This is a genomic window from Arthrobacter sp. H35-D1 (genome assembly GCF_030063185.1).
Taxonomy (GTDB): Bacteria; Actinomycetota; Actinomycetes; order Actinomycetales; family Micrococcaceae; genus Specibacter.
In genome coordinates this window covers 1-53,506 of sequence record NZ_JASISP010000021.1, presented here as the reverse complement: position 1 = coordinate 53,506, position 53,506 = coordinate 1, and the positions used below count along the sequence as shown (strand labels likewise).

Annotated in this window: 63 protein-coding genes (1 of these 63 cut by a window edge); 28 read left to right on the top strand and 35 right to left on the bottom strand. The window is 62.3% G+C overall.

Translation table 11 applies throughout. From position 1 onward, the window contains the following. Both QMG25_RS16550 and QMG25_RS16545 read left to right on the top strand, forming a co-directional pair. Nucleotides 1-167 carry the end of an oxygenase MpaB family protein gene (locus QMG25_RS16550; RefSeq protein WP_283462122.1) on the top strand. Its footprint begins 757 nt before the window's first position, so the window shows 167 of its 924 coding nt (coding positions 758-924); its start codon lies beyond the left edge, outside the window; the stop codon is at nucleotides 165-167. A 77-nt stretch (nucleotides 168-244) separates the two neighbouring features. Continuing rightward, nucleotides 245-706 carry a DUF3817 domain-containing protein gene (locus QMG25_RS16545; protein WP_283462121.1) on the top strand — a complete coding sequence of 154 codons (462 nt, stop codon included), beginning with the start codon at nucleotides 245-247 and terminating at the stop codon, nucleotides 704-706. A gap of 47 nt (nucleotides 707-753) precedes the next feature. Here the strand turns inward: QMG25_RS16545 and QMG25_RS16540 are convergent, their stop codons facing one another. Both QMG25_RS16540 and QMG25_RS16535 read right to left on the bottom strand, forming a co-directional pair. Beyond that, entirely contained in the window at nucleotides 754-1,587 is an 834-nt protein-coding gene (locus QMG25_RS16540) for a hypothetical protein (protein WP_283462119.1), read from the bottom strand. 76 nt (nucleotides 1,588-1,663) lie between these two features. Then, a complete protein-coding gene (locus QMG25_RS16535; RefSeq protein ID WP_283462117.1) occupies nucleotides 1,664-2,131 on the bottom strand; it encodes a class F sortase in 468 nt (155 codons plus the stop codon). On the opposite strand from QMG25_RS16535, the gene QMG25_RS16530 reads away from it, so the two are divergent. Continuing rightward, nucleotides 2,079-2,426, top strand: a complete 348-nt coding sequence (locus QMG25_RS16530; RefSeq protein ID WP_283462160.1) for a hypothetical protein — start codon at nucleotides 2,079-2,081, stop codon at nucleotides 2,424-2,426. The two genes, QMG25_RS16535 and QMG25_RS16530, sit on opposite strands and share 53 nt — an antisense overlap. Here QMG25_RS16530 and QMG25_RS16525 read toward each other — a convergent pair. The 5 genes from QMG25_RS16525 to QMG25_RS16505 all read right to left on the bottom strand — a co-directional run bounded on the left by QMG25_RS16525 (nucleotide 2,418) and on the right by QMG25_RS16505 (nucleotide 7,218). Then, on the bottom strand, nucleotides 2,418-3,233 hold the full coding sequence (locus QMG25_RS16525; protein WP_283462115.1) for a hypothetical protein: 816 nt from the start codon (nucleotides 3,231-3,233) through the stop codon (nucleotides 2,418-2,420). The two genes, QMG25_RS16530 and QMG25_RS16525, sit on opposite strands and share 9 nt — an antisense overlap. Nucleotides 3,234-3,335: 102 nt before the next feature. Continuing rightward, nucleotides 3,336-4,757, bottom strand: a complete 1,422-nt coding sequence (locus QMG25_RS16520; RefSeq protein ID WP_283462113.1) for a mycothione reductase — start codon at nucleotides 4,755-4,757, stop codon at nucleotides 3,336-3,338. Between the two features lie 5 nt (nucleotides 4,758-4,762). Next, complete coding sequence (locus tag QMG25_RS16515; RefSeq protein ID WP_283462112.1) at nucleotides 4,763-5,962, bottom strand: YihY/virulence factor BrkB family protein; 1,200 nt, start codon at nucleotides 5,960-5,962, stop codon at nucleotides 4,763-4,765. Nucleotides 5,963-6,134: 172 nt separating this feature from the next. Beyond that, nucleotides 6,135-6,428 carry a DUF1905 domain-containing protein gene (locus QMG25_RS16510; RefSeq protein ID WP_283462110.1) on the bottom strand — a complete coding sequence of 98 codons (294 nt, stop codon included), beginning with the start codon at nucleotides 6,426-6,428 and terminating at the stop codon, nucleotides 6,135-6,137. Between the two features lie 178 nt (nucleotides 6,429-6,606). Beyond that, a complete protein-coding gene (locus QMG25_RS16505) occupies nucleotides 6,607-7,218 on the bottom strand; it encodes a TetR/AcrR family transcriptional regulator C-terminal domain-containing protein (RefSeq protein ID WP_283462109.1) in 612 nt (203 codons plus the stop codon). Between the two features lie 226 nt (nucleotides 7,219-7,444). Here QMG25_RS16505 and bioB point away from each other — a divergent pair, with 226 nt between their 5' ends. Genes bioB through bioD form a run of 5 tightly spaced genes read left to right on the top strand, consistent with a single transcriptional unit; the run spans nucleotide 7,445 to nucleotide 13,106 of the window. Then, nucleotides 7,445-8,533, top strand: a complete 1,089-nt coding sequence (bioB, locus tag QMG25_RS16500; protein ID WP_283462108.1) for a biotin synthase BioB — start codon at nucleotides 7,445-7,447, stop codon at nucleotides 8,531-8,533. Next, nucleotides 8,526-9,941, top strand: a complete 1,416-nt coding sequence (locus QMG25_RS16495) for an adenosylmethionine--8-amino-7-oxononanoate transaminase (protein WP_283462107.1) — start codon at nucleotides 8,526-8,528, stop codon at nucleotides 9,939-9,941. The genes bioB and QMG25_RS16495 overlap by 8 nt, the downstream gene beginning before the upstream one ends. After that, the gene (locus QMG25_RS16490) at nucleotides 9,941-11,227 is read left to right on the top strand and encodes an aminotransferase class I/II-fold pyridoxal phosphate-dependent enzyme (protein WP_349307155.1); all 1,287 of its coding nucleotides are present in this window, start codon (nucleotides 9,941-9,943) and stop codon (nucleotides 11,225-11,227) included. The genes QMG25_RS16495 and QMG25_RS16490 overlap by 1 nt, the downstream gene beginning before the upstream one ends. Further along, the gene (locus QMG25_RS16485) at nucleotides 11,224-12,378 is read left to right on the top strand and encodes a cytochrome P450 (RefSeq protein WP_283462105.1); all 1,155 of its coding nucleotides are present in this window, start codon (nucleotides 11,224-11,226) and stop codon (nucleotides 12,376-12,378) included. Before QMG25_RS16490 ends, QMG25_RS16485 begins: the two co-directional genes overlap by 4 nt. Beyond that, on the top strand, nucleotides 12,375-13,106 hold the full coding sequence (gene bioD, locus QMG25_RS16480) for a dethiobiotin synthase (RefSeq protein WP_283462104.1): 732 nt from the start codon (nucleotides 12,375-12,377) through the stop codon (nucleotides 13,104-13,106). Before QMG25_RS16485 ends, bioD begins: the two co-directional genes overlap by 4 nt. Nucleotides 13,107-13,122: 16 nt before the next feature. Here bioD and QMG25_RS16475 read toward each other — a convergent pair whose 3' ends face one another. Beyond that, the gene (locus QMG25_RS16475) at nucleotides 13,123-13,821 is read right to left on the bottom strand and encodes a winged helix-turn-helix transcriptional regulator (RefSeq protein WP_283462103.1); all 699 of its coding nucleotides are present in this window, start codon (nucleotides 13,819-13,821) and stop codon (nucleotides 13,123-13,125) included. Nucleotides 13,822-13,873: 52 nt separating this feature from the next. On the opposite strand from QMG25_RS16475, the gene QMG25_RS16470 reads away from it, so the two are divergent. Then, a complete protein-coding gene (locus QMG25_RS16470; RefSeq protein ID WP_283462102.1) occupies nucleotides 13,874-14,518 on the top strand; it encodes a maleylpyruvate isomerase family mycothiol-dependent enzyme in 645 nt (214 codons plus the stop codon). Here QMG25_RS16470 and QMG25_RS16465 read toward each other — a convergent pair. Further along, a complete protein-coding gene (locus tag QMG25_RS16465; RefSeq protein WP_283462101.1) occupies nucleotides 14,471-14,803 on the bottom strand; it encodes a hypothetical protein in 333 nt (110 codons plus the stop codon). The two genes, QMG25_RS16470 and QMG25_RS16465, sit on opposite strands and share 48 nt — an antisense overlap. A gap of 112 nt (nucleotides 14,804-14,915) precedes the next feature. Here QMG25_RS16465 and QMG25_RS16460 point away from each other — a divergent pair, with 112 nt between their 5' ends. Further along, on the top strand, nucleotides 14,916-15,323 hold the full coding sequence (locus tag QMG25_RS16460) for a VOC family protein (RefSeq protein ID WP_283462100.1): 408 nt from the start codon (nucleotides 14,916-14,918) through the stop codon (nucleotides 15,321-15,323). Nucleotides 15,324-15,451: 128 nt separating this feature from the next. Continuing rightward, on the top strand, nucleotides 15,452-15,940 hold the full coding sequence (locus QMG25_RS16455; RefSeq protein WP_283462099.1) for a VOC family protein: 489 nt from the start codon (nucleotides 15,452-15,454) through the stop codon (nucleotides 15,938-15,940). Between the two features lie 102 nt (nucleotides 15,941-16,042). Here QMG25_RS16455 and QMG25_RS16450 read toward each other — a convergent pair whose 3' ends face one another. Continuing rightward, on the bottom strand, nucleotides 16,043-16,414 hold the full coding sequence (locus tag QMG25_RS16450; protein WP_283462098.1) for a VOC family protein: 372 nt from the start codon (nucleotides 16,412-16,414) through the stop codon (nucleotides 16,043-16,045). 112 nt (nucleotides 16,415-16,526) lie between these two features. Then, complete coding sequence (locus tag QMG25_RS16445; protein ID WP_283462097.1) at nucleotides 16,527-17,144, bottom strand: hypothetical protein; 618 nt, start codon at nucleotides 17,142-17,144, stop codon at nucleotides 16,527-16,529. A 48-nt stretch (nucleotides 17,145-17,192) separates the two neighbouring features. Between QMG25_RS16445 and QMG25_RS16440 the strand changes: the two genes are divergently transcribed. The 4 genes from QMG25_RS16440 to QMG25_RS16425 all read left to right on the top strand — a co-directional run bounded on the left by QMG25_RS16440 (nucleotide 17,193) and on the right by QMG25_RS16425 (nucleotide 20,084). Further along, nucleotides 17,193-17,762, top strand: coding sequence for a TetR/AcrR family transcriptional regulator (locus QMG25_RS16440; RefSeq protein WP_283462096.1), 570 nt, complete (start codon nucleotides 17,193-17,195; stop codon nucleotides 17,760-17,762). After that, the gene (locus tag QMG25_RS16435; protein WP_283462095.1) at nucleotides 17,752-18,501 is read left to right on the top strand and encodes an ABC transporter ATP-binding protein; all 750 of its coding nucleotides are present in this window, start codon (nucleotides 17,752-17,754) and stop codon (nucleotides 18,499-18,501) included. Before QMG25_RS16440 ends, QMG25_RS16435 begins: the two co-directional genes overlap by 11 nt. Before the next feature lie 37 nt (nucleotides 18,502-18,538). After that, nucleotides 18,539-19,261 carry an ABC transporter permease gene (locus QMG25_RS16430; protein ID WP_283462094.1) on the top strand — a complete coding sequence of 241 codons (723 nt, stop codon included), beginning with the start codon at nucleotides 18,539-18,541 and terminating at the stop codon, nucleotides 19,259-19,261. Between the two features lie 382 nt (nucleotides 19,262-19,643). Further along, nucleotides 19,644-20,084, top strand: a complete 441-nt coding sequence (locus tag QMG25_RS16425; RefSeq protein ID WP_283462093.1) for a lipopolysaccharide assembly protein LapA domain-containing protein — start codon at nucleotides 19,644-19,646, stop codon at nucleotides 20,082-20,084. 77 nt (nucleotides 20,085-20,161) lie between these two features. On the opposite strand, the gene QMG25_RS16420 is transcribed toward QMG25_RS16425, so the two are convergent. The 6 genes from QMG25_RS16420 to QMG25_RS16395 all read right to left on the bottom strand — a co-directional run bounded on the left by QMG25_RS16420 (nucleotide 20,162) and on the right by QMG25_RS16395 (nucleotide 23,963). Further along, complete coding sequence (locus QMG25_RS16420) at nucleotides 20,162-21,385, bottom strand: MFS transporter (protein ID WP_283462092.1); 1,224 nt, start codon at nucleotides 21,383-21,385, stop codon at nucleotides 20,162-20,164. A gap of 137 nt (nucleotides 21,386-21,522) precedes the next feature. Continuing rightward, nucleotides 21,523-22,140, bottom strand: coding sequence for an Asp23/Gls24 family envelope stress response protein (locus QMG25_RS16415; protein WP_283462091.1), 618 nt, complete (start codon nucleotides 22,138-22,140; stop codon nucleotides 21,523-21,525). 40 nt (nucleotides 22,141-22,180) lie between these two features. Continuing rightward, nucleotides 22,181-22,780 carry a DUF6286 domain-containing protein gene (locus tag QMG25_RS16410; RefSeq protein WP_283462089.1) on the bottom strand — a complete coding sequence of 200 codons (600 nt, stop codon included), beginning with the start codon at nucleotides 22,778-22,780 and terminating at the stop codon, nucleotides 22,181-22,183. Continuing rightward, nucleotides 22,777-23,202: an Asp23/Gls24 family envelope stress response protein gene (locus QMG25_RS16405; protein ID WP_283462087.1), complete on the bottom strand. Its 426-nt coding sequence runs from the start codon at nucleotides 23,200-23,202 to the stop codon at nucleotides 22,777-22,779. The genes QMG25_RS16410 and QMG25_RS16405 overlap by 4 nt, the downstream gene beginning before the upstream one ends. Continuing rightward, nucleotides 23,199-23,378 carry a hypothetical protein gene (locus QMG25_RS16400; RefSeq protein ID WP_283462084.1) on the bottom strand — a complete coding sequence of 60 codons (180 nt, stop codon included), beginning with the start codon at nucleotides 23,376-23,378 and terminating at the stop codon, nucleotides 23,199-23,201. Before QMG25_RS16400 ends, QMG25_RS16405 begins: the two co-directional genes overlap by 4 nt. 66 nt (nucleotides 23,379-23,444) lie before the next feature. Beyond that, nucleotides 23,445-23,963 (bottom strand): Asp23/Gls24 family envelope stress response protein, encoded by a 519-nt coding sequence (locus QMG25_RS16395; RefSeq protein WP_283462083.1) that lies wholly within the window; start codon nucleotides 23,961-23,963, stop codon nucleotides 23,445-23,447. A gap of 216 nt (nucleotides 23,964-24,179) precedes the next feature. Here QMG25_RS16395 and QMG25_RS16390 point away from each other — a divergent pair, with 216 nt between their 5' ends. Genes QMG25_RS16390 through QMG25_RS16380 form a run of 3 tightly spaced genes read left to right on the top strand, consistent with a single transcriptional unit; the run spans nucleotide 24,180 to nucleotide 25,721 of the window. Beyond that, complete coding sequence (locus QMG25_RS16390) at nucleotides 24,180-24,776, top strand: RNA polymerase sigma factor (protein WP_283462082.1); 597 nt, start codon at nucleotides 24,180-24,182, stop codon at nucleotides 24,774-24,776. Then, nucleotides 24,767-25,333 carry an Asp23/Gls24 family envelope stress response protein gene (locus tag QMG25_RS16385; protein ID WP_283462081.1) on the top strand — a complete coding sequence of 189 codons (567 nt, stop codon included), beginning with the start codon at nucleotides 24,767-24,769 and terminating at the stop codon, nucleotides 25,331-25,333. The genes QMG25_RS16390 and QMG25_RS16385 overlap by 10 nt, the downstream gene beginning before the upstream one ends. Further along, nucleotides 25,326-25,721, top strand: coding sequence for an Asp23/Gls24 family envelope stress response protein (locus QMG25_RS16380; protein ID WP_283462080.1), 396 nt, complete (start codon nucleotides 25,326-25,328; stop codon nucleotides 25,719-25,721). The genes QMG25_RS16385 and QMG25_RS16380 overlap by 8 nt, the downstream gene beginning before the upstream one ends. 66 nt (nucleotides 25,722-25,787) lie before the next feature. Here the strand turns inward: QMG25_RS16380 and QMG25_RS16375 are convergent, their stop codons facing one another. From QMG25_RS16375 to QMG25_RS16365, 3 genes are read right to left on the bottom strand one after another with little or no spacing between them, the layout of a single operon-like run. Beyond that, a complete protein-coding gene (locus QMG25_RS16375) occupies nucleotides 25,788-26,555 on the bottom strand; it encodes an amino acid ABC transporter ATP-binding protein (protein WP_283462079.1) in 768 nt (255 codons plus the stop codon). Then, on the bottom strand, nucleotides 26,552-27,541 hold the full coding sequence (locus QMG25_RS16370) for an amino acid ABC transporter permease (protein WP_502866433.1): 990 nt from the start codon (nucleotides 27,539-27,541) through the stop codon (nucleotides 26,552-26,554). The genes QMG25_RS16375 and QMG25_RS16370 overlap by 4 nt, the downstream gene beginning before the upstream one ends. Before the next feature lie 6 nt (nucleotides 27,542-27,547). After that, nucleotides 27,548-28,450, bottom strand: coding sequence for an ABC transporter substrate-binding protein (locus tag QMG25_RS16365; RefSeq protein ID WP_283462077.1), 903 nt, complete (start codon nucleotides 28,448-28,450; stop codon nucleotides 27,548-27,550). A 340-nt stretch (nucleotides 28,451-28,790) separates the two neighbouring features. On the opposite strand from QMG25_RS16365, the gene QMG25_RS16360 reads away from it, so the two are divergent. After that, nucleotides 28,791-29,966, top strand: coding sequence for a cation:proton antiporter domain-containing protein (locus QMG25_RS16360; RefSeq protein ID WP_283462156.1), 1,176 nt, complete (start codon nucleotides 28,791-28,793; stop codon nucleotides 29,964-29,966). 32 nt (nucleotides 29,967-29,998) lie between these two features. Here QMG25_RS16360 and QMG25_RS16355 read toward each other — a convergent pair whose 3' ends face one another. The 4 genes from QMG25_RS16355 to QMG25_RS16340 all read right to left on the bottom strand — a co-directional run bounded on the left by QMG25_RS16355 (nucleotide 29,999) and on the right by QMG25_RS16340 (nucleotide 33,043). Then, nucleotides 29,999-30,256 (bottom strand): DUF6458 family protein, encoded by a 258-nt coding sequence (locus QMG25_RS16355; protein WP_283462076.1) that lies wholly within the window; start codon nucleotides 30,254-30,256, stop codon nucleotides 29,999-30,001. Nucleotides 30,257-30,390: 134 nt separating this feature from the next. Next, the gene (locus tag QMG25_RS16350) at nucleotides 30,391-30,744 is read right to left on the bottom strand and encodes a VOC family protein (RefSeq protein WP_283462075.1); all 354 of its coding nucleotides are present in this window, start codon (nucleotides 30,742-30,744) and stop codon (nucleotides 30,391-30,393) included. Between the two features lie 126 nt (nucleotides 30,745-30,870). Then, nucleotides 30,871-31,902: an aldo/keto reductase gene (locus QMG25_RS16345; RefSeq protein WP_283462155.1), complete on the bottom strand. Its 1,032-nt coding sequence runs from the start codon at nucleotides 31,900-31,902 to the stop codon at nucleotides 30,871-30,873. A 136-nt stretch (nucleotides 31,903-32,038) separates the two neighbouring features. Next, the gene (locus QMG25_RS16340) at nucleotides 32,039-33,043 is read right to left on the bottom strand and encodes an acyl-CoA thioesterase (RefSeq protein ID WP_283462074.1); all 1,005 of its coding nucleotides are present in this window, start codon (nucleotides 33,041-33,043) and stop codon (nucleotides 32,039-32,041) included. Between the two features lie 171 nt (nucleotides 33,044-33,214). Here QMG25_RS16340 and QMG25_RS16335 point away from each other — a divergent pair, with 171 nt between their 5' ends. Then, the gene (locus tag QMG25_RS16335; protein WP_283462073.1) at nucleotides 33,215-34,039 is read left to right on the top strand and encodes a class I SAM-dependent methyltransferase; all 825 of its coding nucleotides are present in this window, start codon (nucleotides 33,215-33,217) and stop codon (nucleotides 34,037-34,039) included. Between the two features lie 112 nt (nucleotides 34,040-34,151). Here QMG25_RS16335 and QMG25_RS16330 read toward each other — a convergent pair whose 3' ends face one another. Beyond that, entirely contained in the window at nucleotides 34,152-36,281 is a 2,130-nt protein-coding gene (locus tag QMG25_RS16330) for a HelD family protein (protein ID WP_283462072.1), read from the bottom strand. 257 nt (nucleotides 36,282-36,538) lie between these two features. Between QMG25_RS16330 and QMG25_RS16325 the strand changes: the two genes are divergently transcribed. The 4 genes from QMG25_RS16325 to QMG25_RS16310 all read left to right on the top strand — a co-directional run bounded on the left by QMG25_RS16325 (nucleotide 36,539) and on the right by QMG25_RS16310 (nucleotide 38,377). Beyond that, entirely contained in the window at nucleotides 36,539-36,781 is a 243-nt protein-coding gene (locus QMG25_RS16325; RefSeq protein ID WP_502866432.1) for a type II toxin-antitoxin system Phd/YefM family antitoxin, read from the top strand. Next, entirely contained in the window at nucleotides 36,778-37,038 is a 261-nt protein-coding gene (locus tag QMG25_RS16320) for a Txe/YoeB family addiction module toxin (RefSeq protein WP_283462070.1), read from the top strand. Before QMG25_RS16325 ends, QMG25_RS16320 begins: the two co-directional genes overlap by 4 nt. 971 nt (nucleotides 37,039-38,009) lie before the next feature. Beyond that, entirely contained in the window at nucleotides 38,010-38,141 is a 132-nt protein-coding gene (locus QMG25_RS20450; RefSeq protein WP_349307154.1) for a ribbon-helix-helix protein, CopG family, read from the top strand. Further along, entirely contained in the window at nucleotides 38,138-38,377 is a 240-nt protein-coding gene (locus tag QMG25_RS16310) for a hypothetical protein (RefSeq protein ID WP_283462069.1), read from the top strand. The genes QMG25_RS20450 and QMG25_RS16310 overlap by 4 nt, the downstream gene beginning before the upstream one ends. A 159-nt stretch (nucleotides 38,378-38,536) precedes the next feature. Here QMG25_RS16310 and QMG25_RS16305 read toward each other — a convergent pair whose 3' ends face one another. Beyond that, nucleotides 38,537-39,568, bottom strand: a complete 1,032-nt coding sequence (locus tag QMG25_RS16305; RefSeq protein ID WP_283462068.1) for a PDDEXK nuclease domain-containing protein — start codon at nucleotides 39,566-39,568, stop codon at nucleotides 38,537-38,539. A gap of 756 nt (nucleotides 39,569-40,324) precedes the next feature. Between QMG25_RS16305 and QMG25_RS16300 the strand changes: the two genes are divergently transcribed. Then, complete coding sequence (locus QMG25_RS16300; protein ID WP_283462066.1) at nucleotides 40,325-40,558, top strand: hypothetical protein; 234 nt, start codon at nucleotides 40,325-40,327, stop codon at nucleotides 40,556-40,558. A gap of 59 nt (nucleotides 40,559-40,617) precedes the next feature. After that, nucleotides 40,618-41,247: a hypothetical protein gene (locus QMG25_RS16295; protein WP_283462065.1), complete on the top strand. Its 630-nt coding sequence runs from the start codon at nucleotides 40,618-40,620 to the stop codon at nucleotides 41,245-41,247. Between the two features lie 82 nt (nucleotides 41,248-41,329). Here the strand turns inward: QMG25_RS16295 and QMG25_RS16290 are convergent, their stop codons facing one another. Both QMG25_RS16290 and QMG25_RS16285 read right to left on the bottom strand, forming a co-directional pair. Then, nucleotides 41,330-43,852, bottom strand: coding sequence for a polynucleotide kinase-phosphatase (locus QMG25_RS16290; RefSeq protein ID WP_283462064.1), 2,523 nt, complete (start codon nucleotides 43,850-43,852; stop codon nucleotides 41,330-41,332). Continuing rightward, entirely contained in the window at nucleotides 43,849-45,327 is a 1,479-nt protein-coding gene (locus QMG25_RS16285; RefSeq protein ID WP_283462063.1) for a 3' terminal RNA ribose 2'-O-methyltransferase Hen1, read from the bottom strand. The genes QMG25_RS16290 and QMG25_RS16285 overlap by 4 nt, the downstream gene beginning before the upstream one ends. 348 nt (nucleotides 45,328-45,675) lie before the next feature. Between QMG25_RS16285 and QMG25_RS16280 the strand changes: the two genes are divergently transcribed. Continuing rightward, nucleotides 45,676-46,431: an alpha/beta hydrolase family protein gene (locus QMG25_RS16280; RefSeq protein ID WP_283462062.1), complete on the top strand. Its 756-nt coding sequence runs from the start codon at nucleotides 45,676-45,678 to the stop codon at nucleotides 46,429-46,431. A gap of 42 nt (nucleotides 46,432-46,473) precedes the next feature. Here the strand turns inward: QMG25_RS16280 and QMG25_RS16275 are convergent, their stop codons facing one another. From QMG25_RS16275 to QMG25_RS16250, 6 genes are all read right to left on the bottom strand, one after another. Further along, on the bottom strand, nucleotides 46,474-47,286 hold the full coding sequence (locus QMG25_RS16275) for a PaaX family transcriptional regulator (RefSeq protein WP_283462153.1): 813 nt from the start codon (nucleotides 47,284-47,286) through the stop codon (nucleotides 46,474-46,476). 17 nt (nucleotides 47,287-47,303) lie between these two features. Continuing rightward, nucleotides 47,304-48,542 (bottom strand): kynureninase, encoded by a 1,239-nt coding sequence (locus QMG25_RS16270; protein ID WP_283462061.1) that lies wholly within the window; start codon nucleotides 48,540-48,542, stop codon nucleotides 47,304-47,306. A gap of 36 nt (nucleotides 48,543-48,578) precedes the next feature. Next, on the bottom strand, nucleotides 48,579-49,448 hold the full coding sequence (kynA, locus tag QMG25_RS16265; protein ID WP_283462060.1) for a tryptophan 2,3-dioxygenase: 870 nt from the start codon (nucleotides 49,446-49,448) through the stop codon (nucleotides 48,579-48,581). A gap of 973 nt (nucleotides 49,449-50,421) precedes the next feature. Then, on the bottom strand, nucleotides 50,422-50,880 hold the full coding sequence (locus QMG25_RS16260; RefSeq protein ID WP_283462059.1) for a hypothetical protein: 459 nt from the start codon (nucleotides 50,878-50,880) through the stop codon (nucleotides 50,422-50,424). A gap of 1,024 nt (nucleotides 50,881-51,904) precedes the next feature. Continuing rightward, nucleotides 51,905-52,120 carry a hypothetical protein gene (locus tag QMG25_RS16255; RefSeq protein WP_283462058.1) on the bottom strand — a complete coding sequence of 72 codons (216 nt, stop codon included), beginning with the start codon at nucleotides 52,118-52,120 and terminating at the stop codon, nucleotides 51,905-51,907. Between the two features lie 191 nt (nucleotides 52,121-52,311). After that, nucleotides 52,312-52,545, bottom strand: coding sequence for a hypothetical protein (locus tag QMG25_RS16250; RefSeq protein ID WP_283462057.1), 234 nt, complete (start codon nucleotides 52,543-52,545; stop codon nucleotides 52,312-52,314). Nucleotides 52,546-52,618: 73 nt separating this feature from the next. On the opposite strand from QMG25_RS16250, the gene QMG25_RS16245 reads away from it, so the two are divergent. Then, nucleotides 52,619-52,996 (top strand): GNAT family N-acetyltransferase, encoded by a 378-nt coding sequence (locus QMG25_RS16245; protein ID WP_283462056.1) that lies wholly within the window; start codon nucleotides 52,619-52,621, stop codon nucleotides 52,994-52,996. 97 nt (nucleotides 52,997-53,093) lie between these two features. Here the strand turns inward: QMG25_RS16245 and QMG25_RS16240 are convergent, their stop codons facing one another. Beyond that, entirely contained in the window at nucleotides 53,094-53,348 is a 255-nt protein-coding gene (locus QMG25_RS16240) for a hypothetical protein (protein WP_283462055.1), read from the bottom strand. Nucleotides 53,349-53,506 lie beyond the last annotated feature (158 nt).

The window sequence follows — 53,506 nt, the reverse complement described above, 5'->3', positions numbered from 1 at the left end:
TGGGCACCCCGCGGCTGGGACCGTTCCCGCTGCCGGTGGTGCTGCCCACCAAGGCCGTGCTGGCCGTGGTGGGGTGGAGTTTGGGAACACCCCTGCCCAGTGAAGCGTCGGCGCGCACCAGACGCATCCGGCTGGGTCTGGAGGATGCTCCCAGCAAGGCCAGCTAACCTGTGCATGGCCTTTTGTGCCAACAGAGCTTCCGTCAACCAGCTTCATCCAACTATGCAAGGACTGCCGTCAGCCCATGACCCCCCGCACTTTTTACCGCACCATAGCCATCGCCGAAGCCGTCACTTGGACGCTGCTGATCGCCGGCATGATCATGAAATATGCGCTGAAGCTCGGCGACTGGCCCGTCAGCGTGGGTGGCTTTGCCCACGGGCTGGTGTTCATCGCCTATGTCACAACGGCTGTCCTCATCGGCTTGAACCAGCGCTGGCCCACGAAGTTGATCGTGGGTGCCGCAGCGACCGCCTTCGTGCCATACCTGACCATCCCCTTTGACAGGTGGCTGGAAAGGAAGGAAAGGCTCGACGGCGGTTGGCGCACCACGGCCACCGGCCACGCCCGCGACGGGCATTGGGTGGACGAGACCCTGCGCTGGATGCTGAACCGCCCGGTGCTCTTGAGCGTGGTGTTTGTGGTGTTCGTTGGCGGCATCATGGCCACCATGCTCTTTGTTGGTCCCCCCGGCGGTCGCGCCTGAGACCCGCTGGCCAGCAATGAGCCGACAGCGGCTCGTTGCGGCATGTCCTATGAATGGTGTGCTGTCCAGCAGCCGAGGATGGTGGTGGACATTTCGTAGGCGAAGCTTGCAGGTGCCACGTTGTGTGGCCCCACAGTGGCCGGCAATGCCGTGGCGTCGACGTGCAATGTCATGTTGTCCTTGGCAAAGATGACGTTTCCCGCTTTCGACTGGTAACCGGGCAATCCGAGATTGGCCAAACCCTCAATGGGAGGCGCATCGAGGGAGGCTGCCAGCTTTTGTGTTGCTGTGTTCGCCTGCTCGGGTGTGTCCGCCACCGTCACGCTCATGACGAAGTCTCCTGCCGCCAACGGATAGGTGCACACATAAGTTGTGCCGTCCCATTCGGAGACAGGCTTTGGCAGGGCGGGAAGCGCCAGGATGTCCTTGACCGCGTTCTTCGCTTGGTCTTCACAGACCATTTTCGCCGCTTCGGGAGCGGTGTCGCCCAGCACTGTCAAAACTCCCTGCATGTCGCCTGCAGCGCTGTGATAGCGGTAGCTGCCGGGCGTGGACGGGGCGGTAAACACCGCAATGCCACCGGCTTGGACGGTGGCGGAGAATTTGCCCGGCTCATCCGAGACCACGGTGGCGGCAGTGCCGTTCATGTTCATGACGCTCACCTTTGAACCGGCCTCCAGCGGCTGGGGGTCGATGAACTTGCCATCCTGAATGTGGATCATTGAGGCCATCGAGGAGTCGGTGTGCCCACCCGCCTCGGATTGCGCCACAGGAGCGGCGTGGTCCATTCCGGCGTGCTCGCCGGTTCCGGCGGAACATCCGCCCAGGGCCAAGGCTGCAGCCACTGCCACAGCAGCGGAAAGGCTGAGTTTCGAGTTCATGATGTTCCAATCCGAAGCGTGAGATATGCGTGGCCGGTGCCCATGGGTGGGCGGATGGTGCCGGTTTCGTGCGCGACTACTTGGTGCTGGAGAGCAAGTGTCCGTAGACCACCGTGTTCTCCACGAATTCCCCGGTGCTGGGGTCATAGCCGCCACAGGTGATGAGGCGAATCTCGGCCCTGTCGGTGTTGCCGTAGACGGCGACGGTGGGGAAGGCGGCCTTTTGGAAGATCTCGGTGCGGTCAACCGCGAAATCGAGTTTGCTTCCGTCCGCCCTGTCGACAGTGAATTGTTCGCCTGGTTTCAGTTCATGGAGCCGGTAAAACACGCCTTCGGCGATGGTGGTGGTGTTCACGTGCCCCAAAATAACGGAGGGACCTTGTTCTCCGGGAGTTGGCGAATACTTGTACCAGCCGGCGGGGGAGCCTGCTTCCCCGGGGGGCACTTCCGCCTCGCCCTTGGCATCGCGTCCCAGTTTCATGAGGGGCGTCGTGATGCCGATGTCCGGGATGCTCAGTGATACGGGTGCCGAAGCGGGAAGCACCGGTCCCTTGACTGGCGCGGGCGGAGGTTGGGTGATGGGGGCTGGGGACGGGGCAGCCGAGGCACTCGGCGTGCCGGCGGTGCCCGGCGTCGTTGCTGAAGGACTCGCGGGGGCTGCGGAACTGGACCCTGCGGAAACTTGGCTCGGAGCGGCTGGGGTGGCGGTTGCTTGGGCCCCGCATCCGGCAACGCCCAAGGTGAGCGTTGCCAGAAGCAGTGCCGCAGCCGCGGGCGCCTTGCGACGCCCGCGACTACTGCTGGTGGCGATCATGGTGAATGCGCCGCCGCTACTGTGAAACCGTGGACTTGTGCGCGGCCACGGTCTTCTTGCGGCCCAGGGCCAAGGCGCCTCCGGCAGCAAGCACAATGGCTCCGCCGCCCACGAACCAGGCAACGCCGGGCGAGGTGGAGGCGTTGGTGGCTGCAACGGCCGTTGTCACGCCGGTTCCGGGTGCTCCGCCGGGCATGGCGGCCATCTGGGACTCGAGCAGCGTTCCACACAGTGCAGGCGAGGTGGCGGCCAGCGGGAGGGTGGGAGCCAGTTCGCTCTTTTCCTTCTGTGCGGCAGCCGGCAGGGTGGCCGGGTCAAGGCCGTGCACAACCACTACGGCCTTGCCTGCCTTCAGGGAGGCGACGGTGGCTGCGTTCATGGTGAACGTGCGCTCGTACTTGTAGCTTGCTCCCATGCCGCCAACGGCAAGGTCCAGTGCAGCCTTGTCGCTGGTGTCGCCGCTGGTGGAGAGCGTGGTGCCGATCTTGCCGTAGGCAGGTCCGCCCTCGGTGGTGCTGATGACGCCGTCGCCGCTGGTGTCCGCTGAAGGGGCGGGGCAGGTGCCGGCACCTTCAATGTGGATGTGCTGCACGTGCGGGTAGGCCTTGCCGTCGAACGTGGCTGCCAGTCCGCTGACGTTCTCCGTCACGGTGGCCTGGTCGCCGGTGAGGTTGATCCAGACGGACCCTGTGGCGTTGCTGCCGTTGACGGCTCCCAGGTTTGCTTCAAAGCTGGTGGTGCCGGTGTCGGCCGCCATGGCGGCGCCGCCGGAAAAACTCATGGCAGCCAGTGCAAGTACCGGTGCGACGAGTAGAGCTGATTTCTTATTCACGGGAATTCTCCTTGAACAGTGAGGACGGCCCGTCGTTGGGTCCGTCTGCACTGTGATTCGGAGCACCGCCCGTTTCGGATTGGATCGGATGGAAAAAGTTTTTTAAGGTTCCGTGGGGGCCGGCAACCCCAGCAGCGCATTCTCCACCAGTTCGCTCAACGCCGGGTGTATCCAGTACTGCCCCCGGGCCACGTCGTGGGCACGCTGGCCAAAGGACATGGCGTGGATCAGCGGCTGAATGACGGTGGCAGCGTCGGGGCCAATCACGTGGGCGCCCAGCAGCTTGCCCGTGGCAGGATCCGCCAGCACCTTCAGGAAATGACCGGCATCTTCTCGGGCCCAGCCGGCGGCAATGTCGGCATAAAGTTGGGTTTTTGCGACGTAGGGGACACCTTGGCTGACGGCTTCATCCTCCGTCAGGCCCACGGAAGCGATCTGCGGCTCGCTGAAGACGGCCGCCGGAATGAAACGCCGGTCCGCGCCCATCATGGCAGCAGGATGGATGAGATTGTGTTGGACCACGCGCGCCTCGTAGTTGGCAACGTGCTTGAGCTGGTGGGCGCTGGAGATGTCGCCGAGGGCAAAAACGCCCTCGGCGGTGGTGCGCTGGAACTCATCGACCAGCACCCGCCCCTGGCTGTCCACCTCAATCCCGGCCGCCGCGACGTTCAACGTGTCGGAGTTGGGCTGGCGACCCGTCGCCACCAGCAGCAGCTCCGCAGTGACCGATTCCGTTCCCCGGGGCCCTTCAAGACCAAGCACGACGCCGGCCCCGTCCGCCGCGACGTGCGTCAGCCGGGTCTCCAGCAGCAGTTCGTAGCGTGCGGCCGCCTGCTGTGTGAAGAGTTCGGAAACGTCGCTGTCCAGGTGGCGCAGCAGCCCGGGTCCCCTGACAATCTGGGTCACCTGCGTGCCAAAGGAGGCGAAGATGTGCGCGAACTCCGCTGCGACGAATCCGCCGCCCAGGATGGCGATGCTCTTCGGCAACTCCGCGATCCGCATGATGGTGTCGGAGGTGTGGAGCGTGTCGGTGGCGTGGAACGTCTCCCCGGGCTCGCACAGTCCGTCGATGGGGGGCACGACGGCGCGCGAGCCTGCCGCCAGCACAAAGCGGTCTGCCGTCAGGACCTCCGTGCCGCCGTCGTGCAAGGAAACGCGCAGCTGTCGGGGCCCGGTGAAGCGGCCGTGGCCGGAGAAAACGCTCACGTTGGGACACTCGGGGCCCTGGCGGTAGGCCCGCCCGCCCGCTTCAATTGCGTCAATGCGCGAGAAGATTCGCTCACGCATGCCCGGCCAATCAACGGCCGTGAGCTCCGATTCCACGCCCAACGCCCTGCCCTGGCGGGTGGCATCGGCAAGCTCGGCCGGGTGGACAAACATTTTAGTGGGGATGCAGCCGACGTTCAGGCACGTCCCGCCGAAGAGATTGTCCTCGACGATGGCGATGTTCAGGTGCTCAAGTTCGGGGGAGGGGATGGAATTTCCCGAGCCTGTGCCGATGATGACCAGATCAAAATGCTGCATGGGAGCTAGTCTTTCTCACTGCGTTGACGGCGCTCGCGCCAGGAGACGACGGCGAGCACTGCTGTACCCGCAGCGGCCAACCACCACAGCGCTTTGGCTTCGCCGGATTTGTCGGTTGCACTGTCGGGGGAGTCCGCGTTGAACTGTTCCCGCAGGTGCTTTCCTTCAGCGACAAGGACCATTTCCTTCTCGGTTTTTTTCAGGCTTGCCGTGATCGCTCGTGGCGGGAGTCGAAGGTCGGCTTCAGCCACGATGCCGGCCTGCAGCTGCCGGCCGCGTTCAAGTTCGGCGTCCACTTCGGCGCCGAAGAGCAGTGCGAGGTTCAAAATCCACAGCCACAACAGCAGAATAATCACCCCGGCGATGGCGCCGTAGGTCTTCTCATACTTGTTGAAGTTCGCCAAGTAGAACCCGAACCCGGCGGAGGCCACCAAGGCCCCCAGCAGGGCCACTGTGGCGCCAACGCTGATCCAGCGGAATTTCGGTTGCCGGACGTTGGGGGTGAAGTAGTAGAGCAGGGCGATCAGCACCACGGCCAGAACCCCCAGCACCGGCCATTTGGCCGTGTTCCAGACCATCACGGCCGTGTCGCCCAAACCAATGGTCTCCCCGATCGCCCGGGCAATGGGGCCGGAGACCACAAGCATGAGCGCCATGGCGGCCACCAACACCACGGAAACCAAGGTGACGAGCAGAAGGGCGGGACGAAGCTTCCATACCGGACGCCCCTCGTCCGTGCCGTAGATGCGGTTCATCGCCCGGCTGAACCCTCCAACATATTTGGAGGCCGACCACAAGGCGGCCGCCAGCCCGAAGGCAAACGTCCAGCCGGCCGCGGGTGAACTGATCAGGTTCTCCACGGGACCGCTGATGGCTTTCACCATCTTCTCGTCCGTGAGTTGGCTTACCAGGTCAAGCATGACCTTGGTGGTTTGCTCGGCCTGGCCCACTAGGCCGAGGATGGAAACCAACGCCAGAATTGCCGGGAAAAGGGACAGCACGGCGAAGTACGTCAGGGTTGCGGCCATGTCCGTCGCGGCGTCGGCAGTGAACTTGGCCACTGAACGTTTGGCCACGTATTTCCATGATTTCGCTTTGATGCCGGCCACTTTTTTAGGCTTTCGGGAATCATCCGGCTCTGGAGCGGAAGCGTGGTCAACTGCGGTGTAGTCGACGGCGTCCCGGGTCGTATTGTGCGCGTTCATGACCAAACACTACCGCGAGCGGCGTCGCTGTTCACCCAAGTGGGCCCGTCAATTATGGCTGGTGGCGGGGTGAACCCCAAAAGCCGCCCGGCCGAGACGGTGGTTCAGCTCAGGCGTTGGTTCAGCCGGGAAGCTGGTTCAGCTCAGGCGTTGGTTCAGCCGGGAAGCTGGTTCAGCTCAGGCGTTGGTTCAGCTGCACCGTCACGTGCTCGCCGGCGTCGGACTTTCCAATGGCCTTGCACAGGGCTGCCCGCAACGGCAACCAGTGCGGGCCCGTGCCTGAAGGCATGAGCGTGGCCTGGAACGGTGTGGTGCCATCGAGCAGGCCGGCAACCTTGATGGCGCGGCGGGTACCCAGCAGCTCATCGGAGCCTTCCACCACAAGATACGTGGCGAAGGCGCCGTCCTTGCTGATGGGGGCCGTGAACGTGAAGTCCAGGGGTTGGGGGTCCTTGGGGGCTGCCATGGAGTGTCCTTTGCTGGGAGGGGTGGCTCGGAAGCACTTGCGTACAGCATAGGCCGGTGCAACAGCTGCCTGGCAGCGCCTGCGCCAGTGAGTCCTGTGCCAGTGAGTCCTGCCCCAGTCAGTCCTTGCCCAGTTAGTCCTGGGCCAACGAATCATGGCCAGGTGGGGCTGGCTGTTCTCAGTCCACGCCCCTGGACTGCTGGCCGCCGTCGTTGTGCAACAACTCCGTGGAACCTGACAGCAGCAGCTCGAGACCAAAATTGAAGGCTTCGGTTTCGTCGAGCGGCCCGGGGGCCTCGGCCAGCAGCCCTGCCTGTGCCAGCCCGCTGCGGGTCTGCTCCTGCGTGACGGTGCCAAGAATGTAGTGCACCAGGGCGCGGCCGGCCCATGCGGCACGGGTGCCGGTCACGCCGGCGGCGGCGAACGTCTCGGTGAGCCCCTGCAGCGAGGGGAGCGCCAAGGGATCCAAAGTGTGTGTCAGGGCCACGACTTCCGCGCCGTCGCGCACGGCCAGCAGGGCTTGGCGGATCTGCCGGCAGTGGAGGCGCAGGGATGCGATCGCTGCGGGGGGCGTTGCCGGACCCCCGTCCACTGCCGGCTGCTTGACGGGTTTCAGGATCATGACGGCGAGGACCCCCAGGAGGTCCTGCTTGTTTTTCACATGCCAATAGAGGGCTCCGGGCTGGACGTTGAGGTCGCGGGCCAGCCGGCGCATGGAGAGGTCCGCGATGCCGTAGTCGCGCAAAATTCCGAAGGCGGTGTCAATAACCTGCTCGCGCGTCAGCGCCATGTGCTGGAGTCCTCTCCTTGCTTGGGCTTGCTTGGGCTTGCTTGGGCTTGCTTGGGCTTGCTTGGGCGGTGCCGGCTCGAGAACGCCCGCACGGCACAGCTCCATTTTGCCCCATCCGCGCAAGTTGGTTGCCAACCCGCTCCCGGCTCGTCCCCAATACTGCCTGGGCCCCCGCCGTCGGGGACGTTCATTTGACAGCGGAACCGGGAATTTCGATACTTGAACAGTGTTCAATAACTTTTCCGTCCTGGCCGACCAACAGCTGTCCGGCGCCACCTTGACCCGCCAGGACGCCCTTGCCGTCCTGGAATCCACCGACGACCAGCTGCTGGATGTGGTGGCTGCCGCCGCCCGCCTGCGGCGCACCCACTTCTCCAACACCGTCAAGCTGAACTACCTTGTCAACCTCAAATCCGGCCTGTGCCCGGAGGACTGCACCTACTGTTCCCAGCGACTGGGCTCGGCCGCGCAGATCCTGAAGTACACCTGGCTCAAGCCCGAAGCGGTCCTCGAGCAGGCCGAAACGGGGATCGCCGCCGGCGCCTCGCGCGTGTGCCTGGTGGCTAGTGGAAAGGGCCCCGCCGACAGGGACGTGGAGCGCGTTGCCGACATGGTGGACGGGCTGAAGGGGACGCACCCCAACGTTGAGGTCTGCGCCTGCCTGGGCATTTTGAAGGAAGGCCAGGCCGAGCGCCTGAAGGCCTGCGGCGTGGATGCCTACAACCACAACCTGAACACCAGCGAGTCCAAGTACAAGGACATTTGCACCACCCATGAATTTTCCGACCGAGTGCGCACCGTCCAGCAGGCCCAAGCTGCAGGGCTCTCGGCTTGTTCGGGGCTGATTGTGGGCATGGGCGAAAGCAACGAGGAACTCATCGACGCCGTCTTTGCCCTCCGGGACCTTGGCAGCGACTCCATCCCGGTGAACTTCCTCATGCCCTTTGACGGAACCCCGCTGGAAGGCACGTGGCTGCTGACCCCCGCCATGTGCGTGCGCATCCTGGCCCTTGTCCGCTTCGCCTGCCCCGAGGCTGAACTGCGCATGGCCGCCGGACGTGAAATGCACTTGCGCAGCCTCCAGCCGTTGGCCCTGAACATCGCCAACTCGCTCTTTCTGGGCGACTACCTCACCAGCGAAGGCCAGCCCGGCCAAGACGACCTGGCCATGATTGCCGACGCCGGCTTCACCGTCTTGGGGAAGGAACCCGCCTCGCCCTCCCCTTCCCCCGGGCACGACGCCGGAGCTGCCGCCGGCTCCCAGCCGACCATCCGCCGTCGCGGTGCCGGAACACAGCTTGCCCCCAATGCCTAGCGCGGCCCGCTCGCTGCTGGCCGGCTCGTTGGCAGACCGGGTGGTCTCGGCGCCGGCGTTTCCGGCTGCCTCGACGGGTGCCCCTTCGCAGCCTGCCCACTCGCTGGTGGCCAGGGACAAGGGCCTGCTCTGGCACCCCTACGCCCCGCTTGACGGACCGGCTCCTTACGCAGTGCTGGGTGCATCCGGCACCAGGCTGCAGCTGGAAGACGCCGACGGGGAGCACTTCGAGGTGGTGGACGCCATGAGTTCGTGGTGGTCCGCCGTCCACGGCTACCGGAACCCGGCACTGGATGCCGCATTGACCGGGCAGGCGGCTAAGTTCTCACACGTCATGTTTGGCGGATTGACGCACCAGCCGGCCGTGGAACTGGCCGAGCGACTCGTGGCGATGACACCGGAGCACTTGGACCATGTGTTCTTTGCCGATTCGGGTTCCGTGTCGGTCGAAGTCGCACTTAAACTGGCCGTGCAATACCAAGCAGCGGCCGGATATCCGGGACGCAGCGCCTTCCTGGCCCTGCGTGGTGGCTACCACGGCGACACATTTGCTGCGATGAGCGTGTGCGACCCCGTCGACGGCATGCACGCACAATTTCCGAATTTGGTGGCGGAGCAGCGGTTTCTGCCCCGGCCGCCGCAGGCCCGGCTTGTTGACGGGGAGTTGCGCGCGGATCCGACGGACGTGGCCGCCTGGGTGCAGGTGCTGGAGGAAACCGTGGTCGCCCACGGCGGCGAACTGGCGGCCATTGTCATGGAACCGGTGCTGCAGGGCGCCGGAGGCATGCACATTTACGCCCCCGAATGCCTGGCCGCCGCCCGTCGCGTGGCCACCGAACACGGGCTGTTGCTGATCCTGGACGAGATCGCCACCGGCTTTGGCCGCACGGGCGAGCTCTTTGCCAGCGAATGGGCCGGTGTGGTGCCAGACATCATGTGCGTGGGCAAGGCGATGACCGGGGGGTACCTGACTTTGGCCGCCATGCTGTGCTCGTCCGAGGTGGCAGCCGTCGTCACTGCCTCGCCGTTGCGTGCCTTGTTGCACGGGCCCACGTTCATGGCCAATCCGCTGGCCTGCGCCGTGGCGGTGGCATCGCTGGACCTGCTCGAAAGCACGCCGTGGCGGCCGCAGGTGGCTGCCCTGGAACACGGTCTCTCAAAGGCGCTGGCCACTGCGGCTACATTGCCCCAAGTCCGCGACGTGCGGGTGCTTGGCGGAGTGGGAGTCATTGCGCTGCACAACCCGGTGGATGTCCCTGCACTGACCCGCGCCGCTGTGCAGCGCGGCGTCTGGGTGCGGCCCTTCCGCGACCTCGTCTACACCATGCCGCCCTACATCAGCACCGCCGACGACGTCGCCGCCATCGGCGCCGGGCTATGCGCCGCCATTGAACAGGTACACGGTTAATGTCGGTTTCCAGCACGCACGACGCCGGTGTCCCCGGGATGGATTTCCCCGGTCTGGGTGGCACCAATGCGACCGCCGTGAAGGCCGCGGCCTCCGGTGCCCCGGGCGTTGACACGAAGGCTCCCGGAGTCGGTGCGCCCGGCGCAATGGAGCAGTGGCTGGACAGCCGGGCCAGGGTGCGTGGAAGCCGCAACCTGCTCCGCAGGGCTGTGCCACTGCCAGCCGGTAACCTTCTGGATTTGGCGTCCAACGACTACCTGGGGCTCTCCCGCGACCCACGTCTGGCCTCCGCGTCCATCGACGCGATCCGGCGCCACGGCACAGGATCGCGCGCTTCGCCGGTGGTGTGCGGCACGCTGGCCGTGCACACACACCTTGAAGAAGCGCTTTGCCAACTGACGGGAGCCGAGTCCGCGCTGACTTTTTCCTCCGGCTATCTTGCCAACATGGGAGTGCTCACGGCACTGGGCGGACCGGGCACGCTGCTGGTCCTGGACGCTCATGTGCACGCCTCGCTGCACGATGCCGCCCGACTCTCGCGCTCGCCCGTCGCCGTGGTTCCGCACAGCGATTTGGCTGCTGTGCGCACGGCGCTGGCCGAACGCACCGTCCCGCGCGCCGTCGTGGTGGTCGAATCCCTGTATTCGGTGCTCGGGGACGCCGCGGACCTGGCCGCCCTGGCTGCCGACTGTGCCGCCGAAGATGCGTGGCTGCTGGTGGACGAGGCGCACGGCATCGGAGTTGCCGGGGGCGGGCGTGGCGCCGTGCATGCGGCCGGGCTGGCAGCCGCATCGCATGTGGTGCTCACCGCCACCTTGTCCAAGGCGCTCGGCGCCCAGGGCGGAGCGGTGCTGGGACCGGGCGCCTTGCGCGAACACCTGGTCAACGCGGCTCGGCCGTTTATCTTCGACACGGCGCTTGCCCCGGCGCCCGCCGCTGCTGCCGCGGCAGCTGCACGCATCATTCTGGACGAGCCGCTGCTGGTGGCTCGGTTGCATGCCAACGCCGCCCGGCTGGCTGCGATGGTCGGCACCACGCGCTCCCCGGGGGCCGTGCAATCTATCCCGATGGCCTCCGCGGAACAGGCCCTCACGATGGCGGAACAGTTGCGCACTGCCGGAGTGCTGGTGGGGTGCTTCCGCCCGCCGAGCGTGCCCGACGGCGTCTCCCGCCTGCGCCTGACCGCCCGGGCCGATCTGACCCCGGGCCAACTGCACGCCGCGGCACAGTTGCTGCGCGAGGTGCTGCCCGCCGCCGAATTCGCCCACGAGAGGAACGAATCGTGAATTACCACGTGGTGAAAACACCAGCCCTGGCCAGGGAAGTCATGCGCCGCACCGACGACTTTGCCCCCACGAACGCCTTGACCTCCGTGGTCCCGCTGGCCCCGGCCACCTTGCGCATCCTCAGCAAGGCCAAATTTGCGCTGCCCCCGGTCCTTGCCTCCGCGACGGGGGAACAACACCGTGCCGTGCGCACTGTTGTGACGAGGTTCTTCACCCCGGCCAAGGTTGCCGCCGTGACGCCACGGGTGCAGGAAATTGCCAGGACGCACTTGGCTCACACCGCCGCCGCCCTGGAGCAGGGCCCGGTGGACCTGGCCCGTTCCGTGGCCATGCACGTTCCACCCGTCGTCATGGCCGAACTGACTGGACAGGCCAACCCGCCGCTCGAGGCGCTAAAAACCTGGAGCCGCGACTCGCTGGAACTGTTCTGGGGCTGGCCGGACGAGGCCCGGCAGCTGGAGCTGGCCCACAGCGCAGCGGCGTTTTATGGCTGGCTGCGCGAGGAAGTGGCCGCCAGCCGCGGCTCCGATTCCCTTTTTGGCGTGTTGCTGACGGCGGGTCTGAGCAGCGCCGAAGTGTGTTCGCTGGGCTACTTTCTTGTCATTGCCGGGCAGGAAACCACCTCACAGCTGATCAACACCGCGCTGTACCGTGGCATCGGGTCCGGCGTCGGCTCGGGGGCAAAATCCCCCGAGGCAGGTTCCCCGGAGGCAGGGTCCTCGGGGGCAGGGCACCGGCTTGCACAGCGCTCGGCGCTGCACCCCTGGGCGGCGCTTGCCGATCCAGCGGCGGCCGCGCAGCATGTGCGCGGCGTGCTGGCCAGCGAATCTTCGGTGCACACGTGGCGTCGGGCAGCCCTGCGCGACACTGTATTGGACGGGGTTCAGCTGCCGGCCGGCGCCGAGGTGCTGCTGCAACTCTCCGGAAACCACGGGCCGCAGGCACCGCCAACCGCGTATTCGCTGGCCTTTGGCCACGGACTCCACCGCTGCTTGGGCGCGAAGCTGGCGGAGCTTGAAACAACGCTCGTCGTCCAGGAAACAGCTCGCGCACTGCCCTATTTGGCACTGGCCGGCCCGGAACCGGAGTGGCTGCGGCTGCTTTCCTTTCAAACGCCGATGTCCGTTCTCGTGGAATGCAGCACCCCTTGAGCGCAGCGGCACTGAAGTTGCCCGCCGTCGTGCTTGTCACCGGCACGGACACCGATGTGGGAAAGACAGTGGCGACGGCGGCGCTTGCTGCCGCGCTGCAGGCCGGGGGAGCGTCGGTGGCAGCTTACAAGCCAACCCAAACCGGAGTGGTTGCCGGCGAGGGCGGGGACATGGCCGAGGTGCGCCGGCTGGGCGGAATTGCCGCCGGAGTGGAAGGTGTGCGGCTGGCCTTGCCGATGGCGCCGGTTGCCGCCGCTGCCAGGGAAGACCTGGAATTGCCTGCGTTGGCCAGCCATGTGGCTGCCATCCGCGCACTGGCCGCCGGGCACGACCACGTGCTGGTGGAAGGAGCAGGCGGGGTGCTGGTGGAACTCGACGGGGACGCGAACACCATGGCGGACCTTGCCATGCACTTTCCGGGTGCGGCCGTGGTGGTGGTGTGCCGCAGCTCCCTCGGGACCCTAAACCACACGCTGCTCACGTTGGAAGCGTTGGAGCGCCGGAAAGTTGCCGCTGCCGGATTGGTGGTGGGGGCGTGGCCGCAGGAACCCACCGAAGTGGAGCTGGACAACCGGGAATACTTCGAGGCTCTGGGCACGCCGTTGCTCGGGTGCCTGCCGGCCGGAGCAGCCATGCTGACAGGGGAGCAGTTCCGCGCAGCCGCCCCGGGGTGGCTTGCCGTTGACTCTGCCGCCGTGCCCTGCCAGGGAGCAAGGCGCTGCAGGTAGCCGCACGCCGGCCGGATCAGCGTTCCGGGCCGGCGGACAACGGTGCTTGCAGCATGGTGGCGTGGAGCAGGTCTTGGACAGCCTCGGCATTGCCGGTGATCGCGATGTCCGCACCTTCCAGCGGAGCTCCGCCGATGACAAGGGCTTTCCAAACCCGAGTGGTGCTGCCGGCCTGTGCGTCCACGGAATCCACGGCTGCGCACTTGACGACGGACGTCCCCTGGGCTGTCAATGTTGCCAGATACTGCACAGGGGCCCGGCCGGTAGTTCGCGAGTCAGTCAATGTCAGCGCAACCCTGCGCCCTTGTGCACCCTGGGCCAGCGGGCGGGCATGGGCACGCATGGCCAGCACCAGGGTGTCGGGGCTCATGTCCGCGGCCAGCGGAAGCTGCGGGGACTGCACAGCCCACAAGGACAGCGCCGTGTTGACCGCTTCAAGGTCGCGTCCCCACTCGGTGAGGTCGTACACGCTCACATGGGCCGGGGAGGGCAATGCGCGGCGCAGCACAATGCCTGCTTCTTCAAGATCCTGCAGCCGTTGCGTGAGCGGACCCGGACCGATTCCCGGGATGTCGTGCTGGATGTCAACGAATCTCTTCGGACCCAGCAGCAGTTCCCGGACCACGATGAGCGCCCAGCGCTCGCCAACCAAGTCCAGGGCATGGGCGGAGGCGCACCCGTCGTTGTAGGAACCGTAGCTTCTGCGTGCTGCCATGGCGTTATTCTACTCCTTGACAAGAAGTGCGCGCTACTGTTTCCATAGCGTCATGACGAGAATTCCCAGCTCCGAGATCTGGTCCGCGGTCCATGCCGAGCGTGCTGCCCTGGTTGCGGACCTAGAAATGCTTGCAGCATCCGCGTGGCAAACCCCTTCGTTGTGCCCAACGTGGGATGTGCACGACGTCGTGGCGCATCTTGTCGACTCGGCCAAGACCACGCGTTGGAGTTTTGTTCGACGATTGGTGGCTGCCCGCTTTGACTTTGACCGCGACAACGCCGCCGGCATTGCCAGGGAAAAGGCTGCGGATCCCTCAGTCACGCTGGGTGAGTTGTTGGCCGTGTCCACGTACACCCGAACCCCTCCGGCAGCGTTGGCCACCCGGTTGGTGGAGGCTTTTGTGCACGGCGAGGACATTCGTCGTCCGTTGGGCATCCCCGGCGTGTATCCGGCTGCCCATGTGGCCGCCGCGCTGGCCTATCAAGTAAAAACCGGCGTTTCGATGGGAGGAGGGAAGGAACGCGCGGCAGGTTGGCGCCTTGTTGCATCCGATGCGGACTTCGCCCAGGGAGAAGGTCCGGAGGTGGGTGGGACGGCCATCAGCCTCCTCATGGCAGTCTCGGGGCGAGCCGTGGATGCAACGGAACTAACCGGTGCGGGCGCCCCGGACTTCAGCGGTGCCCTGGAGCAGTAGTCCTGAGGCCGGCTGCGTGCCCTCAGCCATCGCCTGTGGGCTTGGGTGTGGCGCCCCCGGCGGGGGATCTGCGACTGCGCGCAACAGCTCAATGCCCACTTCCAAGTAGTGGCTCTTTATGTACGCCGAGGCAAAGGTCCGCTTCCGTGCGTAGGCAATTTCGGCGGAGTGGACGCGCTCTTCCACGTCCGGAAGACTGCGGCAGTAATCGCGGAAGGCGGTGAGTTTGGCGAGGTCTTCTTGGTCAAGATCGGCGGTGAGCTGACTCCACGATGAGGTGGCCATGCACCGAGCCTAGGACTTTTGCCCCCGCAAGTGGCTCCCTGCGGCGAAATTGTTGGCAAAAGGGCTGGCGGCGATGCTGGTGCCAGGGAGCAGTGCGCGGGAGGATGAGGACATGCTTGGGCGACTCCACCACCTCATCCTCGACTGTCCCAATCCCCGCGAGCTCGCGAAGTTCTATTCGCGGCTGTTGGGCCAGCCCATCACCTATGACAGCGACGACTTTGTGGTGGTCGCCGAGGACGGGAGAACGTCGGGGCTGGCATTTCAGTTGGCCCCCGATCATCGTCCACCGACCTGGCCCAGCCCGGCTGTCCCACAACAAATGCACCTCGACGTCATGGTCGAGAGTATCGCGGACGCGACGCCGCACCTCCTGGCGCTTGGTGCGAGCAAGCTCGACGGGAAGGGCGTATTTGCCGATCCGGCCGGACATCCGTTCTGCCTGATCCAGCGCCCCCGCTGGGCGGAACCGATCGGAACCGAAACGTCCGCGCCGGGCAGGACTCCCAGACAGGGATAGCCCCCAGGAATAGGACAGCAAGAATGTGTCTGACCAGGGTGAGCCGTTCTGCAGCAAGGCCCTGGTTTTCCAGGCGGGACTGTGGATACCATCGCAACAAATGGGCCCACACTGAAGGAAGGCACGGCATGAGCGAGCAAGGTCAGGCAGTCACGCCAATTCCGGAACATCTACACACGGTCACGGCCCGTTTGGTGGTCCGCGGCGGTGCTCGGGCCATCGACTTCTACAGGGCCGCATTTGCGGCGGAGGAAGTGGGCGAACGGTTTGCCGATCCCAGCGGGGTGGTGATCCACGCCGAGGTGCGCATCGGGGACTCGGTGGTGATGATCACCGATGAAACACCAGGCAACGCTCCGGCCCAGGCTCCGCCGTCGCAGAATGGCGTGGTGACTGCTGTCATGGCTACTTATTGGCCAGACGTTGACGCAGCGTGGGAGCGTGCCGTCGCTGCCGGCGCGGAAGTCGTTTACCCGCTGGCCGATCAATTTTACGGAGAGCGGGGCGGCAGGCTTCGCGACCCGTTCGGACAGCAATGGATGCTGAGCCAACGGATCGAGCACGTCCGCGCCGATGAGATGGACCGTCGAGCGGCGGAGTACTTCGGCTCGGACTGACTGTTCGGCTCGGACTGACAGTGCAGTCTCCTCCCATCGACAGCCGGTTGTTGGCTGGGATTCGATTCGATGTCAACCGGGATCTGAGCTATTTGGATTCGGCTATTTTTGGTGAATCTGCACCCGGTGGCCGTCAGGGCCGTTGATGAAGGCAAAGGTGCCCCACGGCTGAACGTCAGGGCCCACAATGTCTGCACCCTTGCCACGAAGTTCCTCGACCGTGGCCTCGACGTCGTCGCAGGCGAACGTGAGATAGGCGCCTTCGCCCGGCTGTTTTCCGTTGTGGGCAGCGTCGTGGAGCGCAATTGTGGTGGATCCCTGCGGTGGCGCCATCTCGATCCAGCGGGCGCCGTCTCCCATGTCCTGGTCCGTGACGACGGAGAACCCCATGACATCGCGGTAGAACTTCACGGAGGCGTATTGGTCCGAGACATACAGCATGGCGGTGCCCATGTGCATGATCATGACGGTCATGCTCCTCGCGGGGACAGCCGGCAAGCTGTGGAGCCAACCTTGGCGGTCATGCCGACCGGCGCGCCACCGCGGCCTGAACAGGCCGCGCCGTCACGGGCATGCCTGGTTCACGTCAAGGGATCCAATAGCCGACGGCGCAGAGCAGCCGGGTCTCGTCGTCGGCGCCGGCCGGCGGTTCCATTGCGGGCGGGAACACGCCGAAGCCGCGCCACTCCTCGGCGTTGGGCACCACGTGCTCGTTCATGCCGGCAATGATTTCCTCGGAGAGGTGGAAGTCGATGTTGAGGTGCTTGGCGATCAGCCACGCCTGGAAGCCGCGGTAGAGCGACAAGTGCACAAGACCCTCCTGTGCAGGGTAGTCGCCGTATTGGAAGCGGAAGATCGCGTCCCGGGGCACGCCATTCCGAACGGCGGCTGTGGCGAGGTCGTTCAGCGCGTCGTAGGCAGTGATCGGATCGTCTCCGAGCAAGTCACGATCGCGCCAGTCGTCGCCTTCGGCGGACGACGCCCCGGCGAGCACGTCGGGAACCCATGCTTCGTCGTAGGCGTGCGCTCGCAGGATGTCGAGGATGGTTGGCTCCGGCACCTGCGACCACTCGGCGGGGGCAGGGGTGGCGAGATCCTTGGGCGAAAGCCTGTCGACGACGCTGCGCAGTGCGGCGTCCGAGACGAGAAAGAGCTGATTGGTTTCCATGGCGGTAGCGTACCTGCGGTGTTCGGAAATGGCCATGGGGACAAGATTATTGCCACAAATAATGTTAGTGACTAACATTATTCTATGGGCAAGCGAGAGAGCACACGGGCGCGATTGCTGTTGACGGCGTTGGAACTGTTCGAGGAGCAGGGATACGAGCCAACCACGGTGGAACAGATCGCCAGGACGGCCGGCGTCACTCCCATGACATTCTTCCGGCACTTTCCGACGAAGGATGCGGTGGTCGTGGAGGATCCCTACGACCCGATGATTGCCGCGATCGTGGCTGCGCAGCCACGCGGGCTTCCGGCCTTGGAACGGGTGTGCGGAGCGTTCAGCATTGCTCTTGCCCAGCTTGGGGCGGAAGAAGATGAGCAGACGCGTCGCCGGATCCGCATCGCAGCTGCCCACCCCGGGTTGCGGGCGAAGACGTGGGAGGGCACCCAAGCGACGCAATTGGCCATCGTGGAGGCGATGGTGTCCACGGGCGTTTCGGCGTTGGAAGCGGAAGTGGCCACCGGTGCTTGCCTGGGTGCGTTGACGGCGGCACTGCTGCACGGGGGAGCTACGCACACCGGCACGCTTGGCGCTCAGCTGCGTGCCGCACTGGCCTATCTTGCGCCAGACCGCGAGGTGAGCACCGATGCCCGGTGAAGCAGCCGCCGTCGAACTTGTTGCTGCTTCCAAGAAATATCGGGAAGGAGCCGCCCTGCAACCGACGAACCTGGTGGTGCAGCGAGGGCAGGTGCATGCGCTGGTCGGGTTGAACGGGACAGGGAAGACGACGCTGCTGAGACTGGTCCTGGGCATCACCGCCCCCACGGCGGGCAGGGTGCTGGTGCGTGGGGTCGATGTTGCACGCATGAAGCCGGCCGGATGGGCCGGCGTTGGCCATCTCATTGACACTCCGTTGGTTTATCCAGAGTTGACGGTGCAGGCGAATCTGCAGATCGCCGGGCGATTGTCCGGGCTCGGCCTGGGTTCAGGACGTGCAGCGGCGCGCCGGCTGGCCGAGGAATTGCTCTTGACGAAGTGGTGGACGCGCCGTGCCCGGACATTGTCGTTGGGCAACCGGCAGCGGCTCGGGATTGCCGCCGCTCTTGTCGCCGACCCCGACGTCATGGTGCTGGATGAACCCACCAACGCGCTGGATCCGGCCGGCACCGTGCTGGTGCGCAGGATGCTGCTGGAGCGCGTCCGTGAAACCGGTGCGTCGGTGCTGGTGTCCAGCCACCACCTCGACGAAGTGGCACGGATCGCCGATCAGATCACCGTGATCAACTCCGGGCGGATCATCGGCACGCTGGCCCCGGACGGGATCGACCTGGAACGCCGCTTCTTCAATCTGGTCAATGCCGACGTCGAGGCGAACCAGAGGCAAGCGAACCCATGAGTGCCGCTACGCTGTTCGCCGGCGCCGTAGGGGTCGAGTGGGTCAAGTTCCGCTCGGCACCGGTGCCAATCATCACCACGGTTCTGCTCGTCTTGGGTGTCCCCACCATCGCTGCCGCCTCCCTGGCCGCCGCCCACGGGGAGGGCCGGCGGCGGCGAAAGCTGCAGCCTTCGCGGGCGACGGCGGTTGGGACGGGCTGCTCTCCGTCGCCACTGCTGTGTCCACGGCCGCCGGGCTGCTGGCCTTCGGCATTGTCCACGCTTGGAGCTTCGGGCGGGAGTTCAGCGAGGGGACCATCACCGGTCTTTTCGCCCTGCCAACAACTCGCACCATGGTCGCCGGAGCCAAGCTCCTTGTGCTCTGCCTCTGGGTGTTCGCCTCGACAATGGTGTTGACGGGGGTGGCTGTGCTCCTTGGCGCGGTGCTGGGATACGAGCCGACGGCGGACACCTTCTCGCTCGCCGCCCGGCTCGCTGGGAGCACATTTCTGACCGGCGCGCTCGCCGTTGTGGGCGGCCTGGTGGCCAGCATCTGCCGCAGCATGCTGGCGGGGATAGGCTCTGCAATCGTCATGCCTGTGCTCGCCCAAGTCGCCGTGCTCCTGGGTCTTGGCGGCTGGTTTCCTTTCGCTGCACCGGGAGTGTGGGCTGCCACTGTCACAGGCGGCGGCGTTTTTGGAATCCAACTGGCCGCACTGTTGGTGATGACCGCCGGGGCGGCGTCGGCAACCGTGTACTCCTGGCATCGCCTGCGGCTCTGACGAGCTGCCGGCCCGGGCGTCACAGCGCGTTGCTGCCACGAGACTCCGCAGTTCCCTGCGCAACATTGGTGAGGGCATCAGCGTTGGGCTTGGACGGCTTGGACGGCTTGGACGGCTTGTCGCGGAGCTCGGCCGGGCAGGCATTGAGCCGATGGGTGCCCCGCTCCTGGTGTACCTCGACGACCCCCGGACGGCTGAGCCCACGGACCTCCTCACACGCGTCGAATTCCCGATCCGTCCGACGTCGGACTGAAGTTGTTTCCGGAAGTTACATTCAGCTAACAGGCCACCATGCAGGCACCTTTCGTGGCCCTGTCCGAGTAGCATGGGCTAGACCGAAACGTTCGAACGCACCGCATGGACAGTCAGGGCATGGAACACAATGACAACTAATTCGACGCCGACTCCTTCCAAGGAACCGGAACCGACGAAACAACCCGAATCGCGGCCCGTCGAGCCAGAACAGGTGCACCCGCCGGCAAAACGGGCCCCCCAGCCTGAGGGCAATGCCGACGTCACAAGGGCCGGGGTGATCTGGGTTGCCATCAGTGCAGGGCTCGTTGTCCTTGTGCTGCTCATCATCTTCATCTTGCAAAACGAAGACCGGGTGACGGTGAAGTACTTTGGTGCTTCCGGGGAGTTGTCCCTGGGCATGGCACTTTTCATTGCCGCCGTCGGGGGTGCGATTCTGGTGGCCGTTGCCGGTGCGGTCCGAATCCTGCAACTGCGAAACCAACGCCGCCACCAGCGGGCGGAACCGAAGGCTGCTGCGAAAGCCCCGTCAACAGGCAGCAAAAGTTCCGTGGACAAGACAGACAAGTAGGGAGCGGTCCGAGCGGCCGTGGCGGCATCGCCCCGATCGCCACGGGCCCTTGGCTGGATGCAGGTCGGTGACGGGGACTAGCTGCGGAACGGTGACGGGCGTCGTCGCAAGGTGGGAATCGCCCCGCTGATCGCGAGGATTGCGGCCGACCCGCAAAGAGCAACGAGAATCGCCTCATTGGTGCCCGCGCTCTCTATCAGTATTCCTGCGCAGACGCTCCCGGCTGCAGCACCAACATTGTGGGAGGTGTTCACCCACGTCGTGGCCGCATTTTGCCGGGTTGTGCCGCCAAATCCATTCGCCGCGAAGTACGCAACGATCATGGTCGGGGACAGGAAGACGCCCGCCACCAGCAGCACAAGTCCCAGGCTGAGCACCGTATGGGCAGCCATGACGGCCGCCGTCGCCAGTGTGAGGAGGGTGGTGAGCGCCAAGAGCTGCTTGTGTGCTGACATCTTTGGCTGCGATGCCCCGTACAGCAACCCACCGACCACGCTGCCAGCCGCGAACACTGCCAGCACAATGCCAATCGCAGCCTCGGAGTGCGGGCCCTGTATGGCGGCCGGGACGGTGACGTAGATGGTGCCGACCACAAGCCCCGTCGCAAGAACCGGAAGAAGCAAGGCCAAGAACCTTCGCTGCTTCAATAGGGATTGTTCGGATACGGGGGAGTCATTGTGCGCGCCGGGCTCACGACGCTCCCGTGCGGCCGGGGATGAAAGCATCAGCAATGTGCCGATGAGCACCAGGCTGGCGGGCAGCAGCAATGCAGCACTTGGGCTGATGACCAGAAGCACAAATCCAGCCAACGCCGGTCCGGCAAGGTAGAGGAGTTCCTCGAGCACGGAATCAACGCTCAACGCCTTTTTGAGCAAGACATTGGTGGGTGTCATGGAGGCCCACATCACCCGCATGGACGGTCCGATTGGCGGTGCAACGGCTCCTGCCAGGGCGGCAGCACCCACGCACATGATCACCGGTGCGTTCAGGCTCGTGGCCAGGGCGAGTGTTGCCAGGCTGAGCGCAAAGAGGACGGCAAAGCCGGACAAGGCCCGACGGCGTCCGTGCCGGTCGACAGCGCGCGCCCGCAAAGGTGCCAGGAAACCGGCGGTGGCACCGTAGAATCCCATCGCCAGTCCTGCCGCGGAGAAGGAAGCTGTTGCGGATTGAACGGCAAGCAGAAGGGGCAGGGTGACGAGTGGATAAGCGAATCGCGCTGCCAACGCGGTTGCGAAAACGAAAGGGACATGCGGCAGTCGAAAGACCGCCGCGTAAGTGGCCAAGGGCGCGGTGATGGGCAAGGGAAAGCTCCGTTGATGGGCGCACATATTGCGCGCAGTGATTGACAACCTGACGACGTCGAGACAGCAGGTCGGTCATCAATCACGGAAACGGAACATGGTGCAAGAGTAACACTCGCCACGTTCCCCTGCGGGAGCTACTGGAGGACGATACCGCCGGATTGGGTCACGGTTCCGCTGTTTTGGTTGCGTGCACTGACATCGATTTGTACTCGGCGCTTGATCACAGGTGTTTCCAAAGCGGTGGACAGCTCCATGAACGTGGTGCTTTCAAGGTGGCGCAGCAGTGCCCGGACATCGGCTTCATCGTTGACAGTGACCTTCAAGGTCAGATCGGGTTCGTCGGCGGTTCCGCGCAGCAGGGCGGAAGAGGCGACCACGCCGGGCAGCGTGTTGATCTGGTGCACCACGACGTCGGCGAGCACGGAAGGGTCGCAGGTGGTTCTTCCTTGTGCGCCTGGCTGCTGCAGCCTGTAGGTTTCGGCCAGATTCTTCCGTGGGATCTGCGCGATGATCCACAACAGGGCCAGTACGCCAACAATGATGCCGACGGCAAGAAAGAGAATCACCAGCCACTGTTGTGCGAAGAACGGGTGCAGCCCGCCGGTAACAATCTTTGCGCCGCGGAGCGGGGTTTGCAGCACGTTTTGCAGGATTCCTGTGGCCTGCAAAAGTACTGCGACGCCGGCGACCAGAACGAGAATGCCCAGAATCGCCAGCCACGTGCGATTCAGGGTTCCGGCTGTTTGTCTCATCGGATTTCCTTCCGGGATTGATGGTGGGTGGAGCTGGATCTCATCCTGTGGTTTCGATGGTGGCGGTGATGCGCGGCAACGGGTCGAGCCCGGTGGTGTTTAGCCGGTCTCGGACGTCTTCAATGACGCGGATGCGAAGATCGTCGGTTTCCCGCAAGGAGGTATCGACCTTCAGATGTACCCGTTTGTTGCTGGCCGTTGCCGATGCCGTTCCCACTCCATCGAGTTTTACGCATTGTGCCCTGGCCAGATGGGCCACGGCACGGCGGGTCATCACGGTCTCCCGTTCCGCCGCAGTGTGTTCGTGCTCCTGCGCATCAGCGTCTGCTCGGGCGGTGGCGTTGCGCACTGTCAGGGCGCTGAATGCGCCGGGAATGAGTGCGCACAGCAACAGGACCACGCCAACCACGACGGCGACTATTCCAATGATCCACAGGGATGGATCGTCCCAATGCAGGCCAACCAGCCAGTCCCGGAGACCCAGCAGGAGGGTGGACCAAGTGCCGTCGATCAGCCGGGCAATGCTTGCCCATGCCAAGGCGACACTTGCGGCCAGAAGCACAATTCCGACGACGATGGCCGGCACGGTGCGGCTGGGGCGGCGCCGAAGGCGGGAAGAACGTCCGTCATTGCGGCTCATAGCAATTTCCTTTCCCCGCCGGCGTCGGCATCGGCAGTGGTGAGCCACGAAACTTTGATGTCCACGTGGCGAACTTCAACACCTGTCAGTTCCATGACCCTGTCCCGGATGCGTTGACGCAGGTCTTCTGTGGCCTGGCGCAAAGGGGCAGGGTAGAGCATGCCGACGTCGACCCGGAGGGTCGCCATGTTCCCGCTGAGTTCCACCGACACCTTGGGCCGGGAAGTGAGATCCGCATGGGCGCCGATGCCCAGAAAACCGCCGGAGGAACCTCCCGCCACCGCTTCGTCGCCGGCGACCTGGCTGGCGATCTTCTCGACAACCTTGTTCGCCAGAACCGTGTGCCCGCGTGCATCAATGCTGCCGGCAACGGGATCCTTGCGCGTGTCCAATGACTGGGCTTGCGCGCCTTGCGGGTTCATCGGCTTGTTGCTTTACCGAACAAGGCGGCCATGTCGAGTTTTCCCTCGGCCACCCGACCCACAATCATGCCGATAAAGCCCAGGACCACGGCGGACAACAGGGCCCACCAGCCGCCGAAAGCCAAAACTATTCCAAGCACCAGCCCTATCGTCAAGCACCAACGTGTAGTAGACATAGCCATTCTTCTTCCTCCCTGGGACTCAACGGCACCGGGCGGGGAACCCCGCCCGGTGCCGTTGAATTATTGAAGTTCAGTCTTGGGTTCCTGCTGATTTTGTTGGTCTTGCCGGTCGTCCTCGGGCAGGTGGACGTCGGTGACGTTGACGTTGACTTCCAGCACTTCCAAGCCGGTGCTGTGCTCAACGGACTGGATGACGTTGCGTCGGATGCCTTGGCTGATCTCAACGATGGAGATGCCGTACTCCACGACGATGGAAACATCAATTGCTGTCTGGCGTTCGCCCTTTTCGACGCTGACACCTCCACTGACATTGATTTGCGAGCCCGGGATGCGTTCCGTGAAGGCGCCGAACGCACGTCGCGCCGAACTGCCCATCGCGTACACACCCGGGACCTCGCGGGTGGCGATCCCCGCCAACTTCTGCACCACGGTTTCCTCGATCATGGTGTCACCGCGGTCCGTGTGCAATGCATCGTGACGCTTGGGTTGCTCCTGCAGCTGGGGGACGTTGCGCTTCTGCTCCTCAGTGGTGGCCGGCAAACCGCTGGACTGCGTGTCGGGTTTGGATGACTCTGCCATGGAAAACAGCTCCTTCGAAAGAAAATGTGATTTCGCTTACACCCTTAAAGACGGACGCTGGCCGCAATCGTCACGCCCTGGCTCGAAGTATTTTCTCCCGGCATTTTTCGTGCGAGTGGCTGCGTCCGAAACCAATGGTTCCTTGCTGACCATGTCTGTGGCATATTGGGGGCAAGCACCGGCAGCTCACCCGGTAGGGGACAGGGAAGGCAATCAATGAATGATTCCAACCCGGCCTGTGACGCGGATACTGACGAGGGAAGCATCGTTGCTCGGGCCCAGGACGGCGACTTGGCAGCATTCGAACATCTTGTGCACACCTACCAAGACCGGCTCTTTCGCCTGGCATACAGGATGCTCAACGACCGTACGGATGCCGAAGACGTGGTTCAGGAAACACTCACGGCCAGCTGGCGCGCCCTGCCGATGCTCTCCGATGTCAAAGCCTTTGGCGGTTGGATCTATCGGCTGGCAACCAACAAATGCCTGGATCTACTGCGGAAACGCTCAGCTCGAGCCGAAACCATCACGGACCCGGCGGAGATCCACTCCACACTTGACGACGGCGCCACCAGGGCACCCTTGGAGGCTGATCCGGTCGCTTCGGCCGAGTGGGCGGCTCAACAGGATGGGTTGACGACGGTGCTGAACACTCTCCCTGCCGTGCAACGGGCTTGCTGGCTGCTGCGGGAAATCCATGGACGAAGTTACGCAGAAATCGGTGTCACACTCAAGATCAACCCCACGACGGTCCGCGGGACACTTGCCCGCGCTCGGCGCCGGATAGCAGAAGGGATGAGCCAGTGGCGCTAGAAGACACACGCCGCCTTGGATGTGGCCGCAGTATCGACCAGATCTGGGCCGGCATGGACCAGCCACCCACCTCGCACGAAGAAGACTGCGAGCTATGCCAAGCGGCCAAGGCTCGGATGCAAAAAATCAAGGAAGCTACCGTCGCCTTGCGCGAAAGCGACCTGCACAATCCGGAGATGACGCTTCCAGCCGAGCGGACGAACTCCATCATGGCCCTGGCCCGCGCAGAAGCCCGCCGCAGCAAGAGACTCGTGCTGCGGGGCACGGAATACGGAACTGTCGAGATCAGTGAACAAGCACTGAGCTCACTGATCCGGCTGGCCGCGGCTGCGATACCTGGAATCCATTCACGGCGTTGCCGGATTGAAGTGCAGTCCGACGCTGAAATGGGCAGCACCCACCTGACGATCAATCTCCGGGTTGCCACGGCTTCAGGCATTGACATTCCCGCAACTGTTGAGGGACTGCGGCAAAAGATCAACAAGGCCATCCCTGCCGGCGTCGGAATTGATGCCGGAACCGTCAACATCACAGTGGAGGACCTGTACGATGTCTGAGCAAAATCTCCAAGGGTCCCTCATCAACAGTGAACTAATCGCATCCCTGGCTGCCCGCACTGCGCTGGAAACCCCGGGAGTCCTCAGGCTCGAACCCACCATCAAGGGCTTCCTTGCCAGCCTCGGACCTGCTGCCTTGGCGAACTTCCACATTTCCGGCAGCCAAGACGGCAGCTATCGGCATGACGGGGTCGTCGCGCGAATCAACGACGGCACGGCAACTGTCCATCTGGACATAGCCACTGACATTGCTTACACCGCCCTGAGCGTTGCCGAAAGCGTGCAAGAACGAGTCCGTGAGAATATTTGCCACACGGGACTGAACCCCGGCCCAGTCCATGTCCACATCCTCACCATAGAAGCCAGTCCCGGCTCCATCCCAAGGTGAACACCGCAGCGATCAGGGAGCACGTCCCCAACGACGCGCTGCCGGAAACGTTGCCCGCCACCGACCTTAAAGGACCTTGGACAAGAACATCTTGGTCCGTTCGTGTTGCGGGTTGGTGAGGATCTTTTGGGGGTCGCCCGACTCGACCACGACGCCGTCGTCCATGAACACCAGTGAATCGGCCACTTCCCGGGCGAAACCCATCTCATGGGTCACCACGATCATGGTCATGCCACTGCTGGCGAGCTCCTTCATCACGTCCAGGACCTCGCCCACCAGTTCCGGGTCAAGAGCACTGGTTGGCTCGTCAAACAGCATCAGTTTGGGATCCATGGCGAGCGCCCGTGCGATGGCAACTCGCTGCTGTTGGCCACCGGAGAGGTGGGCCGGGTAATAGTCGGTCTTGTCGCCGAGCCCAACCCGCTCCATGAGCTCCTTGGCGCGCGCGGTGGCCTTGGACTTTGACATACGCTTGACGCGCATGGGTGCCTGAATGATATTTTCCAGTGCGGTCAGGTGCGGGAAGAGATTGAAACGTTGGAAGACCATGCCAATTTCGCGCCGTTGGAAGGCAGCTTCCTTGGGCCGAAGTTCAAACAGCTTGTCGCCCTTCTGCCTGTATCCCACGAGTTGGCCCTCGACGGAGAGGCGGCCGGCATCAACCCGTTCCAAGTGGTTGATGCAGCGCAGGAAAGTTGACTTGCCGGATCCGCTGGGTCCCACAATGCACAACACCTCCCCGGGATCGACCTTCAGGCTGATGCTCCTGAGCACGCGGTTTGATCCGAAGCTCTTGGAAACGCGGTCCGCGAGCACCATGGGTATTACGCTCATCCCTTGCCTCCAATATCATTGCCAATCGCCGTGTTGGTGAGCTCCGCCGTTGTTGGTGGACCGTCCGGGACCGAACCTTTGTCTGCCTTGCGCTGGCCGGAACCGCGAGAGAATCGCTTTTCGATGAAGTGTTGGCCGATCATCAGGATGGACGTGAACAGCAGGTACCAAATGCAGGCCACGATCAGCAGCGGCACGGGAGTGAAGGTCACGGCTGAAATGCCGCGGGACACGCCGTACAGGTCGATGCTCAACGGGATGGCGGTAACAAGTGAGGTGGTCTTCAGCATCGAGATCACCTCGTTGCCGGTGGGCGGAATGATGATGCGCATGGCCTGCGGCACAACGATGAAGCGCATGGTCTGCCCCCATGACATGGCCAAGGCACGCGAGGCTTCCTCCTGACCCTCGTCGACGGACATGAGCCCGGCCCTGACAATCTCGGACATGTAAGCGGCTTCGTTGAGTGCCAGTCCGATGATGGCGGTGACGAACAGATTGGTGAAGATGCTGTTGTCAAAGGAAAGCCAGGGGGTCATGAATGGCACTCCCACTGTGAGCACCGGGTAGATGAGGGCAACGATTCCCCAGAAGACAAGCTGCACGTACACCGGGGTGCCGCGGAAGATCCAGATGTAGAGCCAAGCCACACTCTTCACCACCGGGTTGGGGGAGAGGCGCATGATGGCCAACAACAAGCCCAATGCAATGGCGAGGACCATTGAATAGACCGTCAACTGCAGGGTGACCAGTGCCGCCTGGCTGATCCGCTTGTCGAAGATGTACTTGCCCACTTCGGCCCAACCAAAGTCCTTGCGTTGGGCGGCATCGATGATGAAGACAGCCAGCATGGCCACCAGGACCACTGCGATCAAGACACGCCATGGATGGCGGAGGGGGATCGCCTTGATGACCTCGCCGTCTTCAGCGGGGCCCGGTGGCCCGGGGTCCGCCGGTGAAATCGGGTATCGGTTTGGAGTGGACACGGGCTGTTAGCCCTTCGCAGCCATGTTGACGGTGGCAGTCTTGACCCCGCCGCTTTCCACGCCCCACTTGCCCAGGATCTTGGCGTAGGACCCGTCATCGATCAGGGCTTGAAGTGCCTTTTGGAGTACTGGAGTGAAAGCACTGTCCTTGGGCACCGGCATCCCATAGGGCGCAACCTCGAAAGCATCGCCGGCAGTTTTCAGTTTTTTGTCTGTCTTCGAGATGGCATACAGCGTGACGGGAGAATCGGCGCTCATTGCGTCGACCTGGCCAATCACCAAGGCGTTGGTTGCCTGGTCCTGGGTGTCGAACTTGAAGATGGTAATGGCGGGCTTGCCTGCTTCCGTGCACGCCTTGGACTTTGCGGGAACTTCATGGGTGTCCTCATACGTGGTTGCCTGCACGGCAACCTTCAACCCGCAAGCGTTGTTGGGATCCACGGTTTTGTCAACGGGGGCCGCCCACTGGATGCCGGCCATGTAGTAGTTGACGAAGTCGACCTGCTTTTCGCGCTCAAGGGTGTCAGTGAACGAGGACATGCCCATGTCGTCCTTTCCGCCATTTATGGCGGGAAGGATGTTGTCGAACGTGCCGATGTCGAAGTTGACCTTCAGGCCCATCACCTGGCCCAGTGCGTTGGTCAAGTCGACCGACCAGCCCGCCGGCTTTCCGTTGTCGTCCTTGAATTCATTGGGCGGGTAGTTGTTGGCCATGCCCACGTTGAGGACACCGGCACTCTTGATTTTCTCCGGAAGGGATGCAGCAATCTCATCGTTTTTCTTGACCACGACACTGTCCGTCGACGCGGACGCGCTGCCACCTGGCGCCGGGGTGCTGTTGTCGACACAACCCGTGAGCATCAAGGCAGCGGCGGCGGTCAGTGCAGGAATTACGTATTTGGCACGCATGGGGTGTCCTTTGTTGGTGTTCTGAGGTACTGCTTCGTCGTTGAAGTCGTTGTCTGGGAAAACACTCTGTGTTGAACACTAGGGCATGTTTGGCAGTTCCGGGCCGACCCTTGTGGCGTAGTGTGGTCACGGCTTGGACTCAGTCTCATATTGCAGCTGCCGGACCAGTTCCGGGCCTCTTGTTTTCGGATCGTCGACAGTGGCAACGCCTGCCGGACATTTGCGGGTGTTGCTCGCCGGGTCCCTCCCATAGACTCAGGAAAGCGAACGGTCAGGCGTTGCCCCGGGATGTCCGGAAGAATGCGCGAGGTGGGCCGGTGGGGAGGCTGTCTTGGTTCCGATGCTGACGCTTTGCTTTGCCGGGCTGTTGCTTGTCGGTGTCTTGATTTCCGAGCGTGCCAGCCGGACGGTGCTGTCCACCGCCGTGTTGTTTCTTGTGGGCGGATTCTTTCTGGGCAATGGGGTGTTCGGGATCATCCCCATGCAATCCGATGATCCCGTGGTGGGGATTCTGGCCGAACTGGCCCTGTTTTCGATCCTCTTCAGCGACGGCATGAAAGTCGGGCTGTCCGAGCTTCGAAACGCCTGGCGGCTGCCCGGCCGGGCGCTCCTGGTGGGGCTGCCGATGACGCTGGTCATCACGGCCGTTCTTGCCCACTACATCGTGGGCCTGCCGTGGCTGGAGTGTTTCCTGCTTGGTGCGGTGCTCGCACCGACGGATCCGGTGTTCGCGGCTGCGCTTGTGGGCCACAAGGGAGTCCCGCGGCGCCTGCGCCACCTGCTCAACGTTGAGTCCGGACTCAACGACGGGCTTGCCTTGCCCGTGGTCCTGGTCCTGCTGGCTGTGGGCGGTGGCCAGGACGCCGGAATCGGCGGACTGGCAGAAGAGATTGTCTTGGGCCTGGTGGTGGGAGTGCTTGTTCCGTTGGCGGTGGTCTGGCTGGAGCGGCAGTCTTTTTTTAGCGCAACGAAAGAACTTCAACCGCTGCTTGCGGTATCCATCGGCTTGCTGGTGCTGGCCATCGCCCTGGTGACCGATGCCAACCTTTTCCTGGCGGCATTCTCGGCCGGGATTACCGTGGCCACCGCCGCACCACACATCCGGGCCGAGTTCGAGCAGTTCGGCGAGTTGGTGTCGGAACTGCTCAAACTGGCGGCTGTATTGGTGTTCGGTGCGCTCATCACCCCGGCATTTCTCTTTGGCCAGATACCGTTCTCCGGATGGGTTTTCGCCGTGCTGGCCATTGTGGTTGCCCGCCCGCTGGCCCTGCTAGTGTCTTTTCTCGGTTCGCAATTGCCGCGGAAGGAACAACTTGCCGCCATGTGGTTCGGCCCCAAGGGGTTCGCCTCGGTTGTCTACGGGATTCTGGTTCTGCAATCGGGAGGCGAGTACTCGAATGAGATCTTCCACTTGGTCGCGCTTGTCATCGTGCTTTCCATTTTGGCGCACTCCTCAACCGACGTCCTGGTGGCCAGACAATTCGAAGGCCAGGCCCCGACGTCGTCCACGTCCTGAACCAGCTGCCGCCAACCTGGACGGGCAGGCGCCTACAACCCGGTCTCATCGGTCCTGTCCGTGCGGCGAACAACGTTGTCGCCGTCTCGTGGCCCAACGCTGGTGCGCCGCGTTGTGGTTGAACGACGCCGACGGAACGTGAAAATCATTCCCAGAATAAAGACGACGACGCCGGCGACCATCAGGATGGTCCCCACCAGATCCACATCTATCCAGGACAACTGGATGGTGAGCGCGAATCGCAGCACTGCGCCGATGACGACCAGCAAAATTCCAGCACCAATACTCATGGGGTTTTCCTCTTCTCTCGGGGATTCAATCAGACGATCAATATTTGCAGATATTGACACGTTATCGCTTTTCCTGCCCGGGGCGCGCTTATGCTCGCTCCGGCACTGTCATGGCGGGCGAGAAAGAACGACTGTCACCGGCTGGGTGCGTTGAGGATGCAGAACTCGTTGCCCTCCGGATCAAGCAGGACCACCCAAGGTTGTTCGCCTTGGCCAAGGTCGGCACGGCTGGCGCCCAGCAACAACAGCCTGTCGACCTCGGCCTGCTGGTTGTGCGGTCGAAAGTCGGGGTGCACCCTGTTCTTCGTGGTTTTGGTTTCCTCCACCGGGACGAAGATCATCCCCGGCGTGGCAGCCACGGACGGACGAATCTCAAACTCTTCATGGCTGTCGAGCGTGACGACCCAGTCCAAGGCTGCGGCCCACCAGCGGCCGAGGGCTTGTGGATCCCTTGAGTCAATGACGACCTGTTCCCAATCAAGTGGCATGGCCCAACCCTAATCCGTCGTGGTGCAGTGCCGCCAGGGCGCCCGCAGGTCCGCAACCCGGCGCGGACCTGCGCGGCACCCAAGGGACGTGAATCCCCAAAGCCAAGGGCCGCCGTCGTACTGGGGTTAGCGGCCGCCTTCTAGTTTGCGGCTGCGTTGGACTTGTGCCATGGGGCCGTAGGGGTAGATGCCCAGCCGGGGTTGGCTGACGTCCGTGAGCCGGCTGGTTTCTTCCTCGGAGAGTTCGAGCTGCGCGGCCGCAAGGTTGTCTGCCAGCTGTTCGGTGGTCCGGGCGCCGATAATCACCGAGGTGACGGCGGGGCGGTCGGCCAGCCAAGCCAGCGCCACCTGCGCCGCGCCTGTGTCGTGGGCCACAGCAATACTTTCCACAGCTCCGATAACCTCCCAGGTGTGCGGGTTGTCATTGCGTTCCTGCCAGGCCTCCATGCCGCGCGTGGGGTTCTCACCCAGGCGCGTGGCACCGGTTGGCGGGACGTCGCGCTTGTACTTCCCGCTCAGCCATCCGCCGCCCAGCGGCGACCACGGCAGCAGGCCGATCCCGGCATCCAGCGAGGCGGGCACTATTTCCGACTCGATTTCGCGCACCAGCAGGCTGTACTGGGGCTGCAGCGTCACGGGGGCATTCCAGCCGTGGGCCTTGGCAATGTGGACGGCCTTGGTCAGCTGCCAGCCCAGGAAATTGGAGAATCCGTAGTAGCCGATCTTGCCGCTGGCGACGGCGTCGTGCAGGAAACGCAGCGTCTCCTCGATCGGTGTGACGGGGTCCCACGCGTGCATTTGGTAGAGGTCGATCTGCTCGACGCCCAGGCGCCGGAGGGAGTTGTCCAAGGCGCGGGTCAGGTGGCGGCGGGAGGTTCCGACGTCGTTTGGCGACGTGCCCATGGGAAAACGCCCCTTGGTGGCGATCACCACCTGGTCGCGTTCATCCTTGTGCTTGGCGAGCCAGCGGCCGATGATCTCCTCCGACGTCCCGGCGCTGTAGACGTCCGCCGTGTCAATGAAGTTCCCGCCCGCGGCAAGGTAGCTGTCCAGGATGGCATGGGAGGTTTCCTCGGAGGCTTCGGCACCAAACGTCATGGTGCCCAGCGCGTAGTTGGAAACCACGGCGCCGCTGTTGCCCAGTGTGCGGTATTGCATGTTGCTCCCCGTTTCTTCGGTGGTGTTCACCTCAAGTCCCGGACAATTTTGGTCCGGGGCGTCGGTGCTGTTCCCACACTAGGGCGTGGACAGGCTGCGGTACATGGTGCGACGGAGACTTGGGCGGCCACTATGGCTAAGCGGAACCCACCATGTTGCCTGGAGTCGTCGTTGTTCTATCCGGCAGAAGATGGTTGGCGATCATGTTGCGGGGCATCTTGGCACGAATTTCCAGCAGCTCCCGGGCATGTGCGCGCAGGCGTTTGTCCTCCTCGGTCACGGGAACCCATGGCTGGACCGGCACCGAGTTGCCGGCACCGTCGCGCGCCACCATCACGGTCAGGCAGTACGTGGTGAGGTTCATCTCACGGCCCTTTGGATCTCCCGACCGTACGTGGACTGCGATGTGCATGCCCTTGGTTCCCGTGTAGACCAGCCGGGCCTCCACTTCCACCACGTGGCCGATCAGCAGCGGTCGGTAGAACCTCACGCCGCCGGAGAACACCGCGACGGTGTCACCGCCGCAGTAGCGTGATGCGCACACATAGGCGGCTTCATCGATCCACTTCATGACGATCCCGCCGTGAACCTTGCCACCCCAGTTCACGTCCGTGGGCGCGGCCATGAATCTCAGGACCACGCGCTCCGCGGTTCCGGCGTCGGTATATTCCTGGTCCTTCATGGCGGCTACGATCTCTTCGCGGACCTTGATCCGGGCCACGGCGTCCTCGTGCTGTTCAATCTCCTCCGGCGTGGTGGGCTCAACCGGTGCCACCGGGATGGGTTTGCCGTCTTCGCCCACGGCGACGAATATCACGGTGCACTGACTGCGCATCGTGGGGGTGCCGCCCTTCGGGTCGCCCGAGGACACCACGGTGCGGATGTGCATTGATGACCGCCCGGTGTAGACGATTCTCGCCTTCACCTCCACCATGTCCCCGCTATTGACGGGGTCGGCAAAGCGGATGTTGCCCACATAAGCAGTCACGCAATAGGACTTGGACCAGCCGACGGCGGCCGCGTACGCAGCCTTGTCCACCCACTCCAGCACCGTGCCGGCATCCACGGAGCCGCTGTGCCCGACGTCGGTGGGAGCAGCAAGGAAACGAAGGGTCACCGAACTGGCGGGAGTCTCAGACATGAAACGATTCTATTGAAGTGGCTGGCCATCAAAACTGGGGGAGGTCTCATACGCTGTTCCACCCGTCACAATCGCGATACCAGATGGTGGACCATGTCTGCGGCTGGCTTTTCGTGCTTGATGACGGTGCGAACGCTTCACGCCATGAAAACTGCGGCTTAAGCTTGAACCATGACGAAACGGCACGGGCACAGCCACGACGACTGGTTCGACATGGCCGAGGTCCTTGACCTCGATGCGGTGCTGTTGGACGAGCACTTCCAGCGGATTTTCGGCTGGGCCAAGGAACTGGTCGGGGATCCACGGACCATCGTGGATCTGGGCGCCGGCACAGGCGCCGGCACCTTTGGCTTGGCACGCACCTTCCCGAAGGCCACTGTGGTGGCAGTCGATCAATCGGAAAAGATGCTCGGCCAGTTGCAGGAGCACGCTGAAGGCCAGCAGCTGAACAGTCGGGTCTCCACCGTCCGGGCCGACCTTGATGAGCAATGGCCGGTGCTGGGCAAAGTTGATCTCATGTGGGCGGCCACCTCGATGCACCACTTCAAGGACTCCGCGAAGATCTTTGACAACATCCGCAAGTCGCTCGCTCCTGGTGGAGTACTGGTTCTGGTGGAAATGGTGGCACTGCCTCGCTACCTGCCGGTGGATCTTGGTTTCGGAGTCGCAGGCTTCGAGGAGCGCTGCCATGCGGCGACGGACAAGGCAGGCTTCAACGCCCACCCCGATTGGAGCGCGGACTTGGAAGCAGCGGGCTACACGGAATTGGGGCAACAAACATTCGACTATGCCCAGGCCAATGACCAGAAACGGCTCGCGCGCAGCACGGCCATGTCCCTTGCCCGGCTGCGCGCCCATTTGATCGACGGGTTGCGCGCCGAGGACCTAGCGACGCTTGACCAACTCCTGGATCCGGAATCGACGCGCGGGGTGGCACGCCGCAACGACCTCGTGATGCGCGGGAGCCACAAAGTATGGGCGGCACGACCCCGGTAGGGTGTAGCCGCCCGAACGTCTGGGCCAGGTTGGAGTGATGACGCCCTCCGGCCAGCCACGACGAATGGTGGGACAGAGGGCATGCGGTGGGTGACCGGCGTCGTGCGCCAAATTACTTCACCAGCAGTTGTCCCAACTCCTGGGTGCAACGGGTGAGCGCCACATAGAGTCCGTTCCAGCCCCGCGGCTGGGCGACGATGCCGGGTGCATCGACGAGCAGGGTGGCATCCCATTCCAGGCCCTTGGCATCGGTCGCGGAGAGAACCGGTGTCCCGGGCAGGGCCGTGCGCAAAGCTGACACGCGGTCAAGGGGAGCAATGACACCGACCATCCCGCCACTCCAGCGTGCTGAGAGCTCCTCGACGGCGCGTGCCGCCTCGGCGGCAAGGTCGCCTTCCTTGACATCTCGTTGCCATGGCTCAATGCCTGAAGCCCGGACGGCGCGAGGTGGTTCGTTGTGGCTTCCGGCGTTGCGGAGAACCGGCGCTGTCAGGGCCATGACTTCGAGCGGGGTGCGGTAACAGATGGTCAACTGTGCTTCGGTCCACCTTTCGCCGAAGGCTGCGCCAACAGCTTCTCCCCACGTTGTGTGCAGGTGTGGCGCTTCGGCCTGATCGATGTCGCCCACAGCGGTGATCGATCGGGTAGGGCAACGGCGCATGACCATTTGCCACTGCATCTCGGATAGCTCCTGCGCTTCGTCTATGACAACGTGCCCGTAGACCCAGTCGCGTTGTGTTGCAGCACGATCGACCAAAAATTCACCCTGCACCCTGTGTGGGAGTGCATCGCCCAACAAATCGGCCAAGGCGTCGAAGAGGGGCACATCGCTGCTCGCCCACGCCAGTGGTTCGTTGACGATTGCTTCTCTTTCGAGGTCTGTGAGCTCCGGTGTCCACTGGCGCAACAGTGCCTCGTCGCCAAGCAGCCGGTGCAGTTCGACCGTGGTGTCGCGTGTCGGCCACCAGCCTTGAATCGCCGCATCCACGTCAGTGTCGGCTTCGACCTTCTCGCGCAATAGCTCGATGTCTTCATCGCTGAGCACCCCGTCCACGTCGGCGCCGGTTGCGCCGCTGGTCGCAGCGCGATTGTCGGAGTGCGTCAATCGGGCATCGAAGTTGCTGAGCAGGTCCTCCAGGCCCTCCTCCACCTGGGTCAGCGTTTCTTCGCTGCGGGCGACTATTGCATCGGTGAGCAGATCGTGAACCTGTTGGGTGAAGACCGCGCGCGCCGCATGGTAAGACCGTCCCGAAGTTGCCGACGCGATGGCCCTGGCGATCCGTCGTTCATCAAGTGTGTACTTATCGCCTTCCCATGCCAGTTCGAGGTCTGCAGGCTGCGGGAGAAGCGATGCACAATACCGGGAGAGTGCCTGTTGCCAGAGCGCTCGCCCCTTGATCTCGGCCACATCGCGCTGCTCGGTGCGCTCCACCTCGATTCCGGGCACTAAAGTGTCGCAGGTCGCCGAGACGATGGCGGTCTCCCCAAGCGCCGGCAGTACCTGAGCAATGTAGTCCAGGAAACGTGGTGACGGGCCGATCACCAAGACGCCCTGCGCGGCCAGCTGGGGATAAGTGAAAAGCAGGTACGCCACACGGTGGAGGGCCACCACGGTTTTCCCGGTGCCCGGGCCGCCTTGCACCACCAGCGGGCCCCGGGAGTCGGCGCGAACCACGTCGTCTTGCTCGCGTTGCAGGGTTGCCGCCGCCGTGCTCATGTGGCCGGTGCGCCGCTCTCCAAGAGCGGAAAGCAGGGCGCCCTCACCAACCAGCTCACTCGCCCCGGAACCATCGAGCGGCTCGTCGTCAAAGCTGATGACTTCGCGACCCCGGGTACGTATGTGACGACGTCGCGCCTGTCCTTGGGGGTCTACCGGCGTTGCGGTGTAAAAGGCTCGTGCTGCCGGTGCGCGCCAGTCAATGACCAGCGGATCGTCGTCGTCTCCGGAGCTGGGTATGCCGACGCGTCCCAGATGGCGGACTGTGGCATCGAGGGAGTCGAGCCGTCCGAAGATCAGGCCCTGCTCTGCGTGTTTCAGTTCTGCGCGGCGGCGGATCAGCATGCGCATCCTGGCCTGCTCAACTGCGTCCTCCGCCGGGGTGGCGAGTTCGGCCTCGAGATGTTGGAGGATACTGTCGCGACGGCCGAAGGCCTCGTCGAGGATGAGCTGTTCTTCCGCTGCGGCTCCTGCGATCGCAGTGGAGTCGTCCATAACAAGGGTGGTCACGTTATTTTGGGGCACTGACACTCTTTCAATACGTAGTACGGTCTTCGCTGCGAGTTAACACCACCCCCTACCGAAATATTCCAACTGCCGTAATTCCCTTGCGATCGTGGTTTCGCCAAGGCCGCCGGCGGGCTCGTGCTTCGAAGGGAAGACCCAAGTCCGACGGCGTGATCCGACTGCAGTGGCCTGTGGAGCAGTCATGTACCTCTTGCGGGACATCAATCAACGTCGTACAATAAGTTGTACGTCAAGAAGGGAACATCATGCGCACAATGACTTACTCAGAGTCCCGAGCAAACTACGCTGCGACGCTGTCCGCTGTGGTCGATGACCGCGAGGAAGTCATCATCACTCGCGCGGGTCACGAACCAGTGGTCATCGTCTCGCTAGATGATTATGAGTCATTGAAAGAAACCGCGTATCTGTTGAAATCCCCTACGAATGCCAGGCGACTCCTCGGTGCAATAGAACGGCTCGAATCTGGTGAGGGCGTCGAGCACGACATCACAGAATGAAGTTGGTCTGGGACGAGGACGCATGGGACGACTATGAGTGGTGGCAGACACAGGATCGTAAGGTCCTCAAACGCATCAACATCCTGCTGCGGGATATCGCACGAAACGGAAACGAAGGCATCGGAAAGCCGGAACCGTTGAAGCACGGTTTTCATGGCTACTGGTCACGACGAATCACCGACGAACATCGGCTCGTGTACAAAATTGACATTGATGAAATTCGCATTGCCGGATGCCGATATCACTACGGTCACTAATACATAGCGGCAGTCCCGCGTGCGGAACGGTCTGCGGGACACTTGCTCCTCAAATATTGAAATCGGTACGAATCGCAGGTGTAGCTATCCGCGGGATTCTTTGCAGGGCTATTGGCGTCCTTGTGGTCGTGTTCAGTGGCGTAGCTGAGTTTTGTTAATTTCCCAGACCCGTTAGGGACGTCGAGCTCGAACCTACGCTGGCTGATCACCTTGAAGCTCCGATGGAGAAGGCTCCGGCGAGTTCCTGTGCCGCTGGTAAAGCCGCCAGTTGTGGGCGGCAAGAAGGAGATCTCCATTGGTACGCGAAATCTCGTGACCTCATAACCGAAATACTGGACCAGATCCTCACAGCCACCAACGTAAATTGGCGGACGAACAGGGTTCGTCGATTCGGTTGGAATAGACCGACATATTGTAGGGACAGTCTCGTAGGTAGACCTTGGCGCGATTTGGCACCCACAGCCCCATAGTTCATGGCATCAGCCTACGCCGTGGCACGGGTGGCGGCATCGCCCGTTCGTCGTGATCGAATGCGGAACCTTTAACGGCACGAGGGAGCTAGTCGTTGTTGCCTCGTGATGCTGGGGCAGTCTTAGTGTTGGGACTCTCGTGTCAGCGGTTACAGGTCAGCGGTTTGCGACGACGTCGAAGACCTCGCGCCCATGCAAACGGCTTCACGGAAGACGGCTCAGGGTCAAAGCTGCTCTGGTGCATGGGCAAGTTTTTCAATGAGGGATTCCAGATGTTATGTCACGGGCTGACTCTGGCGTACCGGCTCGCTGGATACTCTGGCTCCGCCAGGGGATTCGTATTACGATAGTACTCATGGAACGAAAACTACACGGCAGCCAGTCTCGGAGGCCGAGATCGACCAGTGGGTCGAGGAAGCCGAGGCAGGCTACGACGTCGAAGACCTCAAGGCCCGCATGGGGCGCCCCGCCAGGGGTGCAACCGCTTCGCAGGTCGTGCCCGTGCGCTTGACCACCGAGGAGCTTGCTGCAGTCATGGAACGCGCTGAGCGCGAGCACCTGAACCGCTCCGAGGCGTTCCGCGCTGCGCTGTCGAGCTGGGCGCACACAGACAACACGCTTACCAGCTCATGATCGTTCGCGGCTCCGCGCACAAGCACGGAATCGGCGATGAGGACGGGATAGAGGCAGCCTCTTGGCCGCTCCGGGAGGTGCCGCTGGATGATGAAGATCCGCGGCGTTTCCTTCGTCTGGGATTTGATACCCGAAGCAGGCTGTTGGAACTCGTGGTGCTGGTCTGGGATGACGGGACCGACGAACTCATCCATGCGATGAAGTGCCGGCCGCAGTACCTATCGATGCTCGACTGACGGCAACAGTTGGCGAGTATACCAACTCGTGTCCGGCTGGCCATAAGCAACGCGTCATAGGGGAACGCTGAGTGGGACGGTCGAGGCTTCGCTCTTCATTGCTGGTCATGTAGCAGCAGGGTTTCTAGCCGGGTGCTTTGTCCCCGCGCTCAGGATTGCTCATTCCGGGAGGGTATCGAGGGCTGCGGTGAGCTGTTCCTCTGGTGGGAGTATCGCACGATCCTCGCTGGTGAGCTGATCATAGGTGTAAGCGGCCACAGCCATGGGTGAGGTGGAACGTCCCAGAGCGTATCGAACGGTGTGATCGTTCTTGCTGCCGCAGATGAGAATTCCGACTGTCGGCTCGTGAGCTTGGCGTCGTAGTTTGTCATCGACCAACGCGACATAGAAATTCAGTTTCCCGGCGAATTCGGGTTGGAACTTCCCTGTTTTTAGTTCGATGACGAAGTAGCGCAGCTGCTCGACATGGAAGAACAAGAGATCGATGTAAAAGTCATCTCCGTCCACTTCCATATGAACTTGGCGGCCGACGAAGGCGAATCCTGGGCCCAATTCCCGCAGTGTCTCCACGATGCGGTCCATGAGCGCCTGTTCCAAGTCTCTTTCTGCCACCTCGCCGGAGAGCCCCAGAAACTCAAAGGCATAAGGGTCCTTGGCCACTTGTTGTGCCAGTTCCGAGTCCACGGCAGCCAAATGTTGCGTGAAGTTAGACGGCGCGGTCCCCGTGCGTTCCATGGAACGATTCATCATCATGTTCAGCAGGACATTGCGGGACCAGCCGAATTCCACGGCGGCGGCTGCATACCAATCACGCGCTTGAGGGGTTTCTGCCTTGTCCAGAATGGTGCGGATGTGTCCCCACGGCAATTGCGCCACAAGCTGTGGCACATTTGACTCAGGTCCCCAAGCGCTGGCCATGGTCCGCATGTACTGCAGGTTGCGTTGGGAAAAACCCTTCATCAGAGGAAACTCGGTGCGCAGGTCCTCAGCCAAACGGCGGATGACGCCGGCACCCCATCCTTGGTTGTCTTGATGCGCAAGTATTTGCTGCCCAACGCCCCAGTACAGGCTAATGAGTTCCGAATTGACTCTGCGCTGGGCGGTAATCCTTGCTTCACGGACCCGATCCTTCAGCGATGCCAGCACCTGGGCATAGTCTTCGGGAAGAGGGGAAAGGTCGCCGGATCTCATCAATCAAGACTACCCAACGCCTCTTGATTCAAACATTCACTTGCTCCCGGCCCACCTCCAGTATGTTCTAGCAGTCAAACTTCTAGGTGTAGAGGCCAGTCGCGTCATGCCCACTGGGGAACCCTCTGTGGGAAAAGGATTAAGTGGTGGCAGTTTGGGGTGATAATTCATGGCACTAGATTGGTCCCGGCCAGCGGGTCCACGAGTCATCACCTTCTTAAATGATCGAAGGTAGCAGGCTGTGCATTTTGTGCACTCGACTTCTGAAAATGACAACGGGAGTCGCTCAAAGCGATCCTGAATTCCAGCGAACGGGGCGGACTGTCCACAATCAGCCGCCCGGACCGGGCGCCGGCGGCCGTGGTCCATGGTGAGAGCCTGCGCCGCTATCTCGCGTTGACGGTAGTGCCGAATATTCAGGTCGTGAACGAGGATGGGGCGTGGGCTGTCTTTATGCCCGGGCAGTCGTTTGCTGCGGAGGCCACGGAACTGGGGGGAGGCCCTGGCGGACTATGTGGACGCATTGCGGGAGTATGCCCAAGATTGGGAAGACCATTTACATGCCGCGCCCAACCATCGGATGAATTGGGCATTGGTCCAGCTTGTTGGTCTCTCCACGGATGGGCAGTTGACCACTTGGCTCACCGGTTCCGTGGCGTGAGCGTACGCCTCCTCGGTGGACGGGATGACCACGAGAAGTTCTGTGTGAGAGAACAGTGGGAATTAGTCTGGAACCATATTCTCCAGGACCAGCTCATGGTTGGAGATGATGAGTTTTGGGCTTGCGTTGAGGACGGAGTCATACCTGCACGCGGTGCTGTGCCAGTGTCTGCTGCGACGCTTCCCCTTGCACTGGTCTGGCAGCTCACCCATACCGCTGGCATTGATGAACACATCGTTGCCGCGATGACAAAGGCGCAGGCTGTGCAGGCCATCAACGACTACTGGATGTCACAAGGGAACGAGTCTGGCTCTTGGCCGATCCTGTGAGATAGAAATAGGAATCAGCCTTCGGGTCCCGTGGGCGAATTCAACCGAAGAGTGGATGAGTGACCCTACCGCAGCGCAGCGAGCAGCTCAACGAAATATTTGCCTGCGAGGACAAACCGAACCGCCCGCGGCAACGAATAACTCATGTCCCCGAAACCCGTCGGCGGACACGGAAATTTCAGGTGCACCAGTCCCGGGGCGCCACGATCTCGATCGGCAAAGCCATGGCAACGGAAACCAAACCCACAAATTACCGCTCCAGCATGAACCGCAACCCACTGTTTGGCAGCCCAGTCAAGCACCCGCTGCGGGTACTTCCTGTGATCGCTTTGGCAGTGGCAGGTGCAGCACATATTCCCGTCATTCCAACCCATCTCCATGAAGCGCCGTACATCGGGGTCTTGTTCATAGTCCTCACTGCTGCCAGCTTTGTCCTCGCAACTGTGCTTGCCCTCCACGACGTCCCAGCGGCCTACTTCGGCACCGCCGCCGTAATGGGGCTGGCCATCCTTGGCTACGTCATCTCCCGCACCATTGGGCTGCCGCAAATAGGCGACGACATTGGCAACTGGCTTGAACCCCTCGGAGTCGTGGCAGTCATCGTGGAGGCAACAGCCTGCTTGAGTGCGGTAGCCATCGGATTCAAGGCCCGGCATCAGGCAGGCACCCATGCCCTCAGCGCTCGATAGCCCAACAAGAACCTCAACTGCACAGGCACCTGAATGAAATACGCCGTGTGCACACCGCCCCGTGAGGGTACCCCTGTCCCAACTACAACCGGGGGTCCAGGGGCTCGGATTCCAGCGCAAGGACTCCAAAGACCATTTGATGGATCTTCCACAGTGGTGCTCCCGCAGACGTCAGCCGCAAGGCTTCAAGCCCCAGAATGTACTCATGCAGGGCACGATTGCGCTTCTTGTCCGTGGCACGCTGACGCAGGCGTTCCAGATTGACTTCCTCCAAGTAGTCCGGGCCATAGATCAACCGCAAATATTCCTTGCCGCGAACCTTGATACCCGGTTGCACCCAGCCGCGCTTCGCCTTGGTCAGGTTCTGCCACGGCTTGACCACCATGCCTTCGGAACCAGCAGCTGTTGCCTCTTCCCACCAGCGCACCGCGGTCTCCAAATCCTTGTCCTGGCTCAGATCCACACGGAGGTACCGGGTTGGGGCAAAGAGGTTGGGTCCCACCGCAGCGAGCCTGTCGCTGATTTCCAAGTGCCACCCGTGGTCCCGGGTCTCAAAGCTCCGGCCTTCGGCAGCCAGTACTTGAAAAGCGGCGAAACGCAGCTCGTCGGCGGAACCTACATAACGCCTGTAGGAGTCCCGGAAGGCCTTGGCGTTCGACTGACGAGTACGGGTACGCGCGAGCAGGTCCTGGACGTCAATGCCAGTGTTGGCCGTACAATCCAACACCGCCACGGCGGCATCGGTTGCTGCAATGGCTGCGGCGCCCACGGAGGCGTAAGTTTCTTTGATCAATGGCTCTGCCTTCAGCGACCACGGCATCAACTCGCCATCGAGAATCAGCCAATCGCTGCCCAGCTCGTCCCACAGCCCGGCGCGTTCCGCGGCTTCGTGGGCCTGCAACAGGACCCGGCGTTCATGCTCAGCTTCCAGAAACTGACGCCCGGTGCGGGTATGCAGCACACCCAGCCAGTCTTCGGGCGCGTCGAATCGTCCGGGGTTTCGAGACAGCAGCATCACCGCGCGTGAGCCCATGTGCTTCTCCTCGCAGACCAGCTGCGTCACGCCTTGGCGCCGGAAGTAGGCAAACGCTTCGTCCGGGTGCTCCAAATAACCGGGCTGGGATGAGGACTCGGACGGGGACATGGTGGGCGGCAGATAGCACAGCCACCGCGGGTCTATGGCAAATCGGCTCATGGTTTCCAATGCACCGGCAGCCTGGGCCTCGTTGATCCTTACCGTCCCCAGACCCTCGGACCTCAAGTGCAGCGAGCCTGAGACGTCCTCGATGGAGAGAACACCGGGCTCGCGTTCCGGACCGCGCGGGGATTCAAGCGGCCTTCCAGGTTCGCAGTACTGCTTTGGGGCCCGGACTTGGACCACCTCGCGTTCGGGATACCGCATGGCACTCAGTGCACCGCCGAATACGCAGCCGGTATCCAAGCAAGCGGTGTTATTGATCCAGGCCACCTCGGTGACGGGCGTGTGTCCGTAGAGCACCATCGCGTCCCCGCGGTACTCGTTGGCCCAAGGGTGGCGCACCGGCAGGCCGTAATCGTCGATTTCTCCGGTCACCTGCCCAAACAGGGCAAAGGCACGCACCCGTTTGGAGGCCCGGCCATGGTACTGCTGAATCAGCCCTGCGTGGGCGATCACCAGCTTGCCGTCATCCAGCACCATGTGGGAAACCAACCGGTCGCAGAAGTCGGCTACCTTGCGGCCAAATCCTTCCTCCTGCTCGGCCAGCTGGGCCAGTGTTGCGTCCAGCCCGTGGGTCAGGGCAACCTTGCGCCCGCGCAACGCGCGCACCAGCTTGTCCTCATGGTTGCCCGGCACACACAGGGCGTGGCCATTGCCCACCATGCCCATGGCGAGCCGCAATACACCGGCCGAGTCAGGACCGCGGTCCACCAGGTCTCCCACGAAAATCACCCGGCGCTCTTGGGGATGTGCGGCATCCGTGGCACGGCCGGCTTCATCATGGCCCACTGTGTAACCGAGTTCCTCAAGCAGCAGCAACAGCTCATCCAGGCAGCCGTGGACATCCCCGATCACGTCGAACGGCCCATGCTCGTCGCGGAAGTCATTGAGCAGCTTGTGTCGGTGGATCTCCACGCCGTCGACTTCTTCCTGCGAGGACAACACATGTACACGGAGGAAACCCTCCCGGCGCATTCCACGCAGGGACTTGACCAGCTGCCGGTGTTGGCGGTCAATCACCGTGGGTGCGACCGTCCGGGCGCCACGGCCCTCATTGCGTTCCAGGCACAGCTTCAGCGGCACATCCAGCACAATCGCCGAAACCAACACGTCCTGCGCCCGGGCCACGTCCACTAATTTCTGCCGGGCGGAGGGCTGGACATTGGTGGCATCCACCACTGTCAGCAGGCCGGCTTCCAAGCGCTTGGTGGCCACGAAGTTCAAGGCCTCGAAAGCCGCCGGGGTCACGGATTGGTCCGTCACATCGTTGCCCACCAGCCCCCGGAAGTAATCGCTGGAGAGCACCTCGAAGTCACCAAAGTGCCTCGCCGCGAAGCTGGACTTGCCCGAACCGGAAACACCGACCAGCAGCACCAGCCCGACCTCCGGGATCTGAATCTCGCTCATGCTCCTGCCTTTCGGAAGATTGCCATCTGGGTGGGGGCGCCGGAGCTCAGGGAAGTTTCACCCACGGGGCGGTACTCGACGCCGTAGCCATGGCGTTCTGCCACCCCTTCCGCCCATTGGGTGAACTCGGCCCGCGTCCATTCGAATCGGTGGTCATCATGCCGCATGCCTCCATGGGCCAGCGCCGGATACAAGTGGTTGTACTCGGAGTTCGGGGTGGTCACGATCACGTTGGCCGGCGCGGCCCCGGCAAATATCGAATCCTCCAGCGCGGAAAGCCTGCTTGGTTCGATATGTTCAATGACCTCCATCAACACGGCCGCATCAAAGCCCGCGATCCGTTCGTCGCGGTACAGCACGGAGCTGTGCAGCAACGTGATCCGAGCCCTGTCGGTGTCAGCGAGCTCATCCACGTTCATGACGCGGGCGGCTTGTTCCAGCGACCGGGCTGATACATCCGTGCCGAGGATTCGTGTGAAGAAGCCATCCTTTCGCATCCGGCGCAGCAAAGCACCCGACCCCGAGCCCACATCCACCACCTGCCGGGCACCGCAATCCTTCAGCGCCGTCAGGACCGCCTCCGCACGTTGCACGCGCAACGGCTGTACTGACGCACCAGCCGACGCACCAGGGGAAGGGGGCAGCGGCGTCGTGCTTTCAACGGACGCAGTTGATTCTCCGGCAATGCGTGTATCGGCCGCAGCCACCAAATCTTTTTGGTGGGCCAGATACCGGTGGGAGATCAAGGCGCGTTCGGGATGCCCGGGCAGCCAGCCCTCGCCTTGACGCACCAATTTCTCGGCCTCGTCATCACTGACCCAATAGTGCTTGCTGTCGTCCAGTACCGGCAGCAGAACATAAAGCTGACGCAGGGCCACATGCAAGGGCGCCGACCCGGTGAGCACCAGACTGCTGTAGCGCGAGTCCTCCCACAAGGGGTACATCTCGTCCAGGGCGATGGGCCGCTGCTCGATGGTCCAGCCCAAGGGGGCGAACAAGCGCTCGGCCAGATCGTGCCCGTCACGGCCGCGGGTGGAGATCACCGGCACAACAAGTCGCAGCGGCAGCGGGGTGTCGGCCAACTCCGGGTAGGCCTCGCTGGTGGGCGTCATGGCGTTTCGCAGCACCCTGCCCAGGGCCACGGCCAACAGGCTGGAGGCCGTGTACGGTCTGTCATTGATGTAGTAGTCCAGCACACCGTTGTCGCCACGGAAGCGCTTGTTGCGGACCAAACCGATGGCATCAACCTCCAACAGCAGGACCGCCGTGGTTCGTTGCGGGGAATACTCCGGGTAAAACACGTGGGCATTGCCCACCGGCAACTCAAAAGTTTGCAAGCGCCCGGGGTGCTTGCGCAGTAGATGGGACAAAGCCGTGGCATCGATGGGGGAATCAGCCCCCGGCTCGAGGGTGATGCTGATCAGCAACGTCTCACCTTCCATGAGTCTGCGCGCGGCAGGTTTTCCACCACGCATTGTGAACCACGTTACTGCAGGGAGTTGTCCGCGCAACTCCGGCCGTGACTACATGTCCGTAAACGACCCCCGTTCGCCAAGGTGGCCCAGTACCGCCATCGAGGCCGGCTGTGCTCCCACACAGACTGCTGGGAAGTGGGAAGAACGACGGCGGTTGCGTCACCGTCAAACTGGCAAGCGTTGCACGTGGTCTTCGATGCCACCCGCAGGCCCATGCTGTTGAGCTTGTCATGGGGAGCCAGTCGGTAATGTGGGTGCAGGCGGCACACGGTAGGCGCCGGAGAACCCCCACTTGCATGGCTTCGGCGGTGCAGTGGCCACCACAGCTGACAGAAAGGTGAATTGCCCATGACCGTTCCCATCCCGGCGATTGATGAGCCGGAGATCGTGCGCTACGGGGCAGCCGACCCGCAGTTCGTGGAGCTCTGGACGCCACACGTTGAAACCCCGAAAGGGTACGCCATCCTCATCCACGGCGGGTATTGGCGGGCAATGTGGGACGCCACGCTCATGCATTCCCTGGCCCATGATCTGTTGGCGCGCGGTTGGGCCGTGGCGAACATCGAATACCGAAGCGTGGGCAATGGCGGCGGCTGGCCCATCACGCTCGACGACGTCCTGGCTGGCATCCGGTGCGCCAAGGACGCGCGCCCGCAGTGGTGCTCCGCGGGGGCAGTGGTAACCGTGGGCCATTCCGTGGGTGGTCAGCTGGCGCTTTTGGCCGCTCACCTTGCCGACGCCGTCGTGGCTCTTGCACCGGTGACCGACGTGCGGCGCGTCGACGCTGAAGAACTGGATGACAACGCCGCGCTCGGATTCATGGGCGGACACTTTGCTGATATGCAGGACGCCTACAACCTTGCCTCACCGATCTGCCGGGTCCCCATTGAAAAGCCGCTGCTCGTCATCCACGGCACTGTTGATGAACATGTCCCGGAAGTCCACTCGGAGGACTTTGTGGCAGCGGCAGTGGCCGCGGGCGACGTCGTGGATTTCCGGCAGACCCCGGACTTGTTCCACATGGAGGCGATAGACCCGGCCGCGCCGCATTGGGACAACGCAGTTCCTTGGATGGAGCGGCGTCTTTGGATGGAGCAGCGCTGAGCTGCCCGGAGCGGCGTCCTTGACGATGGCACATGTGCAGTTCTAGCGCGGCGCGGTGACGGAGGCCACGAACGCCTTGCTGGCCGGTGCATGGGATTTGCTGATCCGCTGGAATATGGCAACGCCCGCTCCGCCCGGCCAATCGGAGGGCAGGCAGTCGGTGGGCAATCCCGGGTCGAGGTAGGGGATCATGCGCCAACGATCAATCAAGTTCACATAGGTGGCAAACGCCTGCGGGGCGGCGTCCACCCCACCCTGGGGGAGTTGTTCGGTGAACTTGATGAAGTCCAGGTACAGGGTCGCGATGGCATCAAGGTCCCACCAACCGGCGACCACATCGCGCAGCTCCCCAATAACATGGGGGCGCGAGGTGGTGAACAACACCGCCCGCTCGCCTAAGCCCAAAGACTCCAGGATCTCCGCAACTTCCTTGCGCAGATAGTCCGGGGCAACCCACAGGCCGGGGGAGACCATCCCGCACCCGATCCAATGCAACTGCCGGCGCAACTGATGCCGGCGTTCGCGTTCGGACTCTGGCAGCGAAAAGGAGATGAGGCACCATGGATCGTGGGCGTCCATGGACCGAGGAGCATGGATGCGTCTGTCTCCACGCTCCAGCATCCGTGCCGCACGGGAATCCAGCTCATACCCAGCCATCCCATCACGTGCCGCTGAAACCACCACGGCCTTTTTTCGCAGCCGCGTCAAGGCAGTACGTGTCAGGGTTGCTGGGATATCCATGGCCTGCATCAGCTCAACCAGGGCGCTGGAGGCCATCCAGCCCCCTGTCTCCCTTAGGTACAAACCTATGACTGTGCGCAACAAGGAAGTGGTGCTTCCGGGCCTGGAGTCCATGTCATCAAGAACCGCCGTCACTGCAGGGATACCAAGACATCCCGGATTGCCTCGATGCCCACCTGTACCTCCGCAAAGCTGGTGCTCAGCGGCGAAAGGCCAATGCGCAGCCCATATGGCGGACGGAAGTCCGGGATCACTCCCTGCTCCCACAGCCGAGCTGTGACATCGGCGAAAAGCGGGTGGTTCACGCTCACATGGGATCCGCGTTGCGAAGGATCCCGGGGGCTGGCGATTTCCACGCCGAGCGGCACCAGGAGCTCCTCTGCCAGGGCAAGGGCATGCTCGGTGAGTGCGATGGATTTCTCCCGTATGGCAACCATGCCGACGTCGGCAATCAGCTCGGCCATGTCCTTGAGCGGCTGCATGGCCAGGATGGGGGGAGTGCCGGTAATGAACCGCCGGACGTTGTCAGCCGGCTCAAAGTTGGCGGACATCCCGAAAGGATCCGCCGCGCCCATCCAGCCCCAGATCGGCTGCCGCAGTCGGGATACCAACGAGCTGTTGATGTAGGCCAGCGCGGGGGCGCCGGGACCTCCGTTGAGGTACTTGTAGGTGCAGCCCACGGCAAGGTCCACGCCCCAGGCGTCCAGCTCCATGGGGACGGAACCGATGGAATGGCTAAGATCCCACACGATCAATCCCCCGGCGTCCTTGACCAGACGGGTGATCGCCGGTGCATCGGAAAGAAACCCCGAGCGGTAGGCAACATGGCTGAGCAGGACCACTGCAGTGCGGGGCCCGACGGCGGCTGCAACATCCGCTGGTGTGACACCTGTTGTGGGATCCGGATCTATCCAGACGATCTCCGCGTCGCGCTCGGCGGCGATGCCCTCAACGATGAAGCGGTCGGTGGGGAAGTTGTCCCGGTCAATGACGATCTGGTTGCGACCCGGCTGTCCTTCCAGTCCCGCGCGCAGCAACTTGTAAAGCAGCACCGACGTCGAATCCCCAATAAAGGTTTGTCCCGGTGCTGCACCCAGAACAACTTCGCCGAGCCGGTCGCCGAGCGTGGTGGGCTCGTCCATCCACTTCTCGTCCCAGGACCTGATCAGGCCGGTGCCCCAATCTCCCTGGACAAAAGCAGCGAGATTGCCGGCTGTTACACGCAGCGGCCGCCCGAGTGAGTTGCCGTCAAGATAGGCGACGACGGAGCCGGCCTCGGGTTCCACAAAGCGCTCGCGGTAGGGGGCCAGCCTGTCATTGGCATCAAGCTGTGCGCTGGTGGGAAGGGAAACGTCTGTGTTCCTGGTCATCGGGGTGTCCTTCGTGAGACGGGGCAAGGGGTGGGGCTATTTGCCGATTTCGGTGCGGACCGCGAAAAGTTCGGGGAAAAACGTGAGGTCCAGGGCTCGCTTGAGGAAATCCACGCCCGAGGAGCCTCCGGTGCCGGTCTTGAAACCGATGATCCGCTTGACCACGCTCATGTGGCGGAACCGCCAGGCTTGGAAGTTGTCTTCAAGGTCCACCAGATCCTCACAAGCTTGGTAGAAGCTCCACTGGGTCGTGTCCGACTCATAGATTTCCATGAACACAGGGATCAGCGATTCGTGGCAAACCCACGCTTCGCTGACGTCCCGCTGAAGAATGCTGACTGGAATTGCATAGCCGGCCCGGGCCAGTGCGTGCAGGAATGCGTCGTAGACGGTGGGCTCCTCCAAGAGTGTGGAGAGCAGTTTATGGGCCTCGGGGTCAGATTCAAAGACCTTGAGCATGCCGCGGTGCTTGTTGCCCAAGATGAACTCAACAGCCCTGTATTGGAAGGACTGGAATCCGGAAGACGATCCCAGGACTCCACGGAATTGAGCGTACTCACGTGGGGTGAGTGTGGCCAGTACCGACCACTGCTCGGTGAGGGTCTTCTGGATGTGCTTGACCCGGGCAAGGCACTTCAGGGCTTTGCCAATTTCGTCCTTCTCCATCAAGCGGCGGCATTCGTTGAGCTCGTGGAGGACAAGCTTGAGCCAGAGCTCGCTGGTTTGGTGCTGGATGATGAAGAGCATTTCATCGTGATGCTCGGGGGAGCTCGCAGGGTGCTGTGATGAGAGCAGGCGATCCAGATTCAGGTAGCTTCCGTAGGACATGGTGTTGCGGAAGTCCGTGTGCATCGTGCCTTCGATTTCGCGGACACCTTCGGGGGGCTCTGCATGGGGACAGCTCATGCACCGACTATATCAATATACAGACGGACGTCAATAGAGTGAAAGTAGTGGCTGGGATGCTGCGACTGAGATGGATTGGCCAGGAGATTCTCGTTTAGCGCCGGTGATCCATCTTGCAGTGAGTTTCGCTGTGCAGATGTGCACGGCTTGGGACATTGAATTGATCGGCGGATGCTTCTTCGCGAGAGGTAAAACTGGAGACTGATCCTTGCCTCCGGAACCCGTCATTGTAGTTTCTGCGGCAAGGGCCCGCCCCACAGGCACGTGTGCAGATGGGGGGATCCCATAGCTGCGTCCATGGAATCGCCGAGGTGCACGAGTCGATGGACGGTAGCAGGCAACCCTGAGTTGCTGCTCATGGAGCCCAGTTTCTGGTTCCAGCGGCTGGGTAAGCCGAGACCATCGTCACCCGATGCCAAGCTGCCACGGGAGCTGGCGGCTAAGCTCCACCGTTGTCAGTTGTGCGGCGGATGGCAAGTTCACATTCTTTTCAAAGTCATGCAGCCCCGCGAGCGGGAAAATTATGGAATCTACTGCTCTCGGCCCGAGTCTCAAAAGGACAAATAAGATGAAAACCATGGATTCTCGGATTATTCAAGTCCGTTCGCGGAAGGAAGACGAATAGGCAACTCTTATAGACGCAGCGGGGAACTGAATCGGGACAAGCCCCGATGGGGGCTTTAGACGGTTCGTAATTGCATGAGGTAACCGATCGTAAGAGGCGTTCCTTATGCCATGGACGGATGTCTAACCCACGCCCAACAGAAAGTCATCTTCTGCAACTTGAAATTTGTAAACCTTTGTCAAAATACCCACTGCGTGCAGGACTGTCGATCTTTTTAGAGGACTATTCTAAGCCGTCAACGACGTTAGCTCTTGATTGGTAATGGGAGACAATTATGGCTACAGGAGTCTAGTGCCAGACAAAAATGTCCCACACTAGACTCCTGGGGCCTATGAATCCCATGCTAGTTCACAAAATGGTTTCGGTTTCTGTCATCGAAACCGCCCATGTCTGGTTGACACTTGAATCAATGCTCAGCACATAGGACTCCACTGTGCTCACCTCAAACTGGTTGCTGGAAGGCACTACGTCACCTTCCAGGCATGGCAGTTCATATTCCCCTACGCCGGAGATCTTGATCAAAATGGTCCCGGGTCCAGCACATGTCAGATAGACGTTGATAAACTTGGAGCGGGTAGGAAAAGATCCCACCGTGTTGGAAGTCGATTGGTTATCCATCGATGCGACGATCTTTTCTCCAGATGGAGAGTAATGGGTCACATCTGAAGGTGCTGATGGGCTGGAGGGCAAAGAGGTGTGCGCAGTTGGCGTCGGCGCCGGTGCGGGTTGAGAGTCTGCGGGGGTACAACTAGTCAGGACCGCCACCAAGATGGCTCCCGCAGCAACCGACGTTGCTGTTCTAGCCATTCCAGACCTTCCATCCCACAGACGTTGGCGCGTCAAGGAATCCTGTGCTGGTAACCACCTTGACGCAGTTGTTGTTGGAAAAATAGGTGCGAATCCCCGTCTTCCACTTGCTGGTGCCAATCTGAGCGTATGTAGTCTTCTTGGCAGGCACTGTCGCAGAGACAGTCAGCGAATTTGAATACGAAACGCTGGCACTGATACTGGTGCTGACTGATGCTTTCGCCGAAATGATGGCACCGTTGACTCCACCTTCGATGGTTCCGCTAACGCTCGCTGAGACTGTACCACTGGTCGTGTTTTGGAACGATTTCTGGATAGGGGCCGTGGAGTTATTGATTGAGTGGTACTGGGGCCCAAGCGTTTCGTAGTAGTTGCTCTTAGAGGTCACTTCCCGGTACCGAAGCGATGAATTGCACGCGCCATACGGTGTCACCGCCCCATCAGTGATGGCCTGAGAGGAGTTTGCCGGCTGCGGAGCGGGTGTTTCTGTGGCCTGAGCCGATGGGGCCAAGAACAAAATTGCCATTCCCAAAGTGCCGACTCCTGCAACAAGCCGACCAGTTGATTTTCGCAATTTATTCACCACTGTCGATTCGAAGGGATAGTAGTATTTGGATAGCTTTCTTGATATCCCCAAGTAAACCCAACACTGCTCGTGGGTATGTGTGCAAGTCAAGTAGATTGCCTAAACTTGTCCCTTCGGATAGGTCCTGCTGAGGTGAGGGCTCGTGACCTGTCCTTTCCGACAAATATTGTTGCGATCATTGTTTACAGGTTCATGCATGACATGTCATGGTGCTCAGCGTCGGTCCCATAGCTGCTCCACAGATAGGAGTTCAAGAAGGCTTGACGCCGCCGGTTTATGAATCGCGAACAGGTTTTACTCTCCACTCGAATGTCCCTCGAAATAGAATTCCGCCAGAATGATAAGTATTTTGTTATTGACTGATGGATTGACCCTTGCATGATTTGGGGCACCTGCCCTCTGGGTATGACGATTTATTCCTTGTAATGAGGAGCCCAGTTATTTGATGGCGTATTTGAGGCGTAGGTCGGCGCCAGGATGCCTGGATGCCAGGATGCCTGGATGACGGGTTTCGGTGGTTGTGAGGCGTCGGCAGAGTCCGGCAACGGCTGCGGTTTTGGCGTTGGTGTGCAGCGGGTCAAGGGCGATGTCCATCGCGGTGTTGCAGGCGACCATGCGGATGCCGGTGTGGGTCAGCTTGATCCAGGAGTCCATCTCTTCCTGCCCGGGGCTTGGCTGCTTCGACTTTGTGGTCCGACTTGGCTTTGGCCGGATTCGGCGCCATTCGGTCGGCGTCGTCATCGGTGCTGGCGTAGGAGTTGTGGGAGTCCAGCTCGACGTGCATGCGGGCGCAACGGAACTGATTCTCCTGCCTCCACCACCGGTCGCCGCCACGGACCACGTCTTCAGTTCACCATGGTCAACGGGGTGGGAGACCTCGGTGAACAGCCGCTGCGGTCGAAGCCCACCAACACCTGTCGTTCATCCCCGACCGTCTTACGTAGTTCGGGCAGGAGCAGGTGCAGCTCGGCGGCCAGGGACGCCCCGGGTTCGGCCATGACCACAAACACGGGGACACCGGGGCTTGCGTGGATTGCGCCTGAGAGATGCGTCAGAGCTTGCCCCGCGTATTCGCGCAAACCTGGGCACTTATCTTTCCGGAACCAGGTTCACCCCGAGGAGTACTAGACCGAGGCATGGCAAGCTTCCGATATGTCTCGTCGCTTTGTTGCCGTGCAAGCTGACGATGGGTTTTCCTTTGGGTTGTTTGCTGGCGAAACCGTTGTTGGTCGATTCAACGTGGCCGCGGTTGTGCGCGACCCTTTCCAAAGTGGAGTTCTGAGTTACTGGTTGGACAGCAAATACGCAGGTCGCGGGCTTGTCTCAGCTGCGGCACGGGTGGTTGTCGGAAGAGCGCGCGAGGAAGTCGAGTTGCACTGTATTGAGGCAACTGCTTTGCTGCACAATGTTGGATCGCAGCGAGTTCTGCTGAAGGCCGGTTTTCTACAGATTGGTATGGCGCCTCGATGCCTACAAATCGCTGGGAAATGGCAAGGCCACAGCCTGTATCAAATTGCCCTGCACGAGTAAGGCACTTGGTTCTGCTCTTTGCGGCTTGCGGGTCGGTAGGCGGAATTAAGCGCCCAGGCGCGAGAGATATTGAGGGATGCGGGGAGTACTGCCCTGCTCAGTTGTCGCGGGCGTAAGCTTCAACTTCTGCGAAGAACCGTTCGTTCTGAATCCCTATGTTGAGCGAGTTGCGACTGTCGTTGTAGGTCAAATCAATATCGATGCCGTTGACGTTCCACATCTTCCGTAGGCCTCTTTGCCCGTGCCATGGAATGGCGGGCTCGCCGTAGTGGTTCGTCAGTTGACAGAGAATGGCGTCGAAGCATTGAGTTGCCTCGGGATCCGGCGGCGCGGAATCCAGTCGGAGCTGCAAATAGACTGATTCTATGAGCCCGTCCTTTTCCGGCTCTTCAGAATGCAGAGTGTAGTCGGGGTTGCTCTGTGATGATTCCGGGTGCAGCGTTGATTGGGTAGAGGTGAGGGCCTTGGTAGAGAATCAGATTGTCTAAGATCTCGTTCTCTACAGCAAGG

Bases quoted from the DNA above. Each gene is read 5' to 3' on its own strand.
- QMG25_RS16350 (WP_283462075.1), bottom strand. From the start codon at position 30,744: ATGCCACTTGATTGGGAACAGGTCGTCATTGACTCAAGGGATCCACAA.
- QMG25_RS16280 (WP_283462062.1), top strand. From the start codon at position 45,676: ATGACCGTTCCCATCCCGGCGATTGATGAGCCGGAGATCGTGCGCTAC.
- QMG25_RS16355 (WP_283462076.1), bottom strand. From the start codon at position 30,256: ATGAGTATTGGTGCTGGAATTTTGCTGGTCGTCATCGGCGCAGTGCTG.
- QMG25_RS16260 (WP_283462059.1), bottom strand. From the start codon at position 50,880: ATGGCTAGAACAGCAACGTCGGTTGCTGCGGGAGCCATCTTGGTGGCG.
- QMG25_RS16325 (WP_502866432.1), top strand. From the start codon at position 36,539: ATGACTTACTCAGAGTCCCGAGCAAACTACGCTGCGACGCTGTCCGCT.
- QMG25_RS16255 (WP_283462058.1), bottom strand. From the start codon at position 52,120: ATGGACTCCTGGATCAAGCTGACCCACACCGGCATCCGCATGGTCGCC.
- QMG25_RS16410 (WP_283462089.1), bottom strand. From the start codon at position 22,780: ATGAGCCGCAATGACGGACGTTCTTCCCGCCTTCGGCGCCGCCCCAGC.
- QMG25_RS16345 (WP_283462155.1), bottom strand. From the start codon at position 31,902: ATGCAATACCGCACACTGGGCAACAGCGGCGCCGTGGTTTCCAACTAC.
- QMG25_RS16360 (WP_283462156.1), top strand. From the start codon at position 28,791: ATGCTGACGCTTTGCTTTGCCGGGCTGTTGCTTGTCGGTGTCTTGATT.
- QMG25_RS16300 (WP_283462066.1), top strand. From the start codon at position 40,325: ATGGTTGGAGATGATGAGTTTTGGGCTTGCGTTGAGGACGGAGTCATA.
- QMG25_RS16490 (WP_349307155.1), top strand. From the start codon at position 9,941: ATGTCGGTTTCCAGCACGCACGACGCCGGTGTCCCCGGGATGGATTTC.
- QMG25_RS16395 (WP_283462083.1), bottom strand. From the start codon at position 23,963: ATGGCAGAGTCATCCAAACCCGACACGCAGTCCAGCGGTTTGCCGGCC.
- QMG25_RS16495 (WP_283462107.1), top strand. From the start codon at position 8,526: ATGCCTAGCGCGGCCCGCTCGCTGCTGGCCGGCTCGTTGGCAGACCGG.
- QMG25_RS16365 (WP_283462077.1), bottom strand. From the start codon at position 28,450: ATGCGTGCCAAATACGTAATTCCTGCACTGACCGCCGCCGCTGCCTTG.
- QMG25_RS16380 (WP_283462080.1), top strand. From the start codon at position 25,326: ATGTCTGAGCAAAATCTCCAAGGGTCCCTCATCAACAGTGAACTAATC.
- QMG25_RS16515 (WP_283462112.1), bottom strand. From the start codon at position 5,962: ATGAACGCGCACAATACGACCCGGGACGCCGTCGACTACACCGCAGTT.
- QMG25_RS16425 (WP_283462093.1), top strand. From the start codon at position 19,644: ATGACAACTAATTCGACGCCGACTCCTTCCAAGGAACCGGAACCGACG.
- QMG25_RS16320 (WP_283462070.1), top strand. From the start codon at position 36,778: ATGAAGTTGGTCTGGGACGAGGACGCATGGGACGACTATGAGTGGTGG.
- QMG25_RS16540 (WP_283462119.1), bottom strand. From the start codon at position 1,587: ATGAACTCGAAACTCAGCCTTTCCGCTGCTGTGGCAGTGGCTGCAGCC.
- QMG25_RS16545 (WP_283462121.1), top strand. From the start codon at position 245: ATGACCCCCCGCACTTTTTACCGCACCATAGCCATCGCCGAAGCCGTC.
- QMG25_RS16335 (WP_283462073.1), top strand. From the start codon at position 33,215: ATGACGAAACGGCACGGGCACAGCCACGACGACTGGTTCGACATGGCC.
- QMG25_RS16400 (WP_283462084.1), bottom strand. From the start codon at position 23,378: ATGTCTACTACACGTTGGTGCTTGACGATAGGGCTGGTGCTTGGAATA.
- QMG25_RS16460 (WP_283462100.1), top strand. From the start codon at position 14,916: ATGCTTGGGCGACTCCACCACCTCATCCTCGACTGTCCCAATCCCCGC.
- QMG25_RS16390 (WP_283462082.1), top strand. From the start codon at position 24,180: ATGAATGATTCCAACCCGGCCTGTGACGCGGATACTGACGAGGGAAGC.
- QMG25_RS16455 (WP_283462099.1), top strand. From the start codon at position 15,452: ATGAGCGAGCAAGGTCAGGCAGTCACGCCAATTCCGGAACATCTACAC.
- QMG25_RS16415 (WP_283462091.1), bottom strand. From the start codon at position 22,140: ATGAGACAAACAGCCGGAACCCTGAATCGCACGTGGCTGGCGATTCTG.
- QMG25_RS16310 (WP_283462069.1), top strand. From the start codon at position 38,138: ATGATCGTTCGCGGCTCCGCGCACAAGCACGGAATCGGCGATGAGGAC.
- QMG25_RS16510 (WP_283462110.1), bottom strand. From the start codon at position 6,428: ATGGCAGCCCCCAAGGACCCCCAACCCCTGGACTTCACGTTCACGGCC.
- QMG25_RS16285 (WP_283462063.1), bottom strand. From the start codon at position 45,327: ATGCGTGGTGGAAAACCTGCCGCGCGCAGACTCATGGAAGGTGAGACG.
- QMG25_RS16440 (WP_283462096.1), top strand. From the start codon at position 17,193: ATGGGCAAGCGAGAGAGCACACGGGCGCGATTGCTGTTGACGGCGTTG.
- QMG25_RS16340 (WP_283462074.1), bottom strand. From the start codon at position 33,043: ATGTCTGAGACTCCCGCCAGTTCGGTGACCCTTCGTTTCCTTGCTGCT.
- QMG25_RS16405 (WP_283462087.1), bottom strand. From the start codon at position 23,202: ATGAACCCGCAAGGCGCGCAAGCCCAGTCATTGGACACGCGCAAGGAT.
- QMG25_RS16305 (WP_283462068.1), bottom strand. From the start codon at position 39,568: ATGAGATCCGGCGACCTTTCCCCTCTTCCCGAAGACTATGCCCAGGTG.
- QMG25_RS16475 (WP_283462103.1), bottom strand. From the start codon at position 13,821: ATGGCAGCACGCAGAAGCTACGGTTCCTACAACGACGGGTGCGCCTCC.
- QMG25_RS16435 (WP_283462095.1), top strand. From the start codon at position 17,752: ATGCCCGGTGAAGCAGCCGCCGTCGAACTTGTTGCTGCTTCCAAGAAA.
- QMG25_RS16450 (WP_283462098.1), bottom strand. From the start codon at position 16,414: ATGACCGTCATGATCATGCACATGGGCACCGCCATGCTGTATGTCTCG.
- QMG25_RS16245 (WP_283462056.1), top strand. From the start codon at position 52,619: ATGTCTCGTCGCTTTGTTGCCGTGCAAGCTGACGATGGGTTTTCCTTT.
- QMG25_RS16445 (WP_283462097.1), bottom strand. From the start codon at position 17,144: ATGGCCATTTCCGAACACCGCAGGTACGCTACCGCCATGGAAACCAAT.
- QMG25_RS16520 (WP_283462113.1), bottom strand. From the start codon at position 4,757: ATGCAGCATTTTGATCTGGTCATCATCGGCACAGGCTCGGGAAATTCC.
- QMG25_RS16505 (WP_283462109.1), bottom strand. From the start codon at position 7,218: ATGGCGCTGACGCGCGAGCAGGTTATTGACACCGCCTTCGGAATTTTG.
- QMG25_RS16270 (WP_283462061.1), bottom strand. From the start codon at position 48,542: ATGACCAGGAACACAGACGTTTCCCTTCCCACCAGCGCACAGCTTGAT.
- QMG25_RS16275 (WP_283462153.1), bottom strand. From the start codon at position 47,286: ATGGACTCCAGGCCCGGAAGCACCACTTCCTTGTTGCGCACAGTCATA.
- QMG25_RS16470 (WP_283462102.1), top strand. From the start codon at position 13,874: ATGACGAGAATTCCCAGCTCCGAGATCTGGTCCGCGGTCCATGCCGAG.
- QMG25_RS16465 (WP_283462101.1), bottom strand. From the start codon at position 14,803: ATGGCCACCTCATCGTGGAGTCAGCTCACCGCCGATCTTGACCAAGAA.
- QMG25_RS16375 (WP_283462079.1), bottom strand. From the start codon at position 26,555: ATGAGCGTAATACCCATGGTGCTCGCGGACCGCGTTTCCAAGAGCTTC.
- kynA (WP_283462060.1), bottom strand. From the start codon at position 49,448: ATGAGCTGTCCCCATGCAGAGCCCCCCGAAGGTGTCCGCGAAATCGAA.
- QMG25_RS16290 (WP_283462064.1), bottom strand. From the start codon at position 43,852: ATGAGCGAGATTCAGATCCCGGAGGTCGGGCTGGTGCTGCTGGTCGGT.